Origin of the sequence: Burkholderia sp. Ac-20345 (assembly GCF_017104825.1) — a bacterium.
GTDB classification, from domain to species: domain Bacteria; phylum Pseudomonadota; class Gammaproteobacteria; order Burkholderiales; family Burkholderiaceae; genus Burkholderia; species Burkholderia lata_B.
Window position 1 is genome coordinate 1 of sequence record NZ_JAAGPO010000028.1, and the last position, 56662, is coordinate 56662.

The 56662-nt window shown below is 68.4% G+C and carries 49 protein-coding genes (1 of these 49 cut by a window edge); 28 read left to right on the forward strand and 21 right to left on the reverse strand.

Annotation, left to right across the window (positions count from 1 at the left end; all coding sequences use genetic code 11):
* Window positions 1–232, forward strand: a 232-nt coding sequence (locus G3O06_RS13130) for a hypothetical protein (protein WP_205816278.1), incomplete at its 5' end; no start/stop codon positions are given.
* Window positions 233–243: 11 nt separating this feature from the next.
* On the opposite strand, the gene ilvD is transcribed toward G3O06_RS13130, so the two are convergent.
* The 5 genes from ilvD to G3O06_RS13155 all read right to left on the reverse strand — a co-directional run bounded on the left by ilvD (window position 244) and on the right by G3O06_RS13155 (window position 7852).
* A complete protein-coding gene (gene ilvD, locus G3O06_RS13135; RefSeq protein WP_174910664.1) occupies window positions 244–2103 on the reverse strand; it encodes a dihydroxy-acid dehydratase in 1860 nt (619 codons plus the stop codon).
* A gap of 284 nt (window positions 2104–2387) precedes the next feature.
* A complete protein-coding gene (locus G3O06_RS13140; RefSeq protein WP_205816279.1) occupies window positions 2388–3410 on the reverse strand; it encodes an Ldh family oxidoreductase in 1023 nt (340 codons plus the stop codon).
* A complete protein-coding gene (locus tag G3O06_RS13145) occupies window positions 3403–4995 on the reverse strand; it encodes an aldehyde dehydrogenase (NADP(+)) (RefSeq protein ID WP_205816280.1) in 1593 nt (530 codons plus the stop codon). The genes G3O06_RS13140 and G3O06_RS13145 overlap by 8 nt, the downstream gene beginning before the upstream one ends.
* A 76-nt stretch (window positions 4996–5071) precedes the next feature.
* A complete protein-coding gene (locus G3O06_RS13150) occupies window positions 5072–6697 on the reverse strand; it encodes an APC family permease (protein ID WP_205816281.1) in 1626 nt (541 codons plus the stop codon).
* A gap of 234 nt (window positions 6698–6931) precedes the next feature.
* Window positions 6932–7852 carry a dihydrodipicolinate synthase family protein gene (locus tag G3O06_RS13155; protein WP_205816282.1) on the reverse strand — a complete coding sequence of 307 codons (921 nt, stop codon included), beginning with the start codon at window positions 7850–7852 and terminating at the stop codon, window positions 6932–6934.
* A 251-nt stretch (window positions 7853–8103) separates the two neighbouring features.
* Here G3O06_RS13155 and G3O06_RS13160 point away from each other — a divergent pair, with 251 nt between their 5' ends.
* The 4 genes from G3O06_RS13160 to G3O06_RS13175 all read left to right on the forward strand — a co-directional run bounded on the left by G3O06_RS13160 (window position 8104) and on the right by G3O06_RS13175 (window position 11786).
* Complete coding sequence (locus tag G3O06_RS13160; protein WP_205816315.1) at window positions 8104–9036, forward strand: 4-hydroxyproline epimerase; 933 nt, start codon at window positions 8104–8106, stop codon at window positions 9034–9036.
* Window positions 9033–10160 carry an FAD-binding oxidoreductase gene (locus G3O06_RS13165; protein WP_205816283.1) on the forward strand — a complete coding sequence of 376 codons (1128 nt, stop codon included), beginning with the start codon at window positions 9033–9035 and terminating at the stop codon, window positions 10158–10160. The genes G3O06_RS13160 and G3O06_RS13165 overlap by 4 nt, the downstream gene beginning before the upstream one ends.
* Window positions 10161–10287: 127 nt before the next feature.
* Window positions 10288–10521: a 2Fe-2S iron-sulfur cluster-binding protein gene (locus tag G3O06_RS13170; protein WP_012338331.1), complete on the forward strand. Its 234-nt coding sequence runs from the start codon at window positions 10288–10290 to the stop codon at window positions 10519–10521.
* The gene (locus G3O06_RS13175) at window positions 10518–11786 is read left to right on the forward strand and encodes an FAD/NAD(P)-binding oxidoreductase (RefSeq protein WP_205816284.1); all 1269 of its coding nucleotides are present in this window, start codon (window positions 10518–10520) and stop codon (window positions 11784–11786) included. The genes G3O06_RS13170 and G3O06_RS13175 overlap by 4 nt, the downstream gene beginning before the upstream one ends.
* A gap of 58 nt (window positions 11787–11844) precedes the next feature.
* On the opposite strand, the gene G3O06_RS13180 is transcribed toward G3O06_RS13175, so the two are convergent.
* On the reverse strand, window positions 11845–12789 hold the full coding sequence (locus G3O06_RS13180) for a LysR substrate-binding domain-containing protein (RefSeq protein WP_174969357.1): 945 nt from the start codon (window positions 12787–12789) through the stop codon (window positions 11845–11847).
* A 164-nt stretch (window positions 12790–12953) separates the two neighbouring features.
* Here G3O06_RS13180 and gtdA point away from each other — a divergent pair, with 164 nt between their 5' ends.
* The 8 genes from gtdA (at window position 12954) to G3O06_RS13220 (ending at window position 19423) form a co-directional block, all read left to right on the forward strand.
* Entirely contained in the window at window positions 12954–13997 is a 1044-nt protein-coding gene (gene gtdA / locus G3O06_RS13185) for a gentisate 1,2-dioxygenase (RefSeq protein ID WP_205816285.1), read from the forward strand.
* 96 nt (window positions 13998–14093) lie between these two features.
* The gene (locus tag G3O06_RS13190; protein WP_174910641.1) at window positions 14094–14792 is read left to right on the forward strand and encodes a fumarylacetoacetate hydrolase family protein; all 699 of its coding nucleotides are present in this window, start codon (window positions 14094–14096) and stop codon (window positions 14790–14792) included.
* A 25-nt stretch (window positions 14793–14817) separates the two neighbouring features.
* A complete protein-coding gene (gene maiA, locus G3O06_RS13195; protein ID WP_205816286.1) occupies window positions 14818–15459 on the forward strand; it encodes a maleylacetoacetate isomerase in 642 nt (213 codons plus the stop codon).
* Between the two features lie 19 nt (window positions 15460–15478).
* Window positions 15479–16687, forward strand: a complete 1209-nt coding sequence (locus tag G3O06_RS13200) for a 3-hydroxybenzoate 6-monooxygenase (protein ID WP_205816287.1) — start codon at window positions 15479–15481, stop codon at window positions 16685–16687.
* A gap of 79 nt (window positions 16688–16766) precedes the next feature.
* The gene (locus tag G3O06_RS13205) at window positions 16767–18128 is read left to right on the forward strand and encodes an aromatic acid/H+ symport family MFS transporter (RefSeq protein WP_205816288.1); all 1362 of its coding nucleotides are present in this window, start codon (window positions 16767–16769) and stop codon (window positions 18126–18128) included.
* 96 nt (window positions 18129–18224) lie between these two features.
* Window positions 18225–18575 carry a metalloregulator ArsR/SmtB family transcription factor gene (locus G3O06_RS13210; protein WP_205816289.1) on the forward strand — a complete coding sequence of 117 codons (351 nt, stop codon included), beginning with the start codon at window positions 18225–18227 and terminating at the stop codon, window positions 18573–18575.
* On the forward strand, window positions 18565–18999 hold the full coding sequence (locus G3O06_RS13215) for a YeeE/YedE family protein (RefSeq protein WP_205816290.1): 435 nt from the start codon (window positions 18565–18567) through the stop codon (window positions 18997–18999). The genes G3O06_RS13210 and G3O06_RS13215 overlap by 11 nt, the downstream gene beginning before the upstream one ends.
* 1 nt (window position 19000) lies before the next feature.
* A complete protein-coding gene (locus G3O06_RS13220) occupies window positions 19001–19423 on the forward strand; it encodes a DUF6691 family protein (protein WP_205816291.1) in 423 nt (140 codons plus the stop codon).
* 154 nt (window positions 19424–19577) lie between these two features.
* On the opposite strand, the gene G3O06_RS13225 is transcribed toward G3O06_RS13220, so the two are convergent.
* A complete protein-coding gene (locus G3O06_RS13225) occupies window positions 19578–19928 on the reverse strand; it encodes a hypothetical protein (protein ID WP_205816292.1) in 351 nt (116 codons plus the stop codon).
* A 204-nt stretch (window positions 19929–20132) separates the two neighbouring features.
* Here G3O06_RS13225 and G3O06_RS13230 point away from each other — a divergent pair, with 204 nt between their 5' ends.
* Window positions 20133–21617 carry a PLP-dependent aminotransferase family protein gene (locus tag G3O06_RS13230; RefSeq protein WP_174910615.1) on the forward strand — a complete coding sequence of 495 codons (1485 nt, stop codon included), beginning with the start codon at window positions 20133–20135 and terminating at the stop codon, window positions 21615–21617.
* A gap of 81 nt (window positions 21618–21698) precedes the next feature.
* Here G3O06_RS13230 and G3O06_RS13235 read toward each other — a convergent pair whose 3' ends face one another.
* The 3 genes from G3O06_RS13235 to G3O06_RS13245 all read right to left on the reverse strand — a co-directional run bounded on the left by G3O06_RS13235 (window position 21699) and on the right by G3O06_RS13245 (window position 24902).
* Window positions 21699–21974, reverse strand: coding sequence for a hypothetical protein (locus tag G3O06_RS13235; protein WP_011355479.1), 276 nt, complete (start codon window positions 21972–21974; stop codon window positions 21699–21701).
* A 97-nt stretch (window positions 21975–22071) separates the two neighbouring features.
* A complete protein-coding gene (locus G3O06_RS13240; RefSeq protein WP_241019885.1) occupies window positions 22072–23415 on the reverse strand; it encodes a cytochrome c peroxidase in 1344 nt (447 codons plus the stop codon).
* Between the two features lie 47 nt (window positions 23416–23462).
* A complete protein-coding gene (locus tag G3O06_RS13245; RefSeq protein WP_205816294.1) occupies window positions 23463–24902 on the reverse strand; it encodes a metallophosphoesterase in 1440 nt (479 codons plus the stop codon).
* A gap of 200 nt (window positions 24903–25102) precedes the next feature.
* Here G3O06_RS13245 and G3O06_RS13250 point away from each other — a divergent pair, with 200 nt between their 5' ends.
* Window positions 25103–25951, forward strand: coding sequence for a class I SAM-dependent methyltransferase (locus G3O06_RS13250; RefSeq protein ID WP_205816295.1), 849 nt, complete (start codon window positions 25103–25105; stop codon window positions 25949–25951).
* Window positions 25952–26050: 99 nt separating this feature from the next.
* Here G3O06_RS13250 and G3O06_RS13255 read toward each other — a convergent pair whose 3' ends face one another.
* From G3O06_RS13255 to G3O06_RS13275, 5 genes are all read right to left on the reverse strand, one after another.
* Window positions 26051–26362 carry a hypothetical protein gene (locus G3O06_RS13255; RefSeq protein ID WP_205816296.1) on the reverse strand — a complete coding sequence of 104 codons (312 nt, stop codon included), beginning with the start codon at window positions 26360–26362 and terminating at the stop codon, window positions 26051–26053.
* A gap of 61 nt (window positions 26363–26423) precedes the next feature.
* A complete protein-coding gene (locus G3O06_RS13260; protein WP_205816297.1) occupies window positions 26424–28445 on the reverse strand; it encodes a BCCT family transporter in 2022 nt (673 codons plus the stop codon).
* A gap of 319 nt (window positions 28446–28764) precedes the next feature.
* Entirely contained in the window at window positions 28765–29952 is a 1188-nt protein-coding gene (locus G3O06_RS13265; protein WP_174983689.1) for a porin, read from the reverse strand.
* A gap of 112 nt (window positions 29953–30064) precedes the next feature.
* Window positions 30065–32485 carry a glycoside hydrolase family 31 protein gene (locus tag G3O06_RS13270; protein WP_205816298.1) on the reverse strand — a complete coding sequence of 807 codons (2421 nt, stop codon included), beginning with the start codon at window positions 32483–32485 and terminating at the stop codon, window positions 30065–30067.
* A gap of 27 nt (window positions 32486–32512) precedes the next feature.
* The gene (locus tag G3O06_RS13275; RefSeq protein ID WP_205816299.1) at window positions 32513–33784 is read right to left on the reverse strand and encodes an MFS transporter; all 1272 of its coding nucleotides are present in this window, start codon (window positions 33782–33784) and stop codon (window positions 32513–32515) included.
* Window positions 33785–34256: 472 nt separating this feature from the next.
* Here G3O06_RS13275 and G3O06_RS13280 point away from each other — a divergent pair, with 472 nt between their 5' ends.
* The 8 genes from G3O06_RS13280 (at window position 34257) to G3O06_RS13315 (ending at window position 43601) form a co-directional block, all read left to right on the forward strand.
* Window positions 34257–35201: a MurR/RpiR family transcriptional regulator gene (locus tag G3O06_RS13280; RefSeq protein WP_174969376.1), complete on the forward strand. Its 945-nt coding sequence runs from the start codon at window positions 34257–34259 to the stop codon at window positions 35199–35201.
* Window positions 35198–36199, forward strand: a complete 1002-nt coding sequence (locus G3O06_RS13285; protein WP_205816300.1) for an isoaspartyl peptidase/L-asparaginase — start codon at window positions 35198–35200, stop codon at window positions 36197–36199. The genes G3O06_RS13280 and G3O06_RS13285 overlap by 4 nt, the downstream gene beginning before the upstream one ends.
* A gap of 29 nt (window positions 36200–36228) precedes the next feature.
* Window positions 36229–38136, forward strand: a complete 1908-nt coding sequence (locus G3O06_RS13290) for a dipeptide ABC transporter ATP-binding protein (RefSeq protein WP_205816301.1) — start codon at window positions 36229–36231, stop codon at window positions 38134–38136.
* Between the two features lie 95 nt (window positions 38137–38231).
* Window positions 38232–39794, forward strand: a complete 1563-nt coding sequence (gsiB, locus tag G3O06_RS13295) for a glutathione ABC transporter substrate-binding protein GsiB (RefSeq protein WP_174969378.1) — start codon at window positions 38232–38234, stop codon at window positions 39792–39794.
* Between the two features lie 79 nt (window positions 39795–39873).
* Window positions 39874–40794 carry a glutathione ABC transporter permease GsiC gene (gene gsiC, locus G3O06_RS13300; protein WP_174910576.1) on the forward strand — a complete coding sequence of 307 codons (921 nt, stop codon included), beginning with the start codon at window positions 39874–39876 and terminating at the stop codon, window positions 40792–40794.
* A 7-nt stretch (window positions 40795–40801) separates the two neighbouring features.
* Window positions 40802–41695, forward strand: a complete 894-nt coding sequence (gene gsiD / locus G3O06_RS13305; protein ID WP_174996404.1) for a glutathione ABC transporter permease GsiD — start codon at window positions 40802–40804, stop codon at window positions 41693–41695.
* The gene (locus tag G3O06_RS13310) at window positions 41695–42777 is read left to right on the forward strand and encodes a P1 family peptidase (protein ID WP_205816302.1); all 1083 of its coding nucleotides are present in this window, start codon (window positions 41695–41697) and stop codon (window positions 42775–42777) included. Before gsiD ends, G3O06_RS13310 begins: the two co-directional genes overlap by 1 nt.
* Window positions 42774–43601 carry a M55 family metallopeptidase gene (locus G3O06_RS13315; protein ID WP_205816303.1) on the forward strand — a complete coding sequence of 276 codons (828 nt, stop codon included), beginning with the start codon at window positions 42774–42776 and terminating at the stop codon, window positions 43599–43601. Before G3O06_RS13310 ends, G3O06_RS13315 begins: the two co-directional genes overlap by 4 nt.
* Before the next feature lie 38 nt (window positions 43602–43639).
* On the opposite strand, the gene G3O06_RS13320 is transcribed toward G3O06_RS13315, so the two are convergent.
* Entirely contained in the window at window positions 43640–44419 is a 780-nt protein-coding gene (locus tag G3O06_RS13320; protein WP_205816304.1) for an alpha/beta hydrolase, read from the reverse strand.
* Window positions 44420–44561: 142 nt separating this feature from the next.
* Here G3O06_RS13320 and G3O06_RS13325 point away from each other — a divergent pair, with 142 nt between their 5' ends.
* Window positions 44562–45341: a helix-turn-helix transcriptional regulator gene (locus G3O06_RS13325; RefSeq protein WP_205816305.1), complete on the forward strand. Its 780-nt coding sequence runs from the start codon at window positions 44562–44564 to the stop codon at window positions 45339–45341.
* 458 nt (window positions 45342–45799) lie between these two features.
* Here the strand turns inward: G3O06_RS13325 and pcaG are convergent, their stop codons facing one another.
* The 3 genes from pcaG to G3O06_RS13340 all read right to left on the reverse strand — a co-directional run bounded on the left by pcaG (window position 45800) and on the right by G3O06_RS13340 (window position 47944).
* Complete coding sequence (pcaG, locus tag G3O06_RS13330) at window positions 45800–46393, reverse strand: protocatechuate 3,4-dioxygenase subunit alpha (protein ID WP_059732799.1); 594 nt, start codon at window positions 46391–46393, stop codon at window positions 45800–45802.
* 3 nt (window positions 46394–46396) lie between these two features.
* Entirely contained in the window at window positions 46397–47104 is a 708-nt protein-coding gene (gene pcaH / locus G3O06_RS13335; RefSeq protein ID WP_006489685.1) for a protocatechuate 3,4-dioxygenase subunit beta, read from the reverse strand.
* A 273-nt stretch (window positions 47105–47377) separates the two neighbouring features.
* Window positions 47378–47944: a YiiX/YebB-like N1pC/P60 family cysteine hydrolase gene (locus G3O06_RS13340; RefSeq protein WP_205816306.1), complete on the reverse strand. Its 567-nt coding sequence runs from the start codon at window positions 47942–47944 to the stop codon at window positions 47378–47380.
* A gap of 120 nt (window positions 47945–48064) precedes the next feature.
* Between G3O06_RS13340 and G3O06_RS13345 the strand changes: the two genes are divergently transcribed.
* The 4 genes from G3O06_RS13345 (at window position 48065) to G3O06_RS13360 (ending at window position 50720) form a co-directional block, all read left to right on the forward strand.
* Entirely contained in the window at window positions 48065–48805 is a 741-nt protein-coding gene (locus G3O06_RS13345; RefSeq protein WP_205816307.1) for a helix-turn-helix transcriptional regulator, read from the forward strand.
* A 77-nt stretch (window positions 48806–48882) separates the two neighbouring features.
* Window positions 48883–49869, forward strand: a complete 987-nt coding sequence (pcaQ, locus tag G3O06_RS13350; protein WP_174969385.1) for a pca operon transcription factor PcaQ — start codon at window positions 48883–48885, stop codon at window positions 49867–49869.
* 121 nt (window positions 49870–49990) lie between these two features.
* Window positions 49991–50350 (forward strand): type II toxin-antitoxin system RelE/ParE family toxin, encoded by a 360-nt coding sequence (locus tag G3O06_RS13355; protein ID WP_174969386.1) that lies wholly within the window; start codon window positions 49991–49993, stop codon window positions 50348–50350.
* A gap of 73 nt (window positions 50351–50423) precedes the next feature.
* Window positions 50424–50720 (forward strand): XRE family transcriptional regulator, encoded by a 297-nt coding sequence (locus G3O06_RS13360; RefSeq protein WP_011355454.1) that lies wholly within the window; start codon window positions 50424–50426, stop codon window positions 50718–50720.
* A 162-nt stretch (window positions 50721–50882) separates the two neighbouring features.
* Here the strand turns inward: G3O06_RS13360 and G3O06_RS13365 are convergent, their stop codons facing one another.
* Both G3O06_RS13365 and G3O06_RS13370 read right to left on the reverse strand, forming a co-directional pair.
* Window positions 50883–52157, reverse strand: a complete 1275-nt coding sequence (locus G3O06_RS13365) for an amino acid permease (RefSeq protein ID WP_205816308.1) — start codon at window positions 52155–52157, stop codon at window positions 50883–50885.
* A gap of 135 nt (window positions 52158–52292) precedes the next feature.
* A protein-coding gene (locus G3O06_RS13370) for a DEAD/DEAH box helicase (protein WP_205816309.1) crosses the window boundary here: on the reverse strand, window positions 52293–56662 show its 3' portion. Its footprint extends 220 nt past the window's final position; 4370 of the gene's 4590 nt are visible here — the last part of the coding sequence; its start codon lies beyond the right edge, outside the window; the stop codon is at window positions 52293–52295.

Sequence of the window (56662 nt, forward strand, 5' to 3'; positions counted from 1 at the left end):
TCCGCGCAGGTGCACCCGGGTGGTGGCGGTGGGGGTTACGGCGGTGCGCGGCCGCAAGGCGGCGGAAATGGCGGCGGAAGCCACGGTGGTGGCGGTGGCGGAGGCGGCGGTCCGGAAGAACTCCGCCACTGACGATGCCGGCGCAATCTGCCGGCGCCGGACGAAAAAAAGCCGCTCCGGAGAGCGGCTTCTGGATCGGGCTGACCGGCTGCGCGTTGCGAGCAGCCGGTAGAGCTACCCCCGTCAGTCGTCGAGCAGCGACAGGTCGCGCACGGCGCCCTTGTCGGCGGACATGACCAGCTTCGCGTAGGCCTTCAGCGCGGCCGACACCTTGCGCGGACGCGGTTGCACCGGCTTCCAGCCCTTCGCGTTCTGCTCTTCGCGGCGGCGCGCCAGTTCCTCGTCCGACACCAGCACGTCGATCGTGCGGTTCGGGATGTCGATGCGGATCTTGTCGCCGTCGCGCACGAGGCCGATCGCGCCGCCCGCTGCCGCTTCCGGCGAGCAGTGGCCGATCGACAGGCCCGACGTACCGCCCGAGAAGCGGCCGTCCGTCAGCAGCGCGCATGCCTTGCCGAGGCCCTTCGACTTGATGTAGCTGGTCGGGTAGAGCATTTCCTGCATGCCGGGGCCGCCCTTCGGGCCTTCGTAGCGCACGATCACCACGTCGCCCGCCTTGACCTTGTCGTTCAGGATGTTTTCGACTGCCTCATCCTGCGATTCGGTCACGTGCGCCGTGCCTTCGAACACGAGGATGCTTTCGTCGACGCCGGCCGTCTTCACCACGCAGCCGTCGAGCGCGATGTTGCCCGTCAGCACCGCGAGGCCGCCTTCCTTCGAGAACGCATGCTCGTACGAGCGGATGCAGCCTTCGGCGCGGTCGAGGTCGAGGCTCGGCCAGCGCGTGTTCTGGCTGAACGCGACCTGCGTCGGGATGCCGGCCGGGCCGGCCTGGTAGAACGTGCGGACCGCTTCGTCCTGCGTGCGGACGATGTCCCACTGGTCGAGTGCGTCCTTCAGCGACGGCGTGTGCACGGTCGGCACGTCGGTGTGCAGCTTGCCCGCGCGGTCGAGCTCGCCGAGGATCGCCATGATGCCGCCTGCGCGGTGTACGTCTTCGATGTGGTACTTGTTCGTGTTCGGCGCGACCTTGCACAGCTGCGGCACGACGCGCGAAAGGCGGTCGATGTCCTTCATCGTGAAGTCGATGCCGGCTTCCTGCGCGATCGCCAGCAGGTGCAGGATCGTGTTGGTCGAGCCGCCCATCGCGATGTCGAGTGTCATCGCGTTCTCGAACGCCTTGAAGCCCACCGAGCGCGGCAGCACGCGTTCGTCGTCCTGCTCGTAGTGCTGGCGCGTGAGTTCGACGATGCGGCGGCCGGCGCGCTTGAACAGCTGCTCGCGATCGGCGTGCGTGGCCACCACCGTGCCGTTGCCGGGCAGCGACAGGCCGAGCGCTTCGGTCAGGCAGTTCATCGAGTTCGCGGTGAACATGCCCGAGCACGAGCCGCAGGTCGGGCAGGCCGAGCGTTCGACTTCGGCGACTTCGGCGTCGGAATACGATGGGTCGACCGCGATCACCATCGCGTCGACGAGGTCGAGCTTTTTCACTTCGATGGCCTTGGTGACCGGGTTCGCGAGGCGCGTCTTGCCCGCTTCCATCGGGCCGCCGGACACGAAGATCACCGGGATGTTGAGGCGCATCGCGGCCATCAGCATCCCCGGCGTGATCTTGTCGCAGTTCGAGATGCAGACCATCGCGTCCGCGCAGTGCGCGTTCACCATGTATTCGACCGAGTCGGCGATGATGTCGCGGCTCGGCAGCGAATACAGCATGCCGTCGTGGCCCATCGCGATGCCGTCGTCGACCGCGATCGTGTTGAATTCCTTCGCGACGCCGCCGGCAGCCTCGATCTCGCGTGCGACGAGCTGGCCGAGATCCTTCAGGTGCACGTGCCCCGGCACGAACTGCGTGAACGAGTTGACGACCGCGATGATCGGCTTCGAAAAATCGTCGTCTTTCATGCCGGTGGCGCGCCACAGCGAGCGCGCACCAGCCATGTTGCGGCCAGCGGTGGAGGTTTTGGAACGGTAAGTGGGCATTGTCGTTGCTGAAGAAATATCGCGGGAAAAGGGTGGAGGCACGGGGAATAAAGGCCTCTCTCGCGCCCGTGCGAACAACCTCTTGAGCTGCGCCCAGGGCAAACCGGGCGATTATCCCACAGCCGCCGCGGGCGTGGCGCCCATGGGGCCGGCAAGCGGCACGGGCGGTGTGCCCGGCGCGGCACCCGCGGGCGGCCGCGGGACGCCCGTGTGACCGTCCAGGGAGATGGCCGGATCGCGCATCGACCGGCGATGAATACGCGATCCGGCCCCGCGCTTTGCGATCAGTCGAGCAGCGTCAGGATCTCGTCGTACAGCGCCTTCGGAATCCGCACGCCGTTCGCGATGCTGCGCGCGCGGGCGTCGAAGCGCCGTTGCGACGGCAGCCGCGCACCCTGCGCGACGATCGATTCGAACATCCGCTCGCCGCGCGCGAGCCCCGTGTCGAGTTCGTCGCCGAGGAACACCTTCGGGTCGAACGCGATCACGAGTTCGCCGTGGCACGGCGTCGCGCCGACGCCTTCGTCGAAGTCCATCGATTCCCGGCTCGTCATGTCGCCGATCAGCGCGCCGCCGAGCAGTTCGACCATCGCCGCGAGCGCCGAACCCTTGTGGCCGCCGAACGTGCGCATCGCGCCTTGCAGCGCGGCCTTCGGATCGGTGGTCGGCCGGCCTTCGGCGTCGATTGCCCATTCCGGCGGGATCGCCTTGCCTTGCTTCGCATGCAGCTCGATGTCGCCGCGCGCGATCGCGCTCGTCGCGAAATCGAACACGAACGGGACGCCGCCCGGGCGCGGCCATGCGAACGCGATCGGGTTCGTGCCGAACACCGGCTCCTTGCCGCCTTCCGGCGCAACCCAGCTATGGCTCGGGTTCATCGCGATGCCGACCAGCCCCTCGGCCGCGATCGCCTCGACTTCCGGCCACAGCGCGGAGAAGTGGTAGCAATGGTTGATCGTCATGGCGGCGATGCCGTGCTGCTTCGCCATCTCGACGAGCACGGGCAGGCCCGTTTCGAAGCTCAGCAGCGAGAAGCCGCGATGCGCGTCGACCGAGACGATCGACGACGACAGCCGGCGCAGCGTCGGCACGGCCTGCGGATCGACCTTGCCCTTCTTCAGCGAACGCACGCAGACGAGCAGCCGGTACACGCCGTGCGAATGGCATTCGTCGCGCTGGCCCTGCGTGATCACGTTGGCGATGGCCCGCGCATGGGCATCGGACATCCCGTTGTGCGTCAGCACGCGCAGCGCGAGCGTGTGGACTTCATCGAGTGACAGGACGACTTCGGCGATCGGCTCAGACATGGTTCGCCTCCCGCGGCGCCGGCACGCCGTCGATGCGTTGCGGCACGTTCAGCGGGTTGTCGTTGCGGATCGAGTCCGGCAGCAGCGCATCCGGCAGGTCCTGATACGACACGGGGCGCAGGAAGCGCTCGATCGCGCGCGCGCCGACGGACGTCGTGCGCGTGTCGGACGTGGCCGGGAACGGGCCGCCGTGCACCATCGCATGACCGACCTCGACGCCTGTGCCGAAGCCGTTGACGAGAATGCGACCGGCCTTGCGCTCGAGCAACGGTCGCAGCGCGGCGAACAGTGCGGCGTCGCCGTCGGCGAGATGCGCGGCGATCGTCAGCTGGCCTTCGAGCGACTTCAGCACGCGATGCAGCGTGCCGGCGTCCGGGCAACGGACGATCAGCGAAGCGGGGCCGAACACTTCGTCGCGCAGCTCGGGATGCGCGATGAAGGCGTCGGCCGAGGTTGCGAACAGTGCGGCGCGGGCCTGCAGGCGATTGCCTTCCGCGCCTTGCGCGAGCAGTTCGACCGCAGCGTGATCGCGCAGCGCCGCGACACCTTGTTCGTAGCTGGCGTGGATGTGCGGCGTCAGCATCGTTTGCGCGGGCGCTGCACGCACCGCGGCAGCGGCCGTTTCCTCGAACGCGCGCAGGGCGGGCCCGTCGACGGCGAGCACGAGGCCCGGGTTCGTGCAGAACTGGCCGGCGCCGAGCGTGAGCGACGCGACGAACTGCGGCGCGATCGCATCGTGGCGCGCGTCGAGCGCGGCAGGACACAGCAGCACGGGATTGATCGAGCTCATTTCCGCATAGACGGGAATCGGCTCGGGGCGCGCGGCCGCGATGTGCATCAGCGCGACGCCGCCGCGGCGCGAGCCGGTGAAGCCGACGGCCTTGATGCGCGGATCGGCGACGAGCGCCTGGCCGATCTCGCGCGACGCGTCGAACAGCAGCGAGAACACGCCGGCCGGCATCCCGCATTCGCGCGCGGCCTGCTGGATCGCGCGGCCGACGAGCTCCGACGTGCCCGGGTGTGCCGAATGCGCCTTGACGATCACCGGGCAGCCGGCCGCGAGCGCCGATGCGGTATCGCCGCCGGCGACCGAGAACGCGAGCGGGAAGTTCGACGCGCCGAACACGGCGACGGGCCCGGCCGCGACGTTGCGCAGGCGCAGGTCGACGAGCAGCAGCGGCTTGCGCGCGGGGCGCGCCGGATCGATCCGCGCGTCGAGAAAGCCGCCGTCGCGCACGAGCGACGCGAACAGCGCGAGCTGGCCGACGGTGCGGCCGCGCTCGCCTTCGATGCGGGCGCGCGGCAGGCCCGTTTCGACGACGCAGCGCTCGATCAGGTCGTCGCCGAGCGCCATGATGTGGCGGCCGATCGCGTCGAGAAACGCGGCGCGGGCCTCGAGCGACGTTTCGCGATACGTGTCGAATGCGTCATCGGCGAGTGCGCAGGCCGTCTCCAGGTCGTGCAGGCTCGCGCCGCCGAAAGCGGGTTCGAGCCGCTCGCCGGTTGCGGCGGCGATCGCGTGGAGGGTGCCGTTCTGTCCGGCGACGGCGGACTGGCCGATCAGGAGCTGACCTGTGAGTTGCATGGTTTTCCTCGGAAAAAAACAGGGGCCGGGCGTAGGGCGCCCGGCCGAAGGGATCATGGGTAAGCGCGCGGGCGCGTCAGTCCTCGTCGTCGTCGAGTTGCAGCTTGTCGGCGCGCACGCCGGTATTCGCACCCCAGTAGTAGATGACGAGCGCGACGGCCGCGACGACGACCGTGTCGTACGGATGCGCAAGCTGGCCCGTGCCGCCGAAGCCGCCGAGATACGACAGCACGATCATCGCGGCATAGAACGCGATCAGCCACGCGGACGAGCGCACTTGCTCGGCGAGGTTCAGGTGCGCGGTCGGCACCCAGCGGCGGCACGCGAGATAGATGACGAACATCACGATCTGCAGGCCGAGCAGCCAGGACACCGTGCTCCAGCCCGACCAGTAGACGATCAGCGCGGCGATCACGAACGATGCGGGGCCGGTGATGCCGAACGCGCTGGCGCGGAACGGCCGCGGCAGGTCGGGTGCGGTGCGGCGGAGTGCGGCGACCGATACCGGCGCGACCGCATAGCTCAGCACCAGCGCGGCCGACACGATGTTGATCAGCGCTTCCCACGACGGGAACGGCAGCGTCCAGAAAATCGCGAGGCCGAACGTGAGCCACAGGCCCGCGCGCGGGATGCCCGACGCTTCGTCGACGCGCGTGAACACCTTGAAGAAGGTGCCCGTCTTCGCCCAGCCGTAGACGACACGCGGCGTCGCGTTCATGTAGATGTTGCCGCAGCCGCTCGGCGAGATCATCGCGTCGGCGACGACCATCACCGCGAGCCAGCCGACGCCGAGCGCCAGCGCGATGTCGCGGTACGGCAGCGAGAACGCCTTGCTCACGTCATGCCAGCCTGCGGCGAGCATGTCGGTGGGGATGCTGCCGATGAACGCGAGCTGCAGCAGCACGTAGATCAGCGTCGACAGCAGGATCGACAGGATCAGCGCGATCGGGATCGTGCGCTGCGGATTGCGCACTTCGCTCGCGACCGACACGATCGGCGTGAGTCCGAGGTACGCGAAGATGATGCCGCCCGCGGACACGGCCATCTCGATGCCCGGCATGCCGAACGGCGCGAAGCCCTGGATCGTCAGGTTCGCGGGCTTGAAGAACGTGAACAGCACCGCGATCACCGCCAGCGGCACGATGAACTTGAAGATGCTGATGATGTTGTTCGCCTTCGCGAACGTCTTCACGCTCGAATAGTTCAGGTAAAAGAAGAAGCACAGCAGCGCGGCCTGCACGAGCCAGCCGAGCGTGGTCGGGTCGCTCGATCCTTCGACGGTCAGCCCCGGAAACCACGCGGCCGCATACTGGCGCGCGGCGACGACTTCGATCGCGATCAGGCTCGAAAAGGCGATCAGCGTGATGAAGCCCATCAGGTAGCCGAGCAGCGGGCCGTGCGAGAACACCGGGTAGCGGACCACGCCGCCCGCGCGCGGCAGCGCGGCGCCGAGTTCGCAGTAGACGATGCCGAGCAGCAGCACCGCGAAGCCGCCGAGCAGCCACGAGAAGATGCCGGCCGGGCCCGCGATCGTCGACACGTGACTCGCGGCGAACAGCCACCCCGAACCGAAAATCGCGCCGAGACCGATGAACGTGAGATCGGTCAGCGACAGCTGTTTCTTGAACTTGCCGTGACCCGCGTCGGGGTGCGCGGAACGGGAAAGCGGGACAGACGGGTGAGCGTTGCCTTGGCCTGGCATGGGCTTGTCTCCTAGGGGGAATATCGGCACAGGCTTGAGGTGCGCCGCGCTCCGACGGAGCAGCGGCGCTTGCCTGCCGGCCGGCGGCGCCCGGTTCGAACGACCGGGGCGGGCTGCGGGGCGTTCACACGCGGCGCGGGCAGGCGCCGGTGCGAACGGGCCCGCAGGCCATGCCGGACCGGAGACGGCGGCGCGCTGGGGGGAAAGCCCGCGCGCCGCCGCAGGGGGTGTCGATCAGAGACCGACGTCGGGCAGTGCCGGGCGCGTTTCGAGCGCCTTCGCGACGATGGCCTTCACTTCCGCGAGCGTGTCGCCCTGCAGCGCGAGGCGCGGCGGACGCGTGATCGCGCTGCCGCGGCCGACCAGCTCTTCGCACAGCTTGATGCACTGCACGAGGTCGGGGCGTGCGTCGAGGTGCAGCAGCGGCATGAACCAGCGATACAGCGCGAGCGCTTCGTCGAAACGCTTCTGCTTCGCGAGGCGGAACAGCGTTTCGCCTTCCTTCGGGAACGCGTTCGACATGCCCGACACCCAGCCTTCGGCGCCGACGGCGATGCTCTCGACCACGACGTCGTCGAGGCCCGCGAACAGCACGAAGCGATCGCCGACCGCGTTGCGCAGGTCGATGAAGCGGCGCGTATCGCCCGACGAATCCTTGAAGCAGACGATGTTCTCGCAATCCTGCAGCGCGATCAGCACGTCGGGCGTCACGTCGTTCTTGTAGATCGGCGGGTTGTTGTAGACCATCACCGGCAGGTCGGTGCTCGTCGCGACCGCGCGGAAGTGCGCGGCGGTTTCGTGCGGCTTGGCCGAGTAGACCAGCGCGGGCATCACCATCACGCCGTCGACACCGACGCGCTGGGCTTCACGCACCGTGTTGCGCGCGAATTCGGTCGTGAATTCGGCGATGCCGGCGATCACCGGAATCTTGCCGCCGGCCGCGTCGCGTGCGGCCTCGATCACCTGGAGCTTCTCGTTCGTCGACAGCGACGTGTTTTCGCCGACCGTGCCGCAGACCACGAGGCCCGACACGCCGTCGTTCACCAGGTTCTTCACCACGCGGTGCGTGGCGTCGATGTCGAGGGAAAAGTCCGGCTTGAACTGGGTGCTGACGGCCGGGAAAACCCCGGTCCACTGAATGGCGTTTCGGCTCACTTCAATCTCCTACGTGTTTGTATCGGTCGGCCGACAGGTGTCGGTGTGGCAACCAGTATCGCCGCGCAAATGCCCATCACGCTTGAGTCGTATCGCGGAGCAAAATGACGAAATCGGCACAGTGGCCGGACGGCGCGGGAAGGGCGCTTCGCACTATGCCGATTTCGTCGTCGTCCTCATCGAAAAGCCACAAGCGGGCGGACGCGCGACGGAGGAAGCTGTGCTCCTTTCCCCACTTCGGACGGCTCATGATGAAGCGCATCCAGATCATCGATTCGCACACGGGCGGCGAACCCACGCGGCTCGTCGTGTCCGGCTTTCCCGCGCTCGGCAGCGGCACGATGGCCGAGCGCCGCGACGTGCTCTCGCGCGAGCACGACCGTTACCGCACCGCATGCATTCTCGAACCGCGCGGCAGCGACGTGCTGGTCGGCGCGCTGCTGTGCGAACCCGTGTCGCCCGATGCGGCGGCCGGCGTGATCTTCTTCAACAATAGTGGCTATCTCGGGATGTGCGGGCACGGCACGATCGGCGTCGTGCGCACGCTGCACCATATGGGGCGCATCGCGCCCGGCGTGCACCGGATCGAAACGCCCGTCGGCACCGTCGAGGCGACGCTGCACGACGACCTGTCGGTCAGCGTGCGCAACGTGCCCGCGTATCGCCATGCAAAGGGCGTCGCGCTCGACGTGCCGGGTTACGGCCCCGTAAAGGGCGACATCGCGTGGGGCGGCAACTGGTTCTTCCTGATCAGCGACCACGGGCAGCGCGTCACCGGCGACAACGTCGCGGCGCTCACCGCGTATGCGTCGGCCGTGCGCGAAGGGCTCGAACGCGCGGGCATTACCGGCGCGAACGGCGGCGAGATCGACCATATCGAGCTGTTCGCCGACGATCCCGAACACGACAGCCGCAGCTTCGTGCTGTGCCCGGGCCTCGCGTACGACCGTTCGCCGTGCGGCACCGGCACGAGCGCGAAGCTCGCGTGCCTCGCGGCCGACGGCAAGCTCGCGCCGGGCGCGGTGTGGCGGCAGGCGAGCGTGATCGGCAGCGTGTTCCACGCGAGCTACGAGCAGGCCGAAGGCGGCATCGTGCCGACGATCCGCGGCAGCGCGCACCTGAGCGCGGAAGCGACGCTGCTGATCGAGGAAGACGATCCGTTCGGCTGGGGTATCGCGCCGTGAGCGACACGAAGACGGATGTCGTCGTGATCGGCGCCGGCATCGTCGGCGCGGCGTGCGCGCACGAACTCGCGCAGCGCGGGCTGCGCGTGCTCGTCGTCGACGACGCGAGCGGCGGTGCAACCGGCGCGGGCATGGGGCACCTCGTCGCGATGGACGACAACGCGGCCGAACTCGCGCTCAGCCATTACTCGATCGAGCTGTGGCGCGCGCTGAGCGGCGAAATGCCCGACGGTTGCGCGTACCGCAACTGCGGCACGTTGTGGCTCGCGGCCGATGCGCACGAAATGGATCTGGCGCGCGCGAAGCAGGTAGCGCTGGCCGCGCACGGCGTCGCGGGCGAACTGATCGACGCGGCGACGCTCGCGCAACTGGAACCGATGCTGCGTGCCGGCCTTGGCGGTGCGCTGAAGATTCCCGGCGATGCGATCCTTTATGCGCCAGTCACCGCGAACTGGCTGCTGCAGCGCGCGCCGCGCATCACGTTGCGGCGCGACCGGGCCGTCGCAGTCGATGGCCCGAGCGTGACGCTCGCGAGCGGCGACACGCTGCGCGCGGAGCGGGTGGTCGTCGCCAACGGCGTTGCCGCGCGCACGCTGCTGCCCGAACTGCCGCTGCGCCCGAAAAAGGGCCATCTGCTGATTACCGACCGCTATCCGGGCCAGGTGTCGCACCAGCTCGTCGAGCTGGGCTATGCGGCGAGCGCGCATGCGAGCGACGGCACGTCGGTCGCGTTCAACGTGCAACCGCGGCCGACCGGCCAGTTGCTGATTGGTTCGTCGCGCCAGTTCGACACCGAGGACGCGCAAGTCGAGCCGCCTGTGCTCGCGCGCATGCTGCGCCGCGCGGTGGGCTATCTGCCCGACCTGGCCGACCTGAACGGGATCCGCGCATGGACGGGGTTCCGTTCCGCAAGCCCCGACGGGCTGCCGCTGCTCGGCGAGCATCCGGCGCGGCCGGGCGTGTGGCTCGCGGTCGGGCATGAAGGGCTCGGCGTGACGACCGCACCGGGCAGCGCGCGGCTCGTTGCCGCGCTGATGGCCGGCGAGCGGCCGCCCATCGATATCGAACCGTATTTGCCGGGACGCTTCCTGACCGCGTCCCCCGTAGCCGGAGCGCTGACATGAAACGACCCCCACGCTCACTTCGCTCGCTGTCGACCGGAGTTGGCGCTGCAGCGCTTACTCCGGTCCCATGCACGGCGCCCCTCGCGGGGGCCGTCAGCCCCCTTGGGGCGGCCCAGCGGAGGCTGACATGATCATTCATCTGGACGGCCGCGCGCTGACGGTGGCCGACGGTGCGACCGTCGCGGCTGCCGTCGCGGCGAGCGGCGACGACACGACGCGCGTGTCGTGCACGGGCGCGGCGCGTGCGCCGTTTTGCGGAATGGGCATTTGCCAGGAGTGCAGGATGACGATCGACGGCCGGCGCCGGCTGGCTTGCCAGACGCTGTGCCGCGACGGGATGCAGGTGGAGCGCACGCGATGAAACAGGAACGACTGAGCGTCGATGTCGCAATCGTCGGCGCGGGCCCGGCCGGGCTGTCGGCCGCGCGTGCCGCCGCGCGCAGCGGTGCGACGGTTGCGATCGTCGACGACAACCCGCGGGCGGGCGGGCAGATCTGGCGGCAAGGCGCAGCGGCAACGCCGGCGCCGGCTGCCGCCGAGCGGCTCGCCGTATTGCGGCAGCCGAACGTCACGCATCTCGCGGCGACGCGCATCGTCGCCGAAACGCAGCCGGGCACGCTGCTGCTCGAAGACGACGAACGCGGGCTGCTGCTCGATTTCAGGACGCTGATTCTCTGCTGCGGCGCACGCGAGCTGCTCCTGCCGTTTCCGGGCTGGACGCTGCCGGGTGTCACCGGTGCGGGCGGCTTGCAGGCGCTGATCAAGTACGGCCTCGATGTGCGCGGGCAGCGCACGGTGATCGCAGGCAGCGGCCCGTTGCTGCTGGCGAGCGCCGCGACGGCCCGACAGACCGGCGCGCGCGTGTCGCACGTGCTCGAACAGGCCGCATGGGGCAGCGTCGCCGGTTTCGGAGCGGGGCTGTGGCGCTGGCCGTTGAAGCTCGCGCAGGCCGCGAAGCTCGTCACGGCCGCCTATCGGCCCGATGCGCATGTCGTCGAAGCGTTCGGCGACAAGCGGCTCGAACGCGTGCGGATTCGTCAGGGCGATCGCGAGTTCGACGTCGACTGCGACCGGCTCGCGTGCGGCTTCGGCCTCGTGCCGAATACCGTGCTGCCGAGTCATCTCGGCTGCCGGATCGACAACGGTGCGGTGGCGGTCGATGCGCACCAGCGTACGAGCCGCGACGGGGTTTTCGCGGCGGGCGAGTGCACGGGCGTCGGCGGCAGCGAGCTGGCGATGGTCGAAGGCGAGATCGCCGGTTTGGCGGCGACCGGGCAGACGGCGCAGTTGGCTGCGCTGGTTACGCAGCGAGCGCACTGGCAGGCTTTTGCGGATGCCGTGCGCGAGCGTTTCGCGATCCGCGAGCCGATCCGCCGGCTTGCGCGGCCCGATACGCTGCTGTGCCGGTGCGAAGACGTGCGTTTCGATGCAGTCGCGCAAGCGCCGGGCTGGACGGCCGCGAAACTGCAGTCACGTTGCGGGATGGGCGCGTGCCAGGGCCGTGTGTGCGGCGCGGCCGCGCAGGCACTGTTCGGCTGGACGCCGCCCATACCGCGCACGCCGCTCGTGCCCGCGCGGGTCGGCACGCTGATGCTGGACGGCACGGTGTCCTGCGACGGCGCGTGACGTGATGCATCGCGGCGTCGTGGTGGCTCGGCCCGGTTGACGCCGGGCCGAGCCACATTCAATCCGCCTTCACTTTCTCCCATCCGCCGACCTGCGGTGCCGCACAGGCACGCAGGCATTCGATCGTCGCGGCCACGGCCGCGCGATTCGCACTATCGGGGTGCCAGTACATCGACACCGCGCCCTGGCCTTCGAGCTGCATCGGCAGGATCCGGATCGCGTTCAATTGCGCGAAGCGCTGCGCGGCGCGATGCGACGCGACGCCGAGCAGGTCGGTGTTGTTCAGCAGCGTGAGATTGAGGATCGACGAATTCGATTCGACGCAGTGCGGCGGCCGCACGCGGCCGGCGGCCGTCAGCGCGGCCTCCAGCGCGTTGTGCACGGGCGTGCCCGATGGCCACACGATCCACGAGTAAGCGAGCACGTCGTCCCAGCCGACCGACGCCGCACCGGCGAGCGCGTGGCCAGGCCGCGCGACGAACACGACCGGATCGACGTACAGCGCTTCCGCATGCAGCAGCGGATCGACGGATGTCGACCCCGAGCGGCCCACGACGATATCCAGTTCGCTGCGCGCGAGCTGCGGCATCAGCTGGTTCATCGTGCTTTCGGTCATCCGAACCTGCGCGCGCGGCATCCGTTTCAACAGCTGCGATACCGCGAGCGGCACAGTGTCGGCCGCCGCGACGCCCGACGTGCCGATCGTCACGAGGCCGCTACCGCCTTCCCGCAGGGCGGCCATGTCGTCACGCGCGACGTCGAGCTGCGCTTCGACGCGGCGGGCATGCTCGATCAGCGCTTCGCCATAGGGCGTCGGGCGCAGGCCGCGCGCATGCCGCTCGAACAGCGGCAGCCCGACATCCTCTTCCAGTTCCTTCAGCCATTTCGACAGCGCGGGCTGCGTGGTCGCAAGCGCCACCGCCGACTGGCTCAGATTGCCGGTGCCGGCAAGGCTCAACAGTACCTGCAGGTGCCGCAGTCGCAGCCGGTGGGTCCAGTCCATCGCACGCCTCGTCGCGAGTAGGTATATCCAAAACTATATGGATTAGATGATTTGATCATTTTACCGGGTATGTCTGGGTCGAATATAAATCAGCTAACGGACTGCTGCACGGTCCTTGCCCCGACATAGCGCCGACGCCGATCGGCCGACTCCAAGGAGACATCATGACGACCCAGCCGGACGCGTCGCGCGCCGCCTACTACGCACGGATCGCCGAGCAACGCCTGGCGCCGTTGTGGGAATCGCTGCACAACCTCGTGCCGAAATCCCCGCAGCCGGCCGCGCAGGCAGCGATCTGGAAGTACGCGCAGGTGCGCGACCTCGTGATGCAGGCCGGCAGCGCGATCAGCGCGGAAGAAGCCGTGCGCCGCGTGCTGGTGCTGGAGAACCCCGGGTTGCCGGGCAAGTCGAGCATGACGCCGACCTTGTACGCGGGCCTGCAGCTGATCCTGCCGGGCGAGATCGCGCCGAGCCACCGGCATACGCAGTCGGCGCTGCGCTTCATCGTCGAAGGGTGCGGCGCGTGGACGGCCGTGAACGGCGAGCGCACGACGATGCATCCGGGCGACTTCATCATCACGCCGTCGTGGGCGTGGCACGACCACGGCAACCCGTCGGAGGAAGAGGGCGGCGAGCCGGTCGTGTGGCTCGACGGGCTCGACATTCCGCTGCTCGCGAATCTCGACGCAGGCTTCGCGGAGAACTACCCGGAAGCCGTGCAGCCCGTGAATCGCCCGGAAGGTGACAGCTTCGCGCGCTTCGGTCACAACATGGTGCCGGTGCGGCATCGCGTGAGCGATCCGTCGTCGCCGGTGTTCAGCTATCCGTATGCTCGCACCCGCGAGGCGCTTGACGCGCTGTACCGGAACGGCGAGCTCGACGCGTGGGACGGCGTGAAGCTGCGCTACGTGAACCCCGCGACGGGGGGCTGGCCGATGCCGACGATCGCCACCTTCATGCAGTTCCTGCCTGCCGGCTTCGACGGCCGCACGTACCGCAGCACCGACGCGATGATCTACTGCGTCGTCGAAGGCAGCGGCACCGCGCACATCGGCGGCAACGCATTCGAATTCGAGCCGCACGACATCTTCGTCGCGCCGTCGTGGGCGCCCGTGCGGCTGTCGGCGTCGTCCGACAGCGTGCTGTTCAGCTATTCCGACCGGCCCGTGCTGTCCGCGCTGAACCTGCTGCGCGAAGCGCGCGACTGACGCCGGCCGCTTTCAACGATTCGTTTCCCGATTCCCGTTTTCCGCGCGCCGTCGCTGCGGTGCGCCCCTTCATTCGTATTTACGCAGGAGCCATTCATGACTTTCGTTTTCCCGCCCGAAGCGCCCGTGGCACTCCCCGTCGCCGGCAGCGATGCGCAGTTCGCGGTACGCCGCGTCTATTGCGTCGGCCGCAACTACGCGGCCCATGCACGCGAAATGGGCTTCGATCCCGATCGCGAGCCGCCGTTCTTCTTCTGCAAGCCGGCCGATTCGATCGTGCCGGTCGCATACGGCGAGACGCTCGATCTCGCGTACCCGTCGCAGACGCAGAACTATCACTACGAAGCCGAACTCGTCGCGGTGATCGGCAAGGGCGGCTCGGACATTCCGCTCGAGCACGCGCTCGAACACGTGTGGGGCTATGCGGTCGGCCTCGACATGACGCGCCGCGACCTGCAGATGAAGATGCGCGAAATGGGCCGGCCGTGGGAAATCGGCAAGGCGTTCGACCGCTCGGCACCGATCGGGCCCGTGCATCCGGCAAGCGACGTCGGTCATTTCGAGCAGGGCGGCCTGTGGCTGACCGTCAACGGCGCAACGAAGCAGACGAGCGACGTGTCGCACCTGATCTGGTCGGTTGCGGAAACGGTGGCCGACCTGTCGAAGTTCTTCCGCCTCGAACCGGGCGACGTGATCTTCACGGGCACGCCCGAAGGCGTCGGCGCGGTGGTCGCGGGCGACGTGATGAAGGTCGGCGTCGAACGGCTCGGCGAACTGACCGTGCGCGTGGTCTGACGCATCTTGATCGAAAGGCGACATCGTGCAACTGCATAGCTTCTTCAACAGTTCGACATCCTACCGGGTGCGCATCGCGCTCGCGTTGAAAGGGCTGTCGTACGACACGCTGCCGGTGAACATCCGCACCGGCGAGCATCGCGACGCGGCCTACGTCGCGAACGTGAACCCGTCGGCCGCGGTGCCGGCGCTGGTCGACGGGGAATTCCGTCTCGGCCAGTCGCTCGCGATCCTCGATTACCTCGACCAGATCCAGCCGACGCCTCGACTGATTCCGCTCGAACCGCACCATCGCGCCCGCGTGCTGGAACTCGCGGCGCTGATCGCATGCGACATCCATCCGGTCAACAACCTGCGCGTGCTGCGCTATCTCGACAGCGAGCTGAAGGTCACGCCGCAGCAGAAGACCGCGTGGTACCGGCACTGGATCGCGGAAGGGATGGCCGGCGTCGAGCGGCTGCTCGCGCGCGCGGACGAGGGCCCGTGGTGCTTCGGCGACACGCCGACGCTCGCCGACGTATGCCTCGTGCCGCAGGTCGCAAATGCATTGCGGATGGATTGCGACCTGAGTGCGTATCCGCGCAGCCTCGCGGTGTTTGAACACGCGCGGCACGACCCGGCGTTCGAGGCCGCACAACCGCAGCGGCAACCGGATTACGTCGCGTAACACGAAGCAGGAGACAGACATGGGCGAGACAAAACATAACGGCCGGCGCGTGCTGGTGATCGGCGGCGGAATCGGCGGGCTCGCGACGGCGCTCGCGCTCGCGCGCCAGGGCATTCGCGTGAAGCTGCTCGAACAGGCAGATCAGATCGGCGAGATCGGCGCGGGGATCCAGCTCGCGGCGAATGCATTCAACGCGCTCGACGCGCTCGGTGTCGGCGAGGCCGCGCGCGGCCGGGCCGTGTTCACCGACTGGCTGCAGCTGATGGATGCGGTCGATGCGCGCGAGGTTGCGCGCATCGATACGGGCGCCGCGTACCGCGAGCGCTTCGGCAATCCGTATGCGGTGATTCATCGCGCGGACATTCACCTGTCGATCTACGAGGCGGTCAAGGATCATCCGCTGATCGAATTCCGCACGAGCACGCAGGTGTGCGCCTTCGAGCAGGACGGCAACGGCGTGACCGTGACCGACCAGCACGGCGAACGGTATCGCGCCGATGCGGTGATCGGCTGCGACGGCGTGAAATCCGCGATCCGTCATGCGCTGATCGGCGATGTGCATCGCGTGACGGGCCACGTCGTGTATCGCGCGGTGGTCGACGTCGACAACATGCCGCAGGACCTGCAGATCAATGCGCCGGTCGTGTGGGCCGGCCCGCACTGCCATCTCGTCCACTATCCGCTGCGCGGCGGGCGGCAGTACAACCTCGTCGTCACGTTCCACAGCCGCGAGCAGGAAACCTGGGGCGTGCGCGAGGGCAGCAAGGAGGAAGTGTTGTCGTACTTCGACGGCATCCATCCGCTGCCGAAGCAGATGCTCGACCGGCCGACGTCGTGGAAGCGCTGGGCGACCGCCGATCGCGATCCGGTCGAACGCTGGAGCGCGGGTCGTGCGACGGTGCTCGGCGACGCCGCGCATCCGATGACGCAATACATCGCGCAGGGCGCGTGCCAGGCGCTCGAGGATGCAGTGACGCTCGGTGCGGCCGTGGCCCGGACCGACGGCGACTTCGAAGCCGCATTCGCACTGTACGAGCGCGCACGGATTCCGCGCACCGCGCGCGTGCTGTATTCGGCGCGCGAGATGGGGCGGATCTATCACGCGAAGGGCGTCGAGCGGCAGGTGCGCAACGGGCTCTGGGTCGGCCGTACGCAGACGCAGTTCTTCGACGCGCTCGACTGGCTGCACGGCTGGCGTGCGGAGGATTGCCTGAAGTCCGTCGCGTAACGCGGCGCGGTTGGCCCGATTCCGGCGGCGGCATTTCAACGATACGACGCGCGACCGCCTTCCTGGAGGAGACACCATCATGGCCGATACGCTGTTCATCGACGTCAGCGAATGGATCGACCGGCATCGCGTTGCGCCGTTTCAAGCCGCGATCGTCGTCCTGTGCTTTCTGATCGTCGCGATCGACGGTTTCGATACCGCATCGATCGGTTTCATCGCCCCCGTCATCCGCGCGGAATGGGGGCTGTCGCCCGCGCAGCTCGCGCCGGTGTTCGGCGCGGGGCTCGCGGGGCTGATGGCCGGCGCGCTCGTGTTCGGGCCGTTCGGCGACCGGTTCGGCCGCAAGCGGCTGCTGCTCGCCTGCGTGGCGTGCTTCGGCATCGCGAGCGCCGCGTCGGCGAGTGCCGGCGGCCTGACCGAGCTGATCGCGTGGCGCTTCGTGACCGGGCTCGGGCTCGGCGGCGCGATGCCCAATGCGATCACGCTGACGTCCGAGTACTGTCCGGCGCGGCGCCGCTCGCTGCTGGTGACGACGATGTTCTGCGGCTTCACGATCGGCTCGGCACTCGGCGGGCTCGCGGCCGCGTCGCTGATCGAGCACTACGGCTGGCGTGCGGTGCTCGTCGTCGGCGGGGCCGCGCCATTGCTGCTCCTGCCGGTGCTCGCGTGGCGGCTGCCGGAATCGGTGCGCTATCTCGTCAATCAGGGTGCACCTTCCGAGCGGATTGCGGCAATGCTGGGACGCATCGCGCCGGATCCGCATCTTCGGAGCGCGTCATTCACCGCGCCCGCCGGCAAGCCGGCCGGTTCGCCGCTCGGCCGCCTGTTCAGGGCCGACCTGCTGCGCGGCACGCTGCTGCTGTGGCTCACGTTCTTCATGAGCCTGCTCGTGATCTACCTGCTGTCGAGCTGGCTGCCGACGCTGCTGCGCACGACCGGCGCGACGCTGCAGACGGCCGCGCGCGTGACCGCGATGTTCCAGGTCGGCGGCACGCTCGGCGCGATCGTCCTCGGCGGGCTGATGGACCGCTTCGATCCGCATCGCGTACTGGCCTGCAGCTACGCGGCGGCCGGCGTATTCGTCGCCGCGATCGGCGTGTTTGCCGCGTCGCCGTGGAGCGCCGCGCTGGCCGTGTTCGCGGCCGGTTTCTGCGTATCGGGTTCGCAGGTCGGCGCGAATGCGCTGTCGGCCGCGTTCTATCCGACCGAGTGCCGCACCACCGGCGTGAGCTGGGCGAACGGGATCGGCCGTGGCGGCTCGGTCGTCGGATCGATGGCGGGCGGCGCGATGCTGGCGATGGGCGTGCCGTTGTCGACGGCGTTTGCCGTCGTCGCGGCGCCGTGCGTGATCGCGGGGATTGCGGTGTTGGCGCTCGGCGTGGTGCGTGTCGATGCGGCGCGCATGCCCGCCGCGAAGGCGATGGCGGGCGAGCAGGCCTGAACGAAGGAGGGCGCAAGGCCGCCTGTCGGAAAGTGGCAAGGTTCGACGTTATATGAATTGATATAATATTGATTCTTTAACTGTCTTTCTGCGCCGATGAACGACGATCTTTCCGGCGGGTTGCCGGAACCCGCCCAGATGCGCGCGGCCGCCGAATCGGCCTGCGCGCTGCTCAAGGTGCTGTCGAATCCCGACCGGCTGCTGCTGCTCTGCGAACTGTCCCAGGGCGAGCGCTGCGTGAGCGATCTCGAGACAGCGCTGGATATCCGCCAGCCGACGCTGTCGCAGCAGCTCGGCGTGTTGCGGGACAACGCGCTGGTTCGCACGCGCCGCGACGGCAAGAACATCCACTATTCGCTCGACAGCCCGGCCGCGATTGCGGTGATGGGCGTGCTGTACGAGCAATTCTGCGGCCCGGCCGCGAAGGGGCGGCGCGATGCAGCTTGATGCGCTTCATTTCACGCCGTGGCTGTCGCTGGCCGGCGGCGTACTGATCGGGCTCGCGGCAGCGTGGCTCGTTGCGTTCAACGGCCGGATTGCCGGCATCAGCGGCATCGTCGGCGGTCTGTTCGCGGCACACGCGGGCGAGCGCGACTGGCGCGCCGGGTTCGTCGCCGGGCTGATCGCCGCACCGCTCGTGATGCACGTCGCCGGGAACAGCCTGACGCCGCAGGTCGATGCAGGCTGGGTCGAACTGGTGGCGGCCGGGCTACTGGTCGGAGTCGGCACGCGGTACGCGGGCGGCTGCACGAGCGGCCACGGTGTGTGCGGGATGTCGCGCGGTGCGCTGCGTTCGGTGGTCGCGACGGTGGTCTTCATGGTCGCAGGCTTCGTGACCGTCTTCGTGCGACGGCACGTGCTGGGAGGCTGACATGCAGGCAGGATTCGCATTTCTCGCGGGGTTGCTGTTCGGCGTCGGCCTCATCGTGTCGGGCATGGCCAATCCGCAGAAGGTGCTCGGCTTTCTTGACCTGGCGGGCCGCTGGGATCCGTCGCTCGCGTTCGTGATGGCCGGTGCGATGGGCGTGGCCGTGTTTGCGTTCGCATGGGCGAAACGCCGGACGCGGTCGTGGCTCGGTTTGCCGATGCAGTTGCCGGCCGTGCGGGCGATCACCGTGCGGCTGGTTGCCGGCAGTGCCGTGTTCGGCATCGGCTGGGGGATCGCCGGGTTCTGCCCGGGGCCCGCGATCGTGTCGATCGGCTTCGGATCGGCGAAGGGGATCGTGTTTGTCGCCGCGATGCTGGCAGGGATGGCGGTATTCGAGTGGGTCGAGCGTCGCAGGAGTGCGCGTTGATGCCGTGAACGCTGCGTGCGAGGGAGGCTGCGGCGGTTGATTGGGTGGAGGTCGGTCGATCTGCATGCTCGCGGCCGAACCGGATCGCGTCAGATCTCCATCGGATGATGCGGTGTCAGCCTGACGCTTCTCCAAGACACCGCAAGTCCCGATTTCAGGAATGCTCGCGCACACGATGGCCGCCGCGCATCCTCTCGGATAGCCAGCGTAGGGCCGCACGCCATCCCGCGAGCACGCCGGGCTGTCCGTCCGGCTCCACGACCGCCGTGCTGACCGCGCCCGTGCCGCCGGCCGACAGCGCGACGTGGCCGGCCATCTCGAACGTCAGGCATTCACCTTCGTCGAGCAGGCGGCGAATGTGCTGCGGCGTGTCGGGCAGCCAGTCGAGCCCGCCGTGGCGCAGCGTGACCGCCAGCGCGCCATCGAGCACGATCACCTGGCTGCCCTTGTCGTACCACGCAAAGTGGCTTTGCCCGGCGTCGAGCCGGATGTGATGCGTCTGCATGGCGATTCCCTTTCCCCGGTTGCGCGGCCTCGCGACGGCGAGGCGACAGCGTGCAATCAGGTTAGGGAAACGGGCACTTGCACGACAGATTCAGGGGCCGGGAATCTGTTGCGGTGCAGACGGCGATTTTGCGTCGCTGTATCGGTGGGTTTCCCCGGAATCTGTATCTGGCGTGCGATTGGCCGCGCGGGCACGATCGGCTGCATGACACCTTTCACCGATTCATCCCGCCCGCCATTGCCGATGGACGGCGAGCCGCTTTACGAACGGCTCGCCGAGCATTACCGCCGCATCATCGCGGCCGGCACGCTGTCGCCCGGCGACCGGATGCCGTCGGTGCGCGCATTCATGGCACAGCACGGCGTGAGTCTGTCGACCGCGATCCAGGCGTTCCGGCGGCTCGAGGATACGGGCTGGTGCGAGGCGAAGCCGCGCTCCGGCTACTTCGTGCGGCGCCGCGCGGCGGTCGCGCTCGAAACGCTGCCGGAAAGCGACGGGCCGCCGCTGAGCGTCGAGCCGCCGTTCGCGGGCCTGCACGAACGCGTGTCGCGCGTGATCGATCGCGCCAACGCGGCGCCCGATGCGCTGAATCTCGGCGGTGCCTCCGCGCTGGCCACGCTGTATCCGGCCGAGCGCCTGCAGGCGCTCGCGATTCGGCTGTTGCGGCGCAAGCCCACGCTGCTGACTGATGCGGGGCCCGTCGGCGGTTCGCCCGAGTTCCGGCAGACGATGGCCAAGCGCGCGCTGTCGTACGGCGTGACGGTGGCGCCGGACGACGTGATGTCGACGAGCGGCGGCGTCGATGCCGTGAATCTCGCATTGCGCGCGGTGGCGCGCCCCGGCGACACGATCGCGATCGAATCGCCGGCGTTCTTCGGCTTGATCCAGTTGCTGGAAAGCCTCGGCTTGCGCGCGCTCGAAATTCCGGCCAGCCCGACGACCGGCCTTTCGATCGAGGCGCTCGAAGTGGCGCTGACCGCGTACCCGGACATTCGGGCCGTGGTCGTCGTGCCGAACCTGCAGAACCCGCTCGGCTGCGTGATGCCCGACGAGCGCAAGGCCGCGCTCGTCTCGCTCTGTTCGCGCCACGGCGTGGCCGTGATCGAGGATGAGCCTTATCGCGAACTCGTCGAGGCGCCGCAGGCGGTCAAGCCGGTGAAGGCATGGGACCGCGACGGCACGGTGATCTACTGCCCGTCGTTCAACAAGGTGCTGGCCCCTGGGATGCGGCTTGGCTGGATCAGCGCGGGGCGCTGGCATGCGCGCGTGAAGATGCTGAAGTTCGCGCACAGCCGACACAACGCCGCGTTGCTGCAGGCCGTTGCGGCCGAATTCGTTGGTTCGGGCGCGTTCGATCGCCATCTGCACCGGTTCCGCGAACAGTTGCGTGTGCAGCGCGACGTGACGATCGACGCGATTGCACGGCATTTTCCGGCCGGCACCCGGATGAACCAGCCGCCTGGCGGGATGCTGCTGTGGATCGCGCTGCCGGACGGCGTGCGCTCCGAGGCGCTGTTCGACGCCGCGCTGGCGCATGGGGTCAGGATCGCGCCCGGTTCGATCTTCTCGAATTCCGACCGCTTCGACGGCTATATCCGGCTTGCTTGCACGCGCGTGTTCGATGCGGCGCACGAAGCGGCATTCGAAACGCTCGGCCGCCTCGTACGGGAAGCCACCGCGGCCACGTAAGCGCGGTGGCGACCGGCCGGGCTTGCGAATACGCAAGCCCGGCAGCTTTCCGAGCCATTGACGCGGCAAGCCGCCGCCATTTCATCGGCTGGCCGAGTGCGTGGCGAGGTGCTGGCGGATCAACGACAGGTAACGATCGCCGACCGAGAAATCGCGCGCGGCGCGCGGCCGTTCGGCCTGGCGCAGCGTGGCCGGTGCGCTCATGCCCAGATACCGGCAGACGGCGGACGGGAAGGGCTTGCGCGTATGCCCGAGCTGGCGAGCCGCGCGCTCGACGCGGGCATCGCCGACCTGGGCGCGGAGCCACGCCAGCACTTGGCGATCGGCTTCGTTGACGATACGGACCAGATGTTCCATCGCGCACCTCACTGTTCATAAATACAGTGCTGTAAATATAACCAGTGTTTGCGGCGACCGCAAGCGGGTGCGTGTGCGGCTGGCCGTTCGGCCAGGGTCAGCGAGCCGGCGCGGCGGTTCGCGTGATCCGGGCGGCAGGGGCAGCGGGCGCTACGGGAGCAGCAACCTTCGTATAGCGCGCGTCGGTCAACGTGCCGAGGAACGCGACGATATCGTCGATTTCCGCGTCGCTCAGCGCGGGCAGCGTGCCGGGCCGGCGGTTCATCGGCGTCGAGTTGACGTTGATGTTGCCTCGGTAGGCGGCCGGCACGTCGTCGAACGTTCTGGCCCCGTGATACCAGAAGCCCGGGTCGGTCGAGCGCGTGTTGTAGAACGCGACCGCGTCGCGCAGCGTCGTGAACACGCCGTTGTGCATGAATGTCTGCTTGACCGCGACGTTGCGCAGCCCCGGCGTGCGCAGGTAGGCGCACCATTGCGTCGGCTCGGGCCAGCGCAGCCGCCGTGCCGTGTCGCACAGCCCGTTGTCGAAATGGCGCGGATCGTGGTTCGCCGGCAGCGCGCGGTTGCGCGGCACCGCGATCGCGTCGTAGCCGAAATCGGTGAAGAGCGAACGTTCCGGGCGGCTCGATGTCTCCGACAGCGTATGGCAGCTCATGCAGTTGCCCTTGTCCGGATTCCGGAACAGCGCGAGGCCGCGCATCTCGGCCGGCGCGAGCGGCTTGCGCGTGCGCAGGAACGTGTCGAAGCGCGACGTGAACGGCGCCATCTCGTCGCTCTGCAGATAGGCCTCGACGGCCAGACCCATCGCACGCACCAGCTGTTCGGGATCGCGCCGCACCGGCGCGCCGAAGCGCGCGGCGAGATCGGGCGCGAGTTCGGTCGCGTCGATCTTGCGCAGCAGCGCGGCCGGCGACCGGTTGTTCATCTCGTTCGGATCGAACAGCGGCCCGCGGATCTGCTCGGCGAGCGTATCCGCGCGGCCGTCGCTGAACAGGCCGCCGAACGGCGACGGCGCGGGCGCATCGTCGTCCTGGTAAAAGTGGCGGCGCGGCACGTAGCGCACATAGAGCAGCGACGGCGCGTTGCGCTGGCTGAAACGCCCGGGCCGGCTGCCTTCCGGCACGCCCGGCCCCGCGAGCGAGGCGGCCGACAGCGTCGGCGCGAACGCTCGGCCCGGATCGTGGCAGCCCGCGCACGACATGCCGCGCGGCTCGGACAAGCGCGGATCGAAGAAGATCCGGCGGCCGAGCGCGACGAGCGTCGGGTCGGGCGCGAAGCGCGCGGTCGCCGCATCGATCTTGCCCGTCACCTGCGGCGTGCCGTTGCCGATCGTGTCGACGACTCGCGAAGGCGGCGCACCGGGAAGCAGGACCGTTTCGGCCGGTGCGGCGTGGGCCGCGAGCGCCAGGCCCGCGAACACGGCCGCGGCCAGCGTGCGCAGCGTTTGCCGGCCGCGAGCATGGCGGCCGTCATCTCGAACTTCTTCACTCACGGCGCAATGAACCCCGTCTTGTCGCAGGCGAGCGTCCTGCCCGACTGGTTGCACGACGCGAGCAGCTTGCCGGCCGCCGAATACGCGTGGAACACCCAGCCGGTCGCCGGGGTGTCGCGGCGCTCCATGATCAGGAAGCCGAAGCTGTTGTTGTGCGACAGCCGCTCGATCACGGCGCCCGGTGCGGGCGTCAGGCCGGCCGGGAACGGGTCGGGCAGCGCGACGTCGAGGTTGTCGCCGCCGTTGCCGGACACGATCGTCGCCGGATGCCCGGACGAGAAGTTGATCGCCTGGAAATCGTGCACGTGCCCGTGCAGCGCGACGTGCACGCCGGGCGGGTAGTACGCCTGCGCGTTGAGGCTCGACATCACCGACTGCAGCGCGAGGTTGCCCGGCGCGGGCGTGCTGCCGGCGATCGGCGCGAACGCGAGGATCGGATGATGGTTCGTGAAGATCGTCGTCGTCATGCCGGCCTTCGACGCGAGGGCGGCGACCGTCTGGAACTGCTTCTGGTAGATGCCGAATTGCGCGTCGGTGGTCTTGAGCGGCGTGCGGCCGACCTTCGCGGTGTCGAACACGATCACCTGCGAGCCGCTGCCGAGCGACACCGCATAGGGCTCCGAGTAGTTCGCGTTGTTGTCGTTGGCCGGTTCGTCACACGAGCGCGCGGCCGTATACGGGCGCGGATCGAGGAAGCGGAACCACCCCTGGCCTGCGCGCGCGCACTCCTCGTGGTTGCCGCGCACGACGACCCACGGCGCCTTCGCGAGCAGCGGCGCGGCCGGGCGGAACAGGTCGGCCTGCCACGTATCCCAGCCATAGCCCCACGGGCTGTCCTTGCAGCCGGCGATGTCCGGCGGGCAGGCGTTCTCGCGATAGTGGTAGTCGCCGATGTGCATCACCAGGTCGGGCGACAGCTTCGCGACGCTGGCCGCGATCGTGTCGAGCGGCCAGACCGACGCGTCGTTGCACGCCTTGCGGCAGCCGGTGTCGGCGATGATCGCGATGCGTTGCGGCTGCGCCTTCGGCAACGGCAGTGTGCGGCCCGCGACGCTCGCCGCCTGCGCGCCGGCCGGCAGCGTCATCTCGCAGACGGATACCGGGAAGCTCGACGGCTTCGAATCGGACGGGTCGCTGGCGGTCGGCCGCTGGGCGATGGTCGCGGCGCCCGCGCGTACGGACATGCGCGACAGCTTGCCGTCGACGGTCAGTTGCGGGCACAGCGGATCGCTGGCCGACGCGGGCGTGTAGTTCGTGATGACGCGTGCGATTGCCTGGTTCGACTCGCCGATCTCGACCCATGCGGCCTGGACGTTGACCGACGCACTCGCCGGATCGGCGGGCGAATCGATGTGGTTCGAGCACGCCGATAGCGCGGCGAGGGCAACAAGGGGAGCGCAGCGCACGAGCAGCGCGCGCGTGAGGAGTCGTCGCATGGGAGGCACCGTAGGAAAGTCGTCAACGATACGCAGCGCGAATGTAAGAAATGTGAAAAGAACGGGGCGCGATGGGGGATCGTACGCGGGCCGGGCGTCGACATTGCGGCGGCAGGTCGCGACCGGGGGGCCTTGACCTCAAGCCGGCTTGAAGCAGCAAAGTGCGAGGCACGATCAACGAACCAGAAGGGGAATCGACGATGGAAACCAGCCGGCCCAACGATGAACAATCCGCGCTATGGAACGGCCCGTCGGGGCGCGCCTGGGTTGATACGCAGGCGTCGATCGACCGGATGTTCGAACCGCTGGAAAAGTTGCTCGTGGATGCGGCGGCCGCGTCGTCCGCGCGCAGCGTGCTCGATGTCGGCTGCGGCACGGGTGCGGTCACGATCGCGATCGCGCGGCGGCTCGGGGCGGACGCGCAATGCACGGGCATCGATATCTCGGCCCGGATGATCGACGCCGCGCAAGCGCGCGCCGAACGCAGCGGCGTTCACGCCCGTTTCGTGCGTGCGGATGTGCAGACGCACGCGTTCGAGCCCGCGAGTGTCGACCTGATCGTGTCGCGCCTCGGCGTGATGTTCTTCGACAATCCGGTTCGTGCCTTCGCGAATCTGCGGCTTGCGGCACGGCCGAATGCGCAGATGCGGTTCGTCGCGTGGCGCGGCGCGGCCGACAATCCGTTCATGACGATCGCCGAGCGGGCCGCCGCGCCGTTGCTGCCGAACCTTCCCGCGCGGCGGCCCGGCGCGCCGGGGCAGTTTGCGTTCGGCGACCGGCAGCGGATCGCGTCGGTGCTGTCGGACAGCGGCTGGGCGGGCATCACGATCGAGCCCGTCGATCTGGCGTGCGCGCTGCCCGCGCCCGCGCTGGACGACTACATCACGCGGCTGGGCCCGGTCGGGCTTGCGTTGCTGGAGGTGGACGAGGCGACGCGGCGGCGCGTCGTCGACACGATGCGTGCGGCGTTCGAGCCTTACGTGGATGGTGCCGATGTGCGCTTCGACGCGGCATGCTGGCTCGTGACGGCGCGCGCACCGTCCGCGTAACGCATTGCGGTAAAGACGCGGATCAGGGAAGGGGCGGCCGGTTCGTCCCGCGCGTTGCCGTTTGTGCGGGACGAAGCCGGGCCGCGTGACGTACGCGCGTCAGCGTCGCCGTGCGCGCAGCATCAGCCACGCGCAACCGCCGGCGACCAAGGCGAGACCGAGCAGGACGGCCTCGACGCCGAGCGCAAACCCGGGCGGCATATCGCCCGTCTCCGGCATCGGCGACAGGTTGATGCCCATCGCGATGGCGCCGCCGGCGAGCAGCGCCGCGCAGACGATCCAGTAGACCTTGCCGCGCGGCGCCGCGGCCCGGATCCGCCACAGTGCGATGCCGGCTCCGCCGAGGTAGAGCAGGGCGAGCGTGCCGAGCGCGATGACGTCGGAAGCGCTGCTTTGCAGGAGCCCGGTCATCGTGCGGCTCCGGCTCGGGTGGCGGACCGCCACGGCGCAGCAAATGTAGCGACATGCAGGTTCATTCGGCCTCCGTCGCGTGCCCCGGCGCGCGGCTCAGCAGATGCGTGCGTTTGTCGGCCGCGAGCGACACGTAGCGTTCGTACTGGCGCAACACGTCGGCAATCACTTCGTCGCCGCGCAGGTATTCGACGTCGTAGCCGAGCCGCCCGTCCTCGAAGAAGGTAACGATCCCGTACACGTGTGCCCGTTCCGCTTCCGGCTCGGCCGCCTCGCGCACCAGGAACGCGGCTGCCGATTTCACTGTCACGCGCACGCCGTACACGAAATCGCGGTGGTCGGCGGTCGGCACGGTGAGGCGCACGGCATCGTCGCTGTCGCGCTGCACGTTCGCATCGACGCCGCTCGCGCGCAACTCGCCGGCGACTTTGCGCAACGCGGGCTCGACCGTCTCGACGACGAACTGGCGCGCTTCGGCTTCGGTCGTCTGCCGCAGGATGTGCGTCAGGCGGTGGCGCCAGTGCTGGCCGGTCCAGAAGCTCGTCGCGGGCGCGACGTCCTGCGAATAGTGCACGCGGTCGGCCGCGAGCCCGCGCCACAGCCCGTAGCAGAGCGCGATCATGATGATCGCGACCGGCAGCGCGGCGATCAATGTCATCGCCTGCAATGCGCCGAGCCCGCCTGCGACGAGCAGCACCGCGGCCGTCACGCCGAGCAGCGCGGCCCAGAACAGCCGCTGCCAGACGGGTGAGTGCGCGTTGCCGCGCGTCGCGATCTGGTCGATCACGAACGCGCCCGAATCGGCGGACGTGATGAAGAACACCGCGATCAGCACGATCGCGGCGATCGACAGCAGTTGCGGCATCGGCAGGAAATCGAAGAAGCGGAACAGCAGTGCGTCGACATTGGTGGCCGTCTGCGCGAGCGCACCGGCCGCGCCGTGCGTATCGAGCCAGATCGCGCTGTTGCCGAACACGGTCATCCACACGAGGTTGAACGCGGTCGGCACGAGCAGCACGCCGATCACGAACTGGCGGATCGTGCGGCCGCGCGAGATGCGCGCGATGAACATGCCGACGAACGGCGACCACGACACCCACCATGCCCAGTAGAGGATCGTCCAGCCGCCGAACCAGCCTTCCTCGCGCGGCGGCGCGTACGCATACGTGCGGAACGACAGGTCGACGAGGCTCGACAGGTACTGGCCGATGTTGTCGCCGAGCGCGCGCAGCAGGAATGCCGTCGGGCCCGCGACGACCACGAACGCGAGCAGCAGGAACGCCAGCAGCAGGTTCAGCTCGGACAGCCGCCGCACGCCCTTGTCGAGGCCGGTCGCGGCCGATACGCCCGCGAGGATCACGACGACCGCGACGAGCCCGATGCGAAACACGTTGCTGCCGGTGTCCCAGCCGGCGACGGTATGCAGGCCCGCGCTCAGCTGCATCACGCCGTAGCCGAGCGTCGTCGCGATGCCGGCGACCGTGCCGACCAGTGCGAACGCATCGACCGTGTGGCCGATCCAGCCGTTGATGCGCTCGCGCAGCACCGGATACAGCCCCGAGCGCAGCGTCAGCGGCAGGTTGTAGCGAAAGCCGAAGTACGCGAGCACGAGCCCCATCAGCCCGTAGATCGCCCACGCGTGGAAGCCCCAGTGGAAGAACGTCATCAGCATCGCCTCGCGCGCGGCGGCGGGCGTGCCGGGGTCGACGGTCGGCGGCTTCAGGAAATGCTGCATCGGCTCGCCGACGCCGAAATACATGAGACCGATGCCCATGCCGGCCGCGAACAGCATCGCTGTCCACGACACGAAGCTGAATTCGGGTTCGGCATCGTCGGGGCCGAGCCGGATGTTGCCGAAGTCGCTTGCGGCGATCAGCACGAGAAACACGAGGAAGCCGGTGACGGCGAGCACGTAGAACCAGTCGAAGCGCGCGATGACCCATTGCTGGCCGGCAGAGAACAGCGCGCCGGCTTCGCTCGGGAGCAGCGCGCACACGACGAGCAGCGCGCCGATGACCGCGAGCGCGGGCAGGACGACCTGCGGCTTGAACGTCGTGCGGGGCGAGGGACGGGAATCTGGCATGGCTGGCATCCAGTTGTGGGCGCAACGAGGCGCGACGCCGCCCGGCGCGCGTGTCGCGCGTCGGACCCTGATACGGCGTGCGTCGAGTGTACCGCGGTGTCAGGACTGCAAGAAGGGGGCATGCAGAAGGGAGAAACCTGACGAATTGTAAGGTATTGAGGGGATCGAGAAAACCCGCGTGGTTCGTGCGATGAGCGGAAGGGGGGGCTGAACACGCCGCGGCGGGCGTGTATCGGGCGCCCGGACGGCACGCTTGGAATGCGTGAAATGCGTGTCGTCCGGGGCAGGGGCAGCGCGCCGAAGGCGCTGCCGCGATGGATCAGAAGGTGACGGCGATGCCGGCCATGCCGACGAACTGGCCGTGCGTCGTCGACGGCGTGAGCTGCTGCGAATCGCCGACGATCGGCGCCGCGTCGATGATGTGGCCGGCACCTTGTGCACCGAGCGTCTGCCCGCTCGAATGCGTGTACGCCTGCAGCGCATAGAGTGTCGTGCGCTTCGACAGGCTGTACGACTCCTTCAGCGAGTACTGCTGGTAGCGGGCCGCACTGTTGACGCCGTTCGCCTTCGACGCAAGTGTGTACGCGAACGCGCCGGCCACCGAGAACACCGGCGTGAAGCGGTACGCGGCGAGCGCGCCGTAGGTGTTGAACACGGCCGTATCCGTGAACGCGGAGCCGTTGCCGGGCAGGTACTTCACGTTCGAATAGTTGAGACCCATCGTCAGGTCGCCGAGCGTGTAGTTGCCGGCTGCCGCGACCTGCTCGATGGCCTTCGCGGTCAGGTAGCCCTGGTTCAGCACGGATACCGCGAAGCTGCCCGATGCGGCGGTCGCCGGGTTCAGGAAGCCGGCCGACGAGCCCGAGCTGTTGATGCGCAGGTAGCCGGCCGCGACACCGATCGGGCCGTTCGCATAACGCAACGCGGCGCTGAACGTGTTGCCCTTGCCGGTCGCGCCGGCAATGCCGCCGAATGCGTACATCGCGCTCGCGGTCAGCCCGGCGAAGGTCGGCGACGTATAGGTGACCGAGTTGTTCACGCGGATCGTCGTGTCGAGGCCGTCGATGTCGCCCGGATGCGCACCCGTCGCACCGGTCAGCCAGCTGCTCGACGCGTACGGGCCGACAAACAGGAAGTAGGGTGTGTACTGGCGGCCGGCCGTCATCGTGCCGTAGTGATCGTTGCGCAGGCCGACGAACGCCTGGCGATTGAAGATCAGGCCGGCGGCCGATTGCGCGCCGTTGTTCAGGTTGAAGCCGGACTGCAGGTCGAAGATCGCATGCGTGCCGCCGCCGAGATCCTCGTCGCCGCGCAACCCGAACTTCGATGCATACAGGTTGCCGTCGCGCATGTAGATGTTCGAATGGCCCTGCTGGTTGTTCACGTAAGCGAGCGAATCGTCGACGACGCCGTACAGCGTCACGCTGCTCTGCGCGTGGGCAGCGGTCGTGCCGAGCGACGCGGCCGATAAAATCAGGATTGCAAAGCGGTTGACGGGTGCTTTCATTGTCGATCTCCAGATCTCTTCATCTTTTCAAGGTGGACGGGAGGCTCGGTCGCCTCCTCTGTGGCGGGTGGCGGGCCGCGTGAACGGCCCGCCTGGCGTGCGATGACGCGGTTCAGCTATCGAATGCGACGACGAGGCGGCGCCATGCGCCGTCCGGCGCATCCTGCTCGACGCGCGCGCCGCGCACGGCGACCGGGCCTTGCAGCGACGCGGGCAGCAGGATCTCGACGCGGTCGGACGGGCGCGCCGGGCGGCCGTCCCAGCGCACCGATACGCCGAGCGCGCCCGACGCCTCGCGGCCCGTTTCGATGCGCCACAGCCCGTATTCGCCGTCGCGCCATGCTTCCGTCTCGCCGTCGTCCTCGACGCATTCACCGTATGCGACACCATCCTCGATGCGCGGCGCGACGAGGAAGCCGCGCGTGTCGGCACGCGCGCTGAAATGCTGTTCCGCGACGTTCAGCGGCAGCACGCGGCCTTCACGCAACAACATCACCGGCGTATCGAACGGCGCGGGCAGCGTCACGCTCGTGCCGCCGTCGAACGACTGCGTGCTCGCGCAGCACATCCAGCGCGCGCCTGACGGCAGGTAGACGGTACGCTCCGTCAGGCCGGGATCGACGACCGGTGCGACGAGCAGCGCGTCGCCGAGCATCATGTCGTCGCACGCGTCGTAGCAGCGCGCATCGCCGGGGAAATCGGCGAAGGTCGGCCGCAGCACGGGCTCGTAGCGCGTGGTCGACAGCCACAGCAGGTGATAGAGGTAGGGCAGCAGCCGGTAGCGCTGCTTGATCAGCGACGCAATCTGCGCGGTGGTCTCCGGGTACATCCACGGCTCGTTGACGGTGCCGTCGTCGTTCCACGAATGGATGCTGAAGCGCGGCATGAAGATGCCGAACTGCACCCAGCGCAGCAGCAGTTCCGGCGACGGCGCGGGCCCGGAGAAGCCGCCGATGTCGTGGCCGATGTTCGACACGCCCGACAGCGCGAGCCCGAGGCCCATCTTCAGGTTGTAGCGCAAGGTTTCCCACGACGTGGTGTTGTCGCCGGACCAGGTCTGCACATAGCGCTGCATGCCGGCGCCGCCGGAGCGCGACACGAGGAACGGCCGCTGCGCCGGTGCATGTGCGCGCTGCGCTTCGCGCGACGCGCGCATCATCAGCATCGTCTGCAGCACCTTCGCCTCGCGCGCCGGAAACGGCTGGCCGAAGCCGTGCGCGATCGCGTCGGGCGACCAGATCTCGTACTCGTTGTTGTCGTTCCAGGTCGACTCGATTCCGTATTCGAGCAGCGCCGACGTGACCTGCTCGCGCCACCAGCGGTACGCGTCAGGCTGCGTGAAGTCGAGATACGCACCGACCTCGTCCCAGAACTGCACCCATGCGGGCTCGCCGGACGCCGAGCGGATCATCAGCCCGCGCTTTGCCGCGTCTTCGAATGCGGGATGGTCGCGCAGCAGGCACGGCTTGATGTTCGCGCACAGGCGGATGCCGTGGTCGCGGTAATGCTTCACGAAGCCCTTCGCGTCGGGAAACTTGTCGCGGTTCCAGTTGAATACGTAGCGCTTCGCGCCGATCGACGTATAACCCGACGACAGGTGGAACGAATCGCACAGGATGTCGTGCGTGTCGCACTGTTCGACGAACTGGTTCATCTGCTGCTGCGCGTCCGGCGCATCGGTGTAGCTCATCGTCGAGCCCGAATAGCCGAGCCCCCATTTCGGCGTGCGCGCGGGGCGCCCCGTCAGCCACGTGAAGCGCCGCGCGGCCGCGAGCGGCGTGTCGGGCGACGCGATGAAGTAGTAGTCGAGATCGCCGTGCTCGGCGACGAAATAGCGGTACGGGCCGTGATAGTTGTCGAGCTCGCGGCCCATGTCGAACGAGCAGTCCGACAGTGTGTCGTAGAACAGCCCGAACCCCTGGCATGCATCGGGCGACCACGTGATGTAGAACGGGATGTGCTTGTACAGCGGGTCGGTGTGCTTCGCGCTGTAGCCCATCGCGTCGATGTTGCGCATCTCGAAGCGCGCGCCGGTGCGGTCGAGGTCGCCCGCGCGTTCGCCGAGGCCGAACACCTTGTCGCCGCGCTCGCGAGCGACGTAGTGATACGCGCGATCGTCCCACCAGCCGAAGTTGTACGCCTGTGTCGCGCGGTCGGTGAGTGCGACGCGCCACGCGCCGTCCGTGCCGCGCATCGACCACGTACAGTGGCCGCCTTGCTTGCGCACCGCGACGCGGATCTGCGCGGTTTCGATGCACACGTGGTCGTCGTCTTCGGCGAGCGTATAGGCGGGCAGGGCGAAGCCGTCGAGGTCGAGGCGGTCGCGCCCGTCGAGCGGCACGTCGTCGAGGCCCGGCGCGATCGACCACGTGCGCGGGTTGCGCGCCGTCGCGTCGGGCAGCACGCGCACCCGCACGATGTCGTCCTCGAGCACGAAGATCTCGACGGTTGCGCCCGCCTCGGACGCGAGCAGCACACGGTTCGCGAGCTGGCCGGCGACGCGGAACACGGGCGGATGAAGAAGCGAAGTCATGAATGCGATTCCTGGTGAGAGCGAAGGTCAGGCGTGCCGTGCGAGCAGGCGTTCCTGCTTCGACTGCCCGCGGATCAGCACCGCGAGCAGCGTGACGCCGATGATGTCGAACAGGCCGAGGCACGCGAACAGCGGCGCATAGCCGATCTTGTCGGCGAGCGCGCCGACCAGCAGCGAGAAACCGAGCCCGCCGATCCACGCGGCCATCCCGGCGAAGCCGCTCGCGGTGCCGACTTCCTCGGGATCGAACACGTCGGCCGACAGCGTATTGACGAGCGCGGAGATCATCTGGTGCGCGAAGCCGCCGACGCAGAACAGCGCGATGGCCGTGTACGGCGACGCCACGAGCCCGATCATCGCGGGCCCGAGCATCAGCACCGCGCCGAGCGCGACGCCGGCAACGCGCGACCACACGAGCGGCATCTTGAACCGCTTGGCCAGATACGGCGACAGGTAGCCGCCCGCGATGCCGCCGAGGTCGGCCGCGAGAAACGGCATCCACGCGAAGATCGCGATCTGCTTGAGTTCCATGTGGCGCTCGGTCGCGAGATACAGCGGAATCCAGAAGCTGAAGGTCTGCCACGCGGGCTCGGCGAAGAAGCGCGGCAGCGCGATGGCCCAGAAGCGTCGTGCGGTGACGACGTCGCGGATGCGGCGCTTCGACACGGGCGGCATCGTCGCCTGGCCGTCGCGGATCAGCGCGCGCTCCTGCGGCGTAATGCGCGGATGGTCCGACGGCGACCGGTATTGCGTGTACCAGAGCGCGGCCCACACGAAGCCGAGCGCGCCGGTGGCCATGAACGCGGCCTGCCAGCCGTACCGCATCGACAGGAACACGACGAGCGGCGGCGCGATCGCGGCGCCGAGCGACGTGCCCGCGTTGAAATAGCCGACCGCGACGGATTTCTCGCGATCGGGAAACCATTCGGCAACCGCCTTCATCCCCGACGGAATCGCGGCGGCTTCGAACAGGCCCAGGAAGCCGCGCAGGATGCCGAGCGACAGCCAGCCCGACGCGAAGCCGTGCGCGACGCCGACCACCGACCACAGCATCGCGAACAGCGCGAACCCGAGCCGCAGCCCGATCAGGTCGACGACGAAGCCGCACACCGGCTGCATGATCGTGTAACCGATCTGGAACGCGCCGACGATGTACGAATACTGCTGCGTCGAGATCGAAAAGACCTGCTTCAGCTCGGGGGCGAGCACCGCGAGGGAATTCCGTGCGAGGTAGTTGAGGATCGTGCCCAGACATACGAGCACGATGATCCACCAACGCAACGCCTTGACTGTCTTCACTGCTGTCTCCTGTCGGGCAGGGCCGGCGCGTGGCGCCGGCCCGATCCATGACGACCATCCGTTCGGGATGGCTTGTTTTCGCTTTATTCGTACGATGTCCGATCTTGATGGGCGCCAATTTTCCCGATCTGAGTCGGAATAATGGTGTTCAAGCGAACATTTCACCTTCGTTGAAGACCAATGTTATCGGACGACTGATCATTTTCGAACATCCTATGTTCGAATTCGAATCCGGTCAACGTGAAATTGCATTCGAACGAACTTGCTCGGGGTTTTCCCGATGTGCGAGGGCAATCAACGCCCGTGGCGCCGTACGGCGATCACGCGCCAACGGCCCGTGCGGCGGGGCTGTGCGGGCGTCGGGCGAGCGACGGGCGCGGGATGGGGCGTGACAACCCTGATGAAAATTTATTTCTTTTTGAGATTGGAGTTGTGTAAATTCATTTTCATCATCCTTGCAACAACCCTTCGCATGACGCCTCTCGTTCCGCACGACGCCAGTCACGACGAACCCGCGATCGCCGAGCGGATCGCGTCGGCGATGCCGTTGATGACGCCGATCCACCGGCGCATGGGCGAATTCGTGCTCGCGAATCCGTTCCGCGCGGCGACGATGCGCATCGACGAACTCGCGCAGGCCGTGAATGCGTCGATCGCGACCGCGAACCGCTTCGCGAAGGCGCTCGGTTTCGACGGCTATCCGGCGATGCGCGCGGCGCTCGTGCGCGGCTTCGAGGCGACGCTCGGGCCGGTCGAACGGCTGCGTTCCGCGCAGGAGCAGGAACCGGGCGTACGCGGTGCCGCATGGATCGACGCGGTATTCGACCAGGCTGTCGCGAACATCGAGAACACACGCGCGCAACTGGACGCGGCCGATGTCGAAGCCGCGGTCGAGGCGATCGTCGGCGCGCGGCGCGTGCTGATCCTCGGCGCGGGGTCGAGCGCGTTTCTCACCGGGCTGATGGAGCACGGGCTGTCCGTCTGTCATGACAACGTGCAGTCGCTCGCATTGCTCGGCGGCCCGTCGCACGCGGCGCGGCGGCTGTACACGGCCGATTCGCGCGATCTCGTGATCGCGCTCGCGTTTCCGCGTTATGTGAAGGACACGATCGAACTCGCCCGTCGCGCGGCCGCACGCGGTGCGCGCGTACTGGGTATCTCCGACGGCCCGCAATCGCCGCTTGCGCCGGTCGCGTCGCTGAACCTGTACGTCAAGGCCGAACGGCGCTTCGCGGCCACGTCGGAAGCGGCGGTGCTCGCGATGATCGAGGCGCTGATCGACGCGGTCGCGCTGCGCACGCACCGGTCCGCGAAATCCGCGGCCGAGATGACCGAATTCCTGCTGCCGTGGCTCATGCAGCCGCAAGCGACGCCGCCGGCCGCCAACCCTTCTTCTCACCGTCCGAAAAAAACATGACTTCACCCGCGATCGTTGCGATTCACGGCGGCGCAGGCACCATCCTGCGCGAGGCGATGGATTCCGACACCGAACGTCAGTACCGTGCCGAACTGACCGCGATCCTGGAGGCCGCGCAACAGGTGCTGGCCGACGGCGGCAGCGCGCTCGACGCCGTCACCGTCGCGGTGCGGATGCTCGAGGACTGCCCGCTGTTCAATGCCGGGCGCGGCGCCGTCTATACGGCCGAAGGCAAGCACGAGCTCGACGCGGCGGTCATGGATGGCGCGACGCTCGGCGCCGGCGCGATCTGCTGCGCGACGCGCGTGCGCAATCCGGTGCTTGCCGCGCGGCGCGTGATGGAAGCAAGCGAGCATGTGCTGTTCGCGGGTGAGGGCGCCGATGCGTTCGCGGCCGCGCAGGGGCTCGAACTCGCGGAACCGGGCTATTTCGACACCGAGGCGCGTCACGCGCAGTGGGTCAAGGCGCGCGCAGCGGCCGGCATGATGCTCGACCACGACGCGGCATCGTTAGCATTCGGCGCTTCACAATCGCAGCAGCAGCCCGCCGAACCGCTCGATCCGGACCGCAAGCACGGCACGGTCGGCGCGGTCGCGTGCGACCGGCACGGCCACATCGCGGCGGCAACGTCGACGGGTGGCATCACGAACAAGCAGCCGGGGCGTGTCGGCGATTCGCCGATCATCGGCGCGGGCTGCTACGCGGACGACGCAACGTGCGCGGTATCGTCGACCGGCACCGGCGAGATGTTCATCCGGCTCGCGACTGCACATGATGTGGCTGCGCAGATCGCGTATCGCGGCGCATCGCTCGCCGACGCCGCGCACGACGTCGTGATGAACAAGCTGCCGCGCCTCGCCGGCCGCGGCGGGATCATCGCGGTCGACGCGCACGGCAACGTCGCGATGCCGTTCAACACCGAAGGGATGTACCGCGGCTACGCGCGCGTAGGTGAAGCGCCGGTGGTCGGCATCTATCGCGACGACGACACGGCCTGAAAGCGGGCCGCACGAGGAGGAGACCCACGATGACTTCGAGCCGTAACCCGTCCGGCCTGGTGCTGCCCGAGCAGCGCGTGGTGGCCGTCGACGACCTGTCGGTCACGTTCCGCCGCGAAGGTGCGACGTTCGACGCGGTGCGCAACGTGTCGTTTCACGTCGATCGCGGCGAGACGCTTGCGATCGTCGGCGAATCGGGCTCGGGCAAGTCGGTCACGTCGCTCGCGCTGATGCGGCTCGTCGAGCACGGCGGCGGCGCGATCACGAACGGCCGGATCGCATTCCGCCGGCGCGGCGGCGCGCTCGTCGATCTCGCGCAGGCGAGCGGCTCGACGATGCGCGGCATTCGCGGCGCGGACATCGCGATGATCTTCCAGGAGCCGATGACGTCGCTGAACCCGGTGTTTACGGTCGGCGACCAGATCAGCGAGGCGATCGCGCTGCATCAGTCTAAAAGCGCGACGGAAGCGCGGGCGGAGACGCTGCGGCTGCTCGAGCTCGTGCGCATTCCGGAGGCGCGCCGCGTGTTCGCGCGCTATCCGCATCAGTTGTCGGGCGGGATGCGGCAGCGCGTGATGATCGCGATGGCGCTGTCGTGCCGGCCTTCGTTGCTGATCGCCGACGAGCCGACCACCGCGCTCGACGTGACGATCCAGGCGCAGATCCTGCAACTGGTGCGCGGGCTGCAGGACGAAATGAACATGGGCGTGATCTTCATCACGCACGACATGGGCGTGGTGGCCGAAGTGGCCGACCGCGTGCTCGTGATGTATCGCGGCGAGAAGGTCGAGGAGGGCGAATCGGATCGCATCTTCGCGGCGCCCGAGCATCGCTACACGCGCGCGCTGCTCGCGGCCGTGCCGAAGCTCGGTTCGATGCAGGGCACCGACGCACCCGAGAAATTCCCGCTGCTGAAGGTGGAGGGCGCGAGCGCGGCAGCACCGGCGGCGTCGCCCGCACCGGCGGCAAACGACGAGGCGCAGCCGCCCGTCGATCAGTCGGCGACGCCGATCCTGCGCGTGAGCGATCTCGTGACGCGCTTCCCGGTGAAGAGCGGCGTGTTCGGTCGCGTGTCGCAATACGTGCATGCGGTCGAGCGCGTGAGCTTCGAACTGCGCGCGGGCGAGACGCTCGCGCTGGTCGGCGAATCGGGCTGCGGCAAGTCGACCACCGGCCGCTCGCTGCTGCGCCTCGTCGAATCGCAGAGCGGCTCGATCGAATTCGACGGCCGCGACATCAGCGCGATGAAGGGCGCGGACCTGCAGGCGCTGCGCCGGAACATCCAGTTCATCTTCCAGGATCCGTTCGCGTCGCTGAACCCGCGCCTGACCGTGGGCTTCTCGATCATGGAGCCGCTGCTGGTGCACGGCGTCGCGAGCGGCCGTGAAGCGCAGGCGCGCGTCGACTGGCTGCTCGACAAGGTCGGCCTGCCGCCGGAGGCCGCGCGCCGTTATCCGCATGAATTCTCGGGCGGCCAGCGCCAGCGGATCGCGATCGCGCGTGCGCTTGCGCTGAACCCGAAGGTCGTGATCGCCGACGAATCGGTGTCGGCGCTCGACGTGTCGGTGCAGGCGCAGATCGTCAACCTGATGCTCGACCTGCAGCGCGAGCTCGGCGTCGCGTACCTGTTCATCTCGCACGACATGGCCGTGGTCGAACGCATCAGCCATCGCGTCGCGGTGATGTATCTCGGCCAGATCGTCGAGATCGGCCCGCGCCGCGCGGTGTTCGAGGCACCGCAGCATCCGTATACGAAGAAACTGATGAGCGCGGTGCCGGTGGCCGACCCCGCGCGCCGGCATGCGCCGCGCCAGCTCGCGGCGGACGAGATTCCCAGCCCGATCCGCGCGGTCGGCGACGAGCCCGCCGTCGCGTCGCTCGTCGCGGTCGGCCCCGATCATTACGTCGCAACGCACCGCGTCGGCGGCGCGTACTGAAGGAATGCATCGCCACGGCGATGCGCGAGCTTGCAGGAAGTCGAAACCGAAACGCCCGTGAGGCGTCACCGATTCACCGATAGGAGCCCAGCAAAATGACCAAGCAGCATCCGTTCCCGATGTTTCGTCCGCGCGCGTGTTTCGTCGCGCTTGCCGGCGCGTTCGCGCTGTCGGCCGCGGTGCCCGCGTTCGCGCAGCAGACCGCGGTGATGGCGGTGGATTCGACGTTCACGACGATGGATCCGTACGACGCGAACGACACGGTGTCGCAGGCCGTCGTGAAGTCGTTCTACCAGGGGCTGTTCGGCTTCGACAAGGACATGAAGCTCGTCAACGTGCTGGCGACCAGCTACGACGCGAGCCCCGATGCGAAGGTCTACACGATCAAGCTGCGCCAGGGCGTGAAATTCCACGACGGCACCGATTTCAACGCCGCGGCCGTGAAGGCGAACTTCGACCGCGTGACCGATCCCGCGAACCACCTGAAGCGCTACAACATGTTCCGCGTGATCGAGAAGACCGAAGTGGTCGATCCGTACACGGTGAAGATCACGCTGCGCGAGCCGTTCTCGGCGCTGATCAACACACTCGCGCACCCGTCGGCCGTGATGATCTCGCCGGCCGCGCTGAAGAAGTGGGGCCGCGACATCGCGCTGCATCCGGTCGGCACGGGCCCGTTCGAGTTCGTCGAATGGAAGCAGACCGACGACCTGAAGGTGAAGAAGTTCGCCGGCTACTGGAAGAAGGGCTATCCGAAGATCGACGCGATCGACTGGAAGCCGGTGGTCGACAACAACACGCGTGCGGCACTGATCAAGACGGGCGAAGCCGATTTCGCGTTCCGCATTCCGTTCGAGCAGGCGGTCGACCTGAAGGGCAACCCGAAGGTCGACATCGTCGAGCGGGCGTCGATCGTGCAGCGCTACGTGTCGCTGAACATGCAGCAGAAGCCGTTCGACAACCCGAAGGTGCGCCAGGCGCTGAACTACGCGGTGAACAAGGAAGCGCTCGCGAAGGTCGCGTTCTCCGGCTTCGCGACGCCGTCGACCGGCGTGGTGCCGCAGGGTGTCGACTACGCGACGAAGCTGGGCCCGTGGCCGTACGACCCGGCGAAGGCGCGCGCGCTGCTGAAGGAGGCCGGCTATCCGAACGGCTTCGAGACGACGCTGTGGTCCGCGTATAACAACTCGACGTCGCAGAAGGCGATCCAGTTCGTGCAGCAGCAGCTCGCGCAGGTCGGCGTGAAGGTGCAGGTGCAGGCGCTGGAAGCCGGCGAGCGGGTCGCGAAGGTCGAGAGCGCGCCGGATCCGGCGAAGGCGCCGGTGCGGATGTACTACATCGGCTGGTCGTCGTCGACCGGCGAAGCGAACTGGGCGATCACGCCGCTGCTCGCCGGCGCGTCGGCGCCGCCGAAGCTCGTCAACACCGCGTACTACAAGAACGATACGGTCGACGGCGATCTGACGAAGGCGCTGGAGACGGTCGATCGCGCGAAGAAGACCGACCTCTACGCCGATGCGCAGAAGCAGATCTGGACCGATGCACCGTGGATCTTCCTCGTGCAGGAGAAGATCGTGTATGCGCGCAGCAAGCGGCTACAGGGTGCGTACGTGATGCCGGACGGCTCGTTCAACTTCGACGAAATCTCGCTGAAATGACAGTGGTGATGACGGCGGTTCGTCCGCCATGCGGTGCCGGCGGCGCAAGCCGCCGGCACGCTGATTCGATCGGTGCCCCATGCTGAATTTTCTCGTCAAACGCCTGTTCGGCCTGCTGCCCACGCTCGCGATCGTCGCGGTGCTGGTGTTCCTGTTCGTCCACCTGCTGCCGGGCGATCCGGCGCGGCTCGCGGCCGGCCCCGAAGCCGACGACGCGACGGTCGCGCTCGTGCGTGCCGATCTCGGACTCGACCGGCCGCTGCCCGCGCAGTTCGTGAACTTCTTCACGAAGATCGCGCACGGCGACTTCGGCATGTCGACGCGCAGCAAGCGGCCGGTCTCGACCGAGATCGGCGAACGCTTCATGCCGACGCTGATGCTGACGCTCGTCAGCATGGTGTGGGCGACGGCCTTCGGGATGGCGATCGGGATCGCGTCGGCGGTGTGGCGCAACCGCTGGCCGGATCGCCTCGGCATGACGCTCGCGGTGTCGGGCATCTCGTTTCCCGCGTTCGCGCTCGGCATGCTGCTGATGGAAATCTTCTCGGTGAAGCTCGGCTGGCTGCCGGTCGTGCCGGACGGCTCGTGGAAGAGCTACGTGCTGCCGTCGCTGACGCTCGGCGCCGCGGTCGCGGCCGTGATGGCGCGCTTCACGCGTGCGTCGTTCGTCGAGGTGCTGAACGAGGATTTCGTGCGCACCGCACGCGCGAAGGGCGTGCACGAGCCGATGGTGGTGCTCAAGCACTGCCTGCGCAACGCGATGATCCCGGTCGTCACGATGATGGGGCTGCAGTTCGGCTTCCTGCTCGGCGGCTCGATCGTCGTCGAGGTCGTGTTCAATTGGCCGGGGCTCGGGCGCCTGCTCGTCGATGCGGTGACGATGCGCGACTACCCGGTGATCCAGGCGATCGTGTTGCTGTTTTCGCTCGAGTTCATCCTGATCAACCTGACCGTCGACGTGCTGTACGCGGTCATCAACCCGACCATCCGGTTCAAGTGAGGCGCGCATGAACGCGACAGTCCAGACCGCGGCGCCGGCCGCACCGACCGCGATCCGCACGCCGTGGCGCGAATTCTGGCGCAAGTTCCGCAAGCAGACCGTCGCGCTCGTCGCGGGAGGCTTCGTGCTGGCGCTTGTCGTGCTGGCGTTCGTCGGCCCGCACATCGTGCCGTTCGATCCGGAAAATTATTTCGACTACGACGCACTGAACGCGGGGCCGTCGGCCGTGCACTGGTTCGGCGTCGATTCGCTCGGCCGCGACATCTTCAGCCGGATCATCACGGGCACGCGCATCTCGCTCGCGGCCGGCTTCTTCTCGGTCGCGCTCGGCGCGGTGATCGGCACGTTCTTCGGGCTGCTCGCCGGCTACTACGAAGGCTGGTGGGACCGCATCACGATGCGCGTGGCCGACGTGCTGTTCGCGTTCCCGGGCATCCTGCTCGCGATCGGCGTGGTCGCGATCCTCGGCAACGGGATGGTCAACGTGATCTGCGCGGTCGCGATCTTCAGCATCCCGGCGTTCGCGCGACTCGTGCGCGGCAACACGCTGATGCTCAAGCACATGACCTATGTCGAGGCCGCGCGCAGCATCGGCGCGTCGGACTGGACGATCATCATGCGGCACATCCTGCCGGGCACCGTGTCGTCGGTCGTCGTCTACTTCACGATGCGGATCGGCACGTCGATCATCACGGCCGCGAGCCTGTCGTTCCTCGGGCTCGGCGCGCAACCGCCGACGCCGGAGTGGGGCGCGATGCTCAACGAGGCACGTGCGGATATGGTGACGGCGCCGCACATCGCGATCTTCCCGAGCCTCGCGATCTTCCTGACCGTGCTCGCGTTCAACCTGCTCGGCGACGGGCTGCGCGACGCGCTCGATCCGAAGCTGGAGCGCCGCTGATGCGCAGTGCACCGATGTGGACGGCAACGCTGCCGGCCGGGCCGCGCGGCACGATCGCCGACGTGCCGGGTGTGACGGTCGGCCATTGCACGCTCGATACCGGCAACGTGCAGACGGGTGTGACGGTCGTGAAACCGCATCCGGGTGACGTGTACCGCAGCAAGGTACCGGCGGGGGCCGCCGTGATCAACGGTTTCGGCAAGAGCGTCGGGCTCGTGCAGGTCGACGAGCTCGGCACGCTCGAGACGCCGATCGCGCTGACCAATACGTTCGGCGTCGGCGCGGTCGCGCAGGCGCAGATCCGCGCGGCGATCGCGGCGAATCCGCAGATCGGCCGCGACTGGTCGACCGTCAACCCGCTCGTGTTCGAGTGCAACGACGGCTACCTGAACGATATCCAGGCGTTCGCGGTCACGGCCGCGCATTACGACGACGCGTGCCGCGCGGCATCGCGTGACGTCGCACGTGGCGCGGTGGGTGCCGGGCGCGGGATGTCGAGCTTCGACCTGAAGGGCGGGATCGGTTCGGCATCGCGCGTCGCCGTCGCGGCCGGCAGGCCCTATACGGTCGGCGCACTCGTGCTCGCGAATTTCGGCCGGCTGCCGATGCTGACGCTCGGCGGCGTGCCGGTCGGGCGCATCGTCGCGCAACGGCGTGCGGCCGAGGCCGCGCACGCGGCGCCACCCGAGCAGGGCTCGATCATCCTGCTGCTGGCCACCGATGCGCCGCTCGATGCGCGACAACTGTCGCGGCTCGCGCGCCGTGCAGGTGCTGGATTGGCCCGCACGGGCTCGGTCTACGGGCACGGCAGCGGCGACATCGCGCTCGCATTCTCCACCGCATATACGATCGCGCACGACGCATCGACCCTCGCGCTGCCGGCCCTCGTCGCCGATGCCGCGCTCGACCCGCTGTTCATGGCCGCGGCCGAAAGCGTCGAACACGCGATCGCCGATGCGTTGCTGCAGGCCGTGACGGTGGCGGGGCGCGACGGCCACATGCGGCAATCGCTGCGCGATGCGGTGCCCGATCTCGATCGCCTGTTCAACGAAGGCCACGAAGGACGTCTTACCCAGTCATGAAGATCCTGATTTCGACCGATATCGAAGGCGTCGCCGGCGTATTCGCCACCGAGCAGACGCGCGCCGGCAATCCGGAATACGAGCGCGCGCGCCGCTGGATGACCGCCGAGGCGAACGCGGCGATCGAAGGCGCGTTCATGGGCGGCGCGCAGGCCGTGTGGGTCAACGATTCGCATGGCGGCTTTCGCAACCTGCTGCCCGACGGGCTCGATGCGCGTGCGCGCGTCGTGCTCGGCAAGCCGCGCACGCTCGGGATGATGGCGGGCCTCGAACAGCAGCCCGATCTCGTGTTCATGATCGGCTATCACGCGAAATCGCAGACGCGCGGTGTACTCGCGCACACGATCAACAGCTTCGCGTTCACGCAGGTGTGGCTGAACGGCGTCGAACTCGGCGAAGCCGGGCTGTACGGTGCGCTGGCGCGGGAATACGGCGCGCACGTCGCGCTGGCCACGGGTGACGACGTGTTCGCGGAGGAAACGCAGCCGCTGTTTCCGGATGCGCATTTCGAGACGATCAAGACGGCCGGCGGCGCATCGAGCGGCGATACGCTCACGCCCGCCGCGTCATGTGCGCGGATCGCAACCGCCGCGCGCGAAACGGTCGCGCACGCAGTGTCGGCAGGCGTGCGCGCCGGCGCCCATCGGCCCGCGCCGGCCGCGTGCACGCTGCGCGTGCAGACGGCGGCGCTGGCCGACCTGTTCTGCGTGCTGCCGTCGCTGGAGCGCGTCGATGCGGTGACGCTGCGCTTCGACGGGCCGTCGGTCGAGCATGTGGTACGCACGCTGAACAGCTTGTCGGCGATGTCGTTCATGCTGCGGTGATGCGCGTCGTCGCCGTGCCGCTTGCGCGCCGCGCGTCGTCAGGGGATGCCTACGGGGCTCGCCGTCACGGTGAGCAGGAACGCTTCCATCGCCGCGACCATCGCGAGCGGCGTCTCGTTCATCGGATAGTGGCCCGCATTGCGCAGCACGTCGACGGTGGCGAGCGGATAGCGCCGCAGGTAGGTGCGGGCCATCAGCGCCGCGTCAAACGCCGGATCGTGCTCGCCGATGAGCACTTTCACCGGATGGATGCCGGCGATTTCGTCGCTGAAATCCGTATCGGCCCACGCGCGGAAGTACGCGCCGAACGCACGCGGCGACGAACGGGCTGCCGAATACGCGGCTTTCCACTCGACCCAGGCGGCGGGCAGCCGGCCGCCGGTGCTGCGATCGATGATGGTCCGGCGATCGGCGACGTGGTCGGCCGCGCGCTCGAATAGCGCGCGTTTTTCCGCGTCGAACGGCAGGCCGCCGCACGGCACGGGCGTGACCGGCACCAGCGCGCGCACGCGCCCGGGCGCCATGACGGCGACTTTTTCGGCCGCCATTGCGCCCATCGAGTGGCCGACGATGCTGAAGGTCGCGAAATCCAGTGCGTCGGCCAGCGCGAGCGCGTCGGCGGCGATCTCGTCGATCGTGTAGTCGCCCGCTGCGTCGCGCATGCGGCCGTAACCTCGGTAGTCCATGAATACATAGCTGAAATGCTCGCGCGACAGCCACGCTTCGACCGGTTCGAACGCGCGGGCGTCGCCGAACCAGCCGGGCAGTACAAGAACAGGGTGGGGGCCGTCCCCCACGCGATGAAACATATTCGGCATGTCCGCTCCGATGCAGTGGTAATCCGGCCGATCAGGCCGACGGGTCTTGCGGCCGTCAGGTCGCGCAAGGGTGGAGCGGATCGTAGATCGCGCGAAGGAGTCCCGCCTTCGATATCGGGTCATTGATGATGGAATTCGGGCCGTGAGAAATACGCTGCTAGATCCCTACGAAAACATTCCCCGGAGCGTGGTCGTGACCGCGAATGACTATGCGGCGGGCACGACGTTTCCGGAACACGCGCACGGGCGCGGGCAATTCGCGTTCGCGTCGCGCGGCACGATCAGCGTGTCGACGCCGCACGGGCGCTGGCTGGTGCCGCCGCAGCGCGCGTGCTGGGTGCCGGCCGGCGTGCGGCACGAAATGACGATGACCGGGCCGGTCACGATGCTCAACACGTTCGTGGCCGGAGACGCCGCGCTGGAGGCGGGTCTGCCCGAGCAGTGCGGCGTGTATGGCGTATCGGCGCTGCTGCGCCAACTGATCGACGATGCGATCGACCTGCCGGCCCTGTACGACGTCGACGGGCGCGCGGGCAAGCTGATGGCGCTGCTGGTCGCGGAAATCGCGACGATGCCGCGCCTGTCGCTGCATGCGCCGCTACCGGCCGACGCACGGCTGGCGAAGGTGTGCCGGCACCTGCTCGCATCGCCGTCGATCGCGGCCGATCTCGATCAGGTGGCGGCCGACGCGGGTGTGAGCCGCCGCACGTTCACGCGGCAGTTTCGTGCGCAGACGGGTGTGAGTTTTGCCGCATGGCGCCAGCAGGTGTGCATGCTCGCGGCGATCGCACGCCTGAGCGACGGGCAGCCGGTGACGCGCGTCGCGCTCGATCTCGGGTACGCGAGCGCCAGCGCGTTCACGTCGGCGTTTCGCCGCATTCTGGGCGACACGCCGAGCCGCTATCTGGAGATTCGGCGCTAACGGAACGAATCGGCGCACGCCACGCCCGTGCGCCGGCTGGTGCAAAAAAATACGCGCCTGCCAACTTCGGTCAGACGCGTTTAAAGGCACTCGGTCAGAAAAAATGCGCGCACAGCCAGCCGGGCGGTGTCGCGCATTACATGCGCAATTATTGCTGGTCGCGATTCAATTCCGTTGAGACGTTGCGGATAACGAAGAATACGCCGCATAACGCGCAAACGATATCCTGCCGGCGCGACGAGTTATGTGCAGTCGCAGCATGCGTTTCAATCGCGCGTTCGATTCGGGAGACAGAGGCATGTGACAACGGGGACGGGCACCCGTGACCCGGCGCGATGCGCCGCAGCATCGAATGATGGCGACGGAGCATGAAAAACGCCGCGTGCCGCGATGCCTGTTGGTATCGCGCCACGCGGCGGTGCGGTAGCGGGCGAAACCGGCGTGCGCCGGCCCGCGCGTCACACGTCGAAGAACACGGTTTCGTCCGGCCCCTGCATGCGGATGTCGAAGCGGTAGACGACCGGGCGGCCCGGCTGCGCGTCGCGTTTCGCGACGAGCGTCGCGCGGCGCTCGGCCGGCACCGCGTTCAGCACTGGGTCGGCTGCGTTCGCGGCGGCTTCGTCGTCGAAGTACACGCGCGTGAACGCGTGGGTGAGGATCCCGCGCATCATCACGGTCACGTTGATGTGCGGCGCTTCGCCGGCGGCGATGCGGCCCGGCTTTACCGTCTCGACGACGAAACGCTGCTGCGCATCGGTGCCGGTGCCGACCCGCGCGAAACCCGTGAAGCCGGATTTCGCGATGTCGTCGCGCGACGCCGGGTAGCGGCCCGCGCCGTCCACCTGCGTGAATTCGAGCACCGCGTCGCCGACGACGTTGCCGTCACCGTCGAACACCTGGCCGACCAGCAGCACGTGCTCGCCTTCGGCGTGTGCTGCGGCGATCGTCGGCGTGAACAGGCTCTTCAGGTCGTAGTCGTATTGCTGCGGGCACAGGCCGTACGCGAAGTACGGGCCGACCGTCTGCGAAGGGGTTTGCTTCAGCGTCGTCATGGTTCAGCGCTCCATCGGGGTAGCGTCGCGGCCGCGCAGCACGATGTCGAATTCGTAGCCGAGCGCATAGCCTTCTTCGGTGATGTCCATCGAGAAGCGCGAGATCAGGCGATCGCGCGCGGCCTCGGGCGTGCCCTGGAAGATCGGGTCGTACGCGAGCAGCGGGTCGCCGGGGAAGTACATCTGCGTGACGAGACGCGAGCCGAAGTAATCGCCGAACAGCGAGAAATGGATGTGATTCGGGCGCCACGCGTTCGGATGGTTGCCCCACGGATACGCGCCGGGCTTGATCGTCAGGAAGCGGTAGCGGCCTTCGTCGTCGGTCAGGCAGCGGCCCGCGCCGAGGAAGTTCGGGTCGAGCGGCGCATCGTGCTGGTCGACCTTGTGCACGTAGCGGCCGGCCGCGTTCGCCTGCCACACCTCGACGAGCGTGTTGCGCACGGGCTTGCCGCCTTCGTCGAGCACGCGGCCCGTGACGACCATGCGTTCGCCGAGCGGCTCGCCGTTCTTCACGGCGTTCTTCGTCAGGTCATGGTCGAGCGCGCCGAGATCTTCGGCGCCGTAGACGGGCGCGTACTGGTCGCGCAGTTTCTCTTTCAGCGGGATCAGCGGGCGGGTCGGGCCGCGCTTCACCGACGAACGGTACTCGGGGTGGACATAGGCCGGGTGCGACGGCCAGTCGCGCGGCGTGAGGATCGTGGGGGAATCCATCGGGTGTCTCCTGATAGGTATTTCGCGAAGTGGATGGCACGACTTTAGCCAATCCGGAAAGTTATGCAAAATGACCTTTTTTCGCGAATCGCATAACCGTTCGTTATGTTCGACGCACCAATGAAAATTCCGCCGGACAGGATGCCTGTCCGGCGGAAAAAGCGATCGGGCTTCGCGTCGTCGGTGACGACCCCGTGCACGGCCCTCCAGCCAGCCCGTCGCCGCTTTTTTGTGTTGTCGTTCTTGTTGTTATCCGGTCTCCCTGAGCGCCTGTTATGCCTGGCGGCCGGGATCGAACACGATCCCGTCGAATTCGAGTGACAGCGTGCCGCTGCGCAGCAGTGCGGCCGGCGTCGCGTCCCGATCGGCACCGAGCACGTCGCTCACGTAGTCCGCGCAGAAGCCGCGCCGCGTCCGCAGGTTGAAGCGGTTGCCGAGCAGCGCGTCGATTCGCCGTTCCGCGGTTGCATGTACCTGGCGCTGCGCATCGGCGGTTGGTGCCGCGATGCGGCGTGCCAGCGCGATGCGTCCGCCGTCGGTATGGGCGACGAAGCGCGACAGCGGCGTGAGCTTCGTCCATGCAAACCCGGGCTCGGCGATCACGGGTTCGTCGCCCGACGTATCGACGACGATGCCGAAGCGATTGGCCCACGCGGCCGTGGTGCCTGCCGCGTCGCGCGGTGCATTCGCCGGCACGCGGATGAACACGAGATCCCCGACGTGCGCGCTGGCGGCCAGCGTACGGACCGTGGCGAGCGGCATCGTGCGATCGGTGTCGCGGGCATCGCGCGGGGCGGTGTGATGCGATTCGTAGGCGGCGATTTCGGTTCGGGTGGTCATTTCGGCTCCGTCGTTCGGTGACAGCACGGAGCGGATTATGCAGACAAGTATCCGAAAGTGTTCATCTGCCTGCACAAGTGGCCTAATATCTGACCTTGAGCACCATTTTTCGATACCAACATGACCGAAACCGCCCAACTCATCGAAACGCTGAAGCGCCAGTTGAAGGCGCAGGGCATGACCTACCGCGATGTCGCGCGTGCGCTCGACGTCTCCGAGACGAGCGTGAAGCGGCTGTTCGCCAGCGGCCGCTTTACGCTGGAGCGTGTCGTGGAGATCGCCCAACTGCTCGGCTACACGCTGGCCGAGCTCGTGCAGGAGGCTTCGGTGTCGGCGCCGAGGCTGCACGTGCTGACCGAGCAGCAGGAGGCGTTGCTGGTGTCGGACGAGAAATTGCTCGTCGTCGCCGTTTGCGCGATCAACTACTGGACCGTGCAGGACATCGTGTCGGCCTATCAAGTGACGAAGGCCGAGTGCGTGAAATACCTGCTGATGCTCGACCGGATGAACGTCGTCGCGCTGCTGCCGGGCGATCGGATTCGCGTGCGCGTCGCGCGCGATTTCGACTGGCTGCCGGGCGGGCCGATCCGCCGCTATTTCCATGCGCATGCGCTTGGCGATTTTCTCGACAGCCGCTTCGACCGCGCCGGCGAGACGATGACGTTCTCGCAGGGGATGCTGACGGAGGCCGCCGCTGCGGAGCTCGACCTGGAGTTGCGCCGGTTGCGCAGCAAGGCGGCCGCCTTGCACGCGGAATCGTCGTCCGCGCCGCTCGCGCAGAAGCACGGGACGAGCTTGCTGATCGCGAAGCGGATGTGGGAGCCGGCCAGTTTTCAGGCGTTGCGGCGCGTCGCGTCGTGATACATCGTCGAGTGCTTGGGGCTATCCGGAAAGTTATGCAAAATGGCATTTCATCGTCAATCGCATAACCACCCGTTATGAATAACCGTATCGCCGACGGCCGCGTCAAGTTCCGGCACCTGCAGTGCTTTCTCGCAGTCGCGCAGCTGGGCGGCGTGCAGAAGGCCGCGGAAAGCCTGTCGATCACTCAGCCGGCCGTCTCGAAGACGATCGCCGAGCTGGAGGCGATCCTCGGCGTGAAGCTGTTCGAGCGCGGCCGGCAGGGCGCGCAGCCGACCCGCGAGGCGCAGCTGTTCATGCCGCACGCGAACGCGTGCGTGCTGGCGCTGCGGCAAGGTGTCGGGCTGCTCGCGCGCGAAGGCGGGGCCGCCGCGGCGACGCTGGAAATCGGCATGCTGCCGACCGTCGCGGCGTCGCTTGCGCCTGCGTTGATGAAGGCGCTCGCCGAGCGCTGGCCGCGCGTCGTCGTGCGGATCGCGACGGCCGCGAACGCCGATCTGCTCGAGCGCCTGAAGTCCGGCGCGATCGAGTGCGCGATCGGGCGGCTGTCGGAGCCGGAGCGGATGATCGGGCTCGCGTTCGAGCAGTTGTACAACGAGCCGCTCGTCGCTGTCGTGCGCGCCGGGCATCCGCTGCTTGCGAGCGCGGCGCCGGCGGCCGAGCTCGCGCGCTATCCGGTCGTGCTGCCGCCGTTCGGCACGCTGATCCGCCAATCGGCCGAGCAACTGCTCGGTGCCTGCGGTGTGCCGCCGCTGGATTCGTTCATCGAGGTGCTGTCGGTATCGGTCGCGCGCGCGCTGGCGCTCGAGAACGATGCGGTCTGGTTCGTGCCGCTCTATGCGGCCGAATACGATTTGTCGGCCGGAGCGCTGGCACGCCTGCCGCTGCCGTCGGCGGGCACCGACGAGCCGGTCGGGCTCGTGTTGCGCACCGATGCGCAGCCGTCGCCGGTCGCGCGGACGCTGATCGATGCCGTGCGCGACATCGCGCGGTCGCGGTTCGGCGACACGCGTGCACGCGGGGCCTCACGCGCGGCGCGCAAACCGGCGCGTCGCGACGATTGACCCGGCGGACCGCGCGGCAAGCGCGGCCCGTTCCCGGCTGCCGGATTGGCCATCCGGTCAGTAGCAGGCCTCGTGGTGCTTGGCGTATCGTACCGATTTTGGTACGATTGGTGTCAAGACGATGACGAGACAGCAGATCCAGGTCACGCTCGGCGTGCGGTTCTTCCAGACGGCCCGTGGCAACGAGCCGGTGCGCGAATGGCTGAAGGCGCTCGGGCAAGCGGAGCGAAGGGCGATCGGCGAAGAGATCAAGACCGTTCAACTGGGCTGGCCGCTCGGCATGCCGCTGGTCCGGAAGATCGCGCAGGATCTGTGGGAGATCCGCGTGATGTTGCCGGGGCGGAGCGCCCGCGTGCTGTTTACGGTCGTCAGCGGCGCGATGGTCCTGCTGCATGGCTTCTTCAAGCAGTCGCGGGCCACGCCGTCGGACGATCTCGATGTCACCGTCGCGCGCCTGAAAGCGCTGACGCGCGCCATCTGAATTTACCGGTTGTGCTGGAACGCACCGTCGTCGACGGTCAGGCAGCCGGCAACGCCATGCACTGGAGTACCCCATGACGACCACGAACAATCCGCATATCGGCAGCGATTTCGATACCTTCCTCGAGGAGGACGGCAATCTCGAAGCGGCCACCGCCACCGCGATCAAGCGCGTGATCGCCTGGCAGATCGGGCAGGAAATGAAGGCGCAGCACATCACGAAAACCGCGATGGCCGCGCGGATGAAAACCAGCCGCGCCGCGCTCAACCGTCTGCTCGACGAAACCGACACGAGCCTCACGCTGGCGACGCTCGCGAGCGCGGCCGCCGCACTCGGCAAACGGCTCAGCTTCGAGCTGGTGCCCGCCTGACGGGCGTGAAGAATCGGCGTACGGCCGAATCCGCGACTATCCGCGTGATGCGCACGGCGGAATGGCCGGCAATCCGGCCAGCGGTTCGGTCGTCGATGCGGTCATGATCAGCCGGCGCGTCGCCGCAGGCGGGCGAGTGCCGGCCCGCGCGCGCATGCCGGGTCATTGACGCGGCCCGGCCACCTGCAGATAGAGCAGCGCACCGCCCGCGAGCATCAGCGGGCACAGGATGTACCAGCCGGTCGTCAGGAACAGCCCGGCGACCGCGACCAGAGAAATCCATGCACATCGGCGCGCGATGCCGCCACGCGGCAGCAGTTTCAGCGCGGCGGCTGCGCCGAGCCCATACACCATCACGAAGCATCCGGACGTGACGAGCACGAGCGGCTTCGGTCCGACGTCCGACAGCGTCGTCGCAGCCAGTGCGACGGCTGCGAGCACAGCGATCACGCCGAGACTGCGGCGCGGGACGCCGCCGACCTGGCTGCCTTGCGCGAGCCACGCGGGCAACGCGCCGTCGCGACCGAGCGCCGCGCCGAGCTTGGCCGCGCCCGCGAAATACGCGTTCATCGTGCCGAGCGTGAGCAACAGCGCGCCCGCGGCGGCCAGCACTTGCGCGTGACCGCCGATGCCGCCCGCGATCAGTTCGGCGAGCGGCGCACCCGATGCGCCCGCGGACGGCCCGAGCACCGTCACGCTCGCGGCGGCGACCGACAGATACAGGAACCCGACCACCACGACCGCGATCCCGGCCGAGCGCGGCATGTCGTGCGCGGGCCGGCGGAATTCGGCCGCGAGATGCGTGATCGCTTCCCAGCCGGCGAAACTCCACACGAGCAGCGCGGCGGCCTGGCCGACCGCGAGCCAGCCGTGCGGCGCGAACGGATGCAGGTTCGCGGTGCGCGCATGCGGCGCGGAGGCGAGCACCGCGGCGAGCAGCAGCGTGACGAGCAGTGCCGACAAGACGAGTTGCATGCGGCCCGAAACGGTGACGCCGAATGCATTCGCGGCCGACACGGTCGCGATCAGCGCGGCAGCCGTGACGATGATCGTCGTGTGCCCGCCGCCCGTGACGGCCGCGACGTATGCGCCGCCGAACATCGCGGCGGCCGGCGCACCGGCCGGTACCGCGAAGTAGAAGCACCAGCCGACGATGGCCGCGGCTTTCGGCCCGAACGCGCGCCGCGCGTAAGTCGACACCCCGCCTGAATCGGGATAGCGCGCGCCGAGTGCGGCGAAGGTGGCCGCGAGCGGCCCGGACAGCACGACGAGCGCGGCCCATGCGAGCAGCGAGGCCGGGCCCGCGACCTCGGCAGCCAGGGCGGGCAGCGCGATCACGCCGGTGCCGAGCACCGCGCCGATATAGAGCGCGGCGCCCTGGAAAATCGTCAGCGAGCCCGAGTGATGAGCGGCGGGCGAATCGGCATGCGAGGGCATGGGCAGCAGTCTCCGGAAGTCTTGTTGTGTTTGGGCGCGCGCGTCCGCGCGGAAAATCGTCCGATGCTACCCGAACGATGAGGGCAGCGCGGCCCGGCGATTAGTAGTCCGTGCCGCGGCGCGTGTCAGCCGATGTCAGCAGTGGCGCGCGAGCCGCAGGCGGGCATCCTCGCGCGCGGCGGGCGACAGTTCGGGCGCGTAGTGGAACGCTCCCGAGACCAGCGATGCGACGGGCACGCCGTCACGGAACAACACGCGATTGCCGGCCAGCGCCGGCACCTTGTCGCCGGGCAGCAGCGTGCCGGCAAGATTCAGCGGATCGGCGCCCGTCACGCACACATACTGTCCGTTGCCCGGTTGCCGCCGCAGTTCGCGCAGGATCGGGATCGCTTCGGGCAGCGCGAACTGTTCGCCCGCGAGCCCGGCGACGAAGCGTCCGCCGCGAATCTCGCCGCGCGCTTCGAGGCGCTGCAGCACGCGCACGAGTTCACGCCAGCTCGGCAGCCAGTCGGCTTCGCGTTCGAGCAGCCGCCAGAACACGACGCCGTAGCGGCGCAGCAGCGTCCATGCGATGTGTTCGAGCGCGTCGGGGTCGGTCGCCTGGCCGCGTTTCGGTGCCGGCGCATCGTCCGGCGGCGCGTGGCGTTGTACGAGTGCCCAGCGGCCCGCGTCGTCCATCCCGCCGATCAGCGCGCCGCCGCGCCGCGTGCGCGGCGCATAGGTCGCGCTGCGCTTGACGGCCGGTTTCAGCAGCGCACGCAGGCCCGCGTAGCTGTCCGCATTCACGAGGCCGGCCGACACGAGTTCGCCGAGCGCCTGTTCAAGTTCGACGGGCAGCATGTGCAGGTCGTCGAGCATCGCGTCGAAGAACATCGCGCCGTGCGCGGCGAGGGCGTCGCGCACCTGTGCGGCCCGCGCGGACAGCGCCGGCTGCGCATCGGGATCGCGCAGCGCCTGCCACGCGGAGAGGTGGCGGCGCGGCAGCAGCACGATCGGTGTCGTCTTCACGGGAGTGCCGGCTGCGCGCGCCGGTGCGCCGATGCGGGTCCACACGAGCTTGCCGGAGCGGCACAGCTCGTCGAGCCCGCCCGCCATGTAGTCGGTGAGCCGCGCGGGCAGCAGCGCGTCTTCCCATGCGCTCGCCGCGGCCTCGTAGCCTTCGAACTGTTCGACCACGGCCGCGAGTGCTTCGCGGCCCGTGCCGCGCGTGTCGGGCGTCAGGTGTTGCCAGTGGAACAGGAAGCGCATGAAATCGGCGCGCTCGACCGGCTCGATCTCGCGGCGCAGCCGCTTCACCGTATAGCGATGAATGCGCGCAAGCAGATGGCGTTCGCACCATTCGTCCGTCGTCGTGCCCGGCGTGAACCGGCCGCGCATCACATAACCTTCGCGCTCCAGCGCTGCGAGTGCCGTCGCGATCGACGCAGGCGGCAGGCCGAGCGGTGTCGCGATCGAATCGAGGGCAAGCGGGCCGCAGCCGGTGAGCCGTGCGCGGATCACGTCGACGAGTGCGGCATCCGCTTCCCACGGCTGCGCGCAGGCAGCCGGCACCTTGAGCGCCGGCGCGATGCGCGCGTCCGGATGCAGCGCACGCACGCACACGAGCCGTTCGACTGGCACCCACATGGCGGCACCGTTCGGCGTGACGAGTTTCGTTGCGCGGCGGCGTTCGGCGAGCTCCGCGAGCCGGTCGGGCCAGCCTTCGTATACGTGTGCTTCACTGTCGGCGATGCACGCGAGCGTGAGCAGCGCGTCGTGCATTTCGTCGGCGTCGCGCACGAGCGGCCATGCTTCGTCGCGCACCGCATCGATCGCGTCGGCGTCGAGCGCGCCGAGCTCGTCGGCCGATTCGGGATCGCTCCAGCGGCGCGACTGTACGGCCTGCGTGCGGCGCTCCTCGAGCGGCGCATCGTCGAGGAACGCGTAGGGTTTTGCGTTCAGGATCTCGGCCGCGAGCGGCGACGGCGCGGGCAGGTCGCGCGCGACGAGCTCGATCGCGCCGCTTTCGATCCGGCGCAGCAGCGCAAGCCAGCCATCGGTGTCCATCGCGTCGTGCAGGCAGTCGTCGAGCGTCTGGTCGACGAGCGGGTGATGCGGAATCTCGCGCTCGCCGACGATGTTCTCGAGGCACGCGACCTGATCGGGGAACACGGTCGCGAGCAGATCCTCGCTCTTCATCCGCTGCAGTTGCGGCGCGGTGCGCTTGCCGCCGGTGAAGCGCGGCAGCGCGAGCGCGGTCGTCGCGTTCCAGCGCCAGCGCACGCCGAACAACGGCGCGTCGAGCAGTGCCTGGATCAGCACGTGCTCGGCGCTGGCCGAACGCAGGTAGCGCCACACTTCGTCGAGCGCGAAGCTGTGCGCGAGCGACAGCGACAGGATGATCGCGTCGTCGGTCGCGGCCGCCTGCAGCTCGAAGTTGAAACTGCGGCAGAAGCGCTTGCGCAGTGCGAGCCCCCATGCGCGGTTGATGCGGCTGCCGAACGGCGAATGGATCACGAGCTGCGTGCCGCCCGATTCGTCGAAGAAGCGCTCCATCACGAGCGTGTCCTGCGTCGGCAGCGCGCCGAGCGCGGCGCGGGTGCGTGCGAGGTAGTCGGCGATCTGGTGCGCGGCGTCGGGCGACAGGTGCAGATCGTCGACGAGCCAGCGCAACGCCGGCATGAGGCGGCTTTCGGCCGGGCTGGCAGGGGTGGCACGGGCGACGTCGTTTCGTACACTGATCGCGGCTTCGGCTTCGGCTTCGGCTTCGGCTTCGGCTTCGGCTTCGGCTTCGGCTTCGGCTTCGGCTTCAACACGTCGCGTCGATTTTGCACCGCCCTTGGTCTTGGATTTGGTCGTCGCCTTGACTCCAGCCGCCGTCTTCCCGCCGATATCGACGTCAGTGCGTTCACCGCCTCCGGCATGCCCTTGCGGGTCACCGTCGGCGAACAGTCCGTCGAGCCGCGCGCGCAGCCGGCCGACCGCCGCTGACAGCTCGTCGCTGCGCCCCGGCGCTTCGCCGAGCCAGAACGGAATGTTCGGCGACTGGCCTTGAGCGTCCTCGACACGCACGCGGCCCGTTTCAACGCGAATGATCCGGTACGACTGGTTGCCCAGCTGGAACACGTCGCCCGCGAGGCTCTCGATCGCGAAATCCTCGTTGACGGTACCGACCTGGATGCCCTGCGGTTCGAGCAGCACAGCGTAGTCGGCCATGTCGGGGATCGTGCCGCCCGACGTGGTCGCGGTCATCATCGCGTTGCGGCGCCCGCGCACGGTGCCGCCGACCACGTCGCGATGCAGGTATGCGCCGCGCACGCCGCGCCGGCTCGTGAAACCTTCGGCGAGCATCGTCATGACTTCGTCGAAGCGCTCGCGCGTCAGCCGCGCGTACGGCGCCGCGCGCGTGAAGCTTGCATACAGCGCGTCTTCCTGCCATTCCGTGCACGCCACTTCGGCGACGATCTGCTGCGCGAGCACGTCGAGCGGCGCTTCGGGAATGCGCAGCGTGTCGAGCTCGCCGCGCTGCACGCAATCGAGCAGCGCCGCGCATTCGACGAGTTCGTCGCGCGACAGCGGAAAGAGCCGGCCCTTCGGCACGCCGCCGACATGGTGCCCGGAGCGGCCGACGCGCTGCAGGAACGGTGCGATCCCGCGTGGCGAGCCGACCTGGCAGACGAGATCGACGTCGCCGATATCGATGCCGAGTTCGAGCGATGCGGTGGCGACGAGCAGCTTCAGTTCGCCGCGCTTCAGGCGCTGCTCGGCGTCGAAGCGGTGTTCCTTCGCGAGGCTGCCATGATGCGCGGCGATCGCTTCCTTGCCGAGCCGGTCGGCGAGATGGCGTGCCATGCGCTCGGCGGTGCGCCGCGTGTTGACGAACACCAGCGTCGTGCGATGCGCGGCCGCGAGGCCGGCGATGCGGTCGTACACCTGTTCCCACACGTCGGTTGCCATCACGGGTTCGAGCGGCACGTTCGGCAGTTCGAGCGCGAGGTCGCGCTCGCGCGTGTGGCCCGTGTCGACGATCGTGCAGTCGCGCGGCGCGTCGGCCGGGCCGCCGACCAGGAAGCGCGCGACCGCGTCGATCGGCTTTTGCGTGGCTGACAGCCCGATGCGCGGCAGCGCACGACCGGCCAGCGCGTCGAGACGCTCGAGCGACAACGCGAGATGGCTGCCGCGCTTCGATGACGCGAGCGCATGGATTTCATCGACGATGACCGAGCGCACGTTCGACAGCATCTGCCGCCCCGACGTGGACGACAGCAGTACGTACAGCGATTCGGGTGTCGTCACGAGGATGTGCGGCGCGCGCTTGCGCAGCGCGGCGCGCTCGGCCTGCGTCGTGTCGCCGGTGCGCACGGCGGTGCGGATCGCCGGCACCGGCAGGCCGAGTTGCGCGAGCGATTCGGCGATGCCGGCCAGCGGCGCATCGAGGTTCACGTGGATGTCGTTCGACAGCGCCTTCAGCGGCGACACGTACACGACGAGCGTCGCGTCGGGCAGCGTGCCGTCGTGCGAGAGCG

What these genes read in the sequence shown, in the direction of transcription:
- G3O06_RS13345 (WP_205816307.1), top strand. Translation starts at nt 48,065, where the DNA reads ATGACCGAAACCGCCCAACTCATCGAAACGCTGAAGCGCCAGTTGAAG.
- G3O06_RS13200 (WP_205816287.1), top strand. Translation starts at nt 15,479, where the DNA reads ATGGGCGAGACAAAACATAACGGCCGGCGCGTGCTGGTGATCGGCGGC.
- G3O06_RS13260 (WP_205816297.1), bottom strand. Translation starts at nt 28,445, where the DNA reads ATGCCAGATTCCCGTCCCTCGCCCCGCACGACGTTCAAGCCGCAGGTC.
- G3O06_RS13255 (WP_205816296.1), bottom strand. Translation starts at nt 26,362, where the DNA reads ATGACCGGGCTCCTGCAAAGCAGCGCTTCCGACGTCATCGCGCTCGGC.
- G3O06_RS13225 (WP_205816292.1), bottom strand. Translation starts at nt 19,928, where the DNA reads ATGCAGACGCATCACATCCGGCTCGACGCCGGGCAAAGCCACTTTGCG.
- G3O06_RS13210 (WP_205816289.1), top strand. Translation starts at nt 18,225, where the DNA reads ATGAACGACGATCTTTCCGGCGGGTTGCCGGAACCCGCCCAGATGCGC.
- gsiD (WP_174996404.1), top strand. Translation starts at nt 40,802, where the DNA reads ATGAACGCGACAGTCCAGACCGCGGCGCCGGCCGCACCGACCGCGATC.
- gtdA (WP_205816285.1), top strand. Translation starts at nt 12,954, where the DNA reads ATGACGACCCAGCCGGACGCGTCGCGCGCCGCCTACTACGCACGGATC.
- pcaH (WP_006489685.1), bottom strand. Translation starts at nt 47,104, where the DNA reads ATGGATTCCCCCACGATCCTCACGCCGCGCGACTGGCCGTCGCACCCG.
- G3O06_RS13145 (WP_205816280.1), bottom strand. Translation starts at nt 4,995, where the DNA reads ATGCAACTCACAGGTCAGCTCCTGATCGGCCAGTCCGCCGTCGCCGGA.
- G3O06_RS13320 (WP_205816304.1), bottom strand. Translation starts at nt 44,419, where the DNA reads ATGCCGAATATGTTTCATCGCGTGGGGGACGGCCCCCACCCTGTTCTT.
- G3O06_RS13215 (WP_205816290.1), top strand. Translation starts at nt 18,565, where the DNA reads ATGCAGCTTGATGCGCTTCATTTCACGCCGTGGCTGTCGCTGGCCGGC.
- G3O06_RS13180 (WP_174969357.1), bottom strand. Translation starts at nt 12,789, where the DNA reads ATGGACTGGACCCACCGGCTGCGACTGCGGCACCTGCAGGTACTGTTG.
- G3O06_RS13160 (WP_205816315.1), top strand. Translation starts at nt 8,104, where the DNA reads ATGAAGCGCATCCAGATCATCGATTCGCACACGGGCGGCGAACCCACG.
- G3O06_RS13310 (WP_205816302.1), top strand. Translation starts at nt 41,695, where the DNA reads ATGCGCAGTGCACCGATGTGGACGGCAACGCTGCCGGCCGGGCCGCGC.
- G3O06_RS13205 (WP_205816288.1), top strand. Translation starts at nt 16,767, where the DNA reads ATGGCCGATACGCTGTTCATCGACGTCAGCGAATGGATCGACCGGCAT.
- G3O06_RS13140 (WP_205816279.1), bottom strand. Translation starts at nt 3,410, where the DNA reads ATGTCTGAGCCGATCGCCGAAGTCGTCCTGTCACTCGATGAAGTCCAC.
- G3O06_RS13265 (WP_174983689.1), bottom strand. Translation starts at nt 29,952, where the DNA reads ATGAAAGCACCCGTCAACCGCTTTGCAATCCTGATTTTATCGGCCGCG.
- G3O06_RS13175 (WP_205816284.1), top strand. Translation starts at nt 10,518, where the DNA reads ATGAAACAGGAACGACTGAGCGTCGATGTCGCAATCGTCGGCGCGGGC.
- ilvD (WP_174910664.1), bottom strand. Translation starts at nt 2,103, where the DNA reads ATGCCCACTTACCGTTCCAAAACCTCCACCGCTGGCCGCAACATGGCT.
- G3O06_RS13250 (WP_205816295.1), top strand. Translation starts at nt 25,103, where the DNA reads ATGGAAACCAGCCGGCCCAACGATGAACAATCCGCGCTATGGAACGGC.
- G3O06_RS13150 (WP_205816281.1), bottom strand. Translation starts at nt 6,697, where the DNA reads ATGCCAGGCCAAGGCAACGCTCACCCGTCTGTCCCGCTTTCCCGTTCC.
- pcaG (WP_059732799.1), bottom strand. Translation starts at nt 46,393, where the DNA reads ATGACGACGCTGAAGCAAACCCCTTCGCAGACGGTCGGCCCGTACTTC.
- pcaQ (WP_174969385.1), top strand. Translation starts at nt 48,883, where the DNA reads ATGAATAACCGTATCGCCGACGGCCGCGTCAAGTTCCGGCACCTGCAG.
- G3O06_RS13365 (WP_205816308.1), bottom strand. Translation starts at nt 52,157, where the DNA reads ATGCCCTCGCATGCCGATTCGCCCGCCGCTCATCACTCGGGCTCGCTG.
- G3O06_RS13355 (WP_174969386.1), top strand. Translation starts at nt 49,991, where the DNA reads ATGACGAGACAGCAGATCCAGGTCACGCTCGGCGTGCGGTTCTTCCAG.
- G3O06_RS13245 (WP_205816294.1), bottom strand. Translation starts at nt 24,902, where the DNA reads ATGCGACGACTCCTCACGCGCGCGCTGCTCGTGCGCTGCGCTCCCCTT.
- G3O06_RS13315 (WP_205816303.1), top strand. Translation starts at nt 42,774, where the DNA reads ATGAAGATCCTGATTTCGACCGATATCGAAGGCGTCGCCGGCGTATTC.
- G3O06_RS13360 (WP_011355454.1), top strand. Translation starts at nt 50,424, where the DNA reads ATGACGACCACGAACAATCCGCATATCGGCAGCGATTTCGATACCTTC.
- G3O06_RS13280 (WP_174969376.1), top strand. Translation starts at nt 34,257, where the DNA reads ATGACGCCTCTCGTTCCGCACGACGCCAGTCACGACGAACCCGCGATC.
- G3O06_RS13340 (WP_205816306.1), bottom strand. Translation starts at nt 47,944, where the DNA reads ATGACCACCCGAACCGAAATCGCCGCCTACGAATCGCATCACACCGCC.
- gsiC (WP_174910576.1), top strand. Translation starts at nt 39,874, where the DNA reads ATGCTGAATTTTCTCGTCAAACGCCTGTTCGGCCTGCTGCCCACGCTC.
- G3O06_RS13190 (WP_174910641.1), top strand. Translation starts at nt 14,094, where the DNA reads ATGACTTTCGTTTTCCCGCCCGAAGCGCCCGTGGCACTCCCCGTCGCC.
- G3O06_RS13235 (WP_011355479.1), bottom strand. Translation starts at nt 21,974, where the DNA reads ATGGAACATCTGGTCCGTATCGTCAACGAAGCCGATCGCCAAGTGCTG.
- G3O06_RS13230 (WP_174910615.1), top strand. Translation starts at nt 20,133, where the DNA reads ATGACACCTTTCACCGATTCATCCCGCCCGCCATTGCCGATGGACGGC.
- G3O06_RS13170 (WP_012338331.1), top strand. Translation starts at nt 10,288, where the DNA reads ATGATCATTCATCTGGACGGCCGCGCGCTGACGGTGGCCGACGGTGCG.
- G3O06_RS13220 (WP_205816291.1), top strand. Translation starts at nt 19,001, where the DNA reads ATGCAGGCAGGATTCGCATTTCTCGCGGGGTTGCTGTTCGGCGTCGGC.
- gsiB (WP_174969378.1), top strand. Translation starts at nt 38,232, where the DNA reads ATGACCAAGCAGCATCCGTTCCCGATGTTTCGTCCGCGCGCGTGTTTC.
- G3O06_RS13285 (WP_205816300.1), top strand. Translation starts at nt 35,198, where the DNA reads ATGACTTCACCCGCGATCGTTGCGATTCACGGCGGCGCAGGCACCATC.
- G3O06_RS13270 (WP_205816298.1), bottom strand. Translation starts at nt 32,485, where the DNA reads ATGACTTCGCTTCTTCATCCGCCCGTGTTCCGCGTCGCCGGCCAGCTC.
- G3O06_RS13290 (WP_205816301.1), top strand. Translation starts at nt 36,229, where the DNA reads ATGACTTCGAGCCGTAACCCGTCCGGCCTGGTGCTGCCCGAGCAGCGC.